We start from the raw sequence: 57,671 nt of genomic DNA, 5'->3' as shown, positions 1-57,671 counted from the left end.
GAATTCAGAAGACGATTGAGTGATTAAACTCACAGAAATTTGTGAACGGGCCATGGACGCAAAGACGCGACTGGCCATCCCCACCACACCTTTTAAGCCGGGTCCAGACACAGTAATTAATGCCAAATGCTCTAAACTTGAAATGCCTTTAACCAATGCCTCACCGTCTCCTTGTACATCAATACAGGTTCCTGGTGCGCTCGGGTTTAAGGTGTTTTTGATATAACAAGGGATCTGGACTCTGGCTAACGGGCCAATCGTTTTTGGGTGTAACACTTTTGCACCGAAATACGACAGTTCCATGGCCTCATCGTATGAAAGCCGATCAATTAAACGCGTTTGTTTAACCTGGCGCGGATCCGCACTGTACACACCATCCACATCTGTCCAAATTTCACAGGCGCTAGCCCGAATAGCGGCTGCAATGACTGCGGCAGAATAATCAGAGCCATTGCGTCCAAGCAGTGCGGTTTCACCTTGTGCGTTACTGGAAACAAAACCGGCTAACACATAGACAGCCGCATGGCGTTGAGCAATTGCCTGCGTTAAGGTTACCGACGTGGCAGAAACATCTGCTGTGGCATTCAGATAATCGCCCTGACTTTTTACTAATTGCACAGCATCTAGCGCAATTACATCTGCCCCCTGCGCCTGTAACAGGGCAGTCATTAAGGCGACACTAAATTGTTCACCTAACCCTAAAATTTGCGCCTTAATATGATCAGGACAAAAACGTAACAAACTCATGCCCTGTAATTGCCAGCTCAATTGTTGAATTTGCTGGCTAATTAGCTGCGAAACTCCGGCTTTTTGCTGTTCACTTAAGTATGCCACTGCATTTAATAACAACTGATAACGCTGTTCTAATTGGTTAAGTAATGCCTGAAAATCTGTGCCTAAGTAGGCCAAATCGGTTAGTTCTACTAGCGTATTGGTCACGCCTTGCGGCGCAGATAACACCAAACATACTTGCTCGGTAGCAGCCTGTTGCATCACAATCTCGGCCACTTCAGAAAATCGGCTTACTGACGCCAATGATGACCCGCCAAATTTTAGCACTCTCATATCTTTCTCCTCGCGCCTTCAAGTCTTTCCCATTGCACTTTGCGCATAACCCCTTTGGTTTGTGCTTTAAGCTTTTTGGGTATCCGTAGTTTTGTTATCGTAGACCAATAGCCTAGTAAAAAGGCTAAAAAAAAGGCCCGAACCTTTGAGGTCACGGGCCTTTTTACAGACAACACACCGCCGACCTCCTACCCCGCAGGGTTGGTGGTAATAATAATGGTGGTAAGTGCTGACATTTTTATTTTCATAGAGACACTATGCACAGACTTTTAGACGTCTGTCAAATTTTTTCTGTGGCTTGCTACATTACCGGTTTAAAACCGTTGCACGCCCAAACACCGCAAGCGAACCATTACCCTCTCAAGCGACTAGCCAGCTTTTGCGGCTAATGTATAAACACTGGTTTGATCGCGTCCAGCGCACTTGGCTTGATATAAAGCCTGCTCCGCTTGTTGAATTAACGCATCTGCTAGCGTAGCCGTTTCATACACACTAATCCCAATACTCATGGTAAGGTGCAGCTTCGGATGCTGAGCTAACAGCACCTGTTGAGCCAACTGCTTTTTCATACGATTAGCCACTTCAATAGCACCAACCAACGGGGTGTCAGGCAAAATCAGGGCAAACTCCGCCCCTGCAAACCGTGCGAATAAATCATTATCACGTAATAAGGCAGCAATCATTTTGGCGAAGGCCTGTAAAACCATATCGCCTTGCTGATGACTATATTGATCATTAAACGCTTTGAATCGATCAATATTAAACAATAACAACGCTAATGGTCGTTCATACCGTTCAGCCCGCGCAATTTCTAGCGTAAGTTGCTGCTGCCAAAACGTTCTATTCATTAACCCGGTTAAACTGTCTTGTCGTTCATGCAGTTTTAATTGTTGTTGCGTAAACAACAACTGAGCATGATAGCGTACTTGTTCTGATACATCTTGGATCCACAGGCAAAGATGCAACTCGCCGCTATTTGGATCCCGCAGTGGCATCAAAGTACAGTTTTGAGCCATATAGCGTTGCGCGTGTTCCTGTACTGTTTGCCGGGGAAATTTAAGGAGGTATAAACGTTGCTGCCAGCTGATTTGCTCTGGCGTTTGTTGCGTTAGCACCGCCTCAATTTTTCGATTAAACCATGCCTTTGGCACTTCTGGAAATGTGGAAAAAAACGACTTTCCAAGCAGTTCACGTTCAGGTAACTCACTATATCGACAAATAAACTTATTAACATAAACTATTTTACAGTGGGAGTTGAGAACAATCACGCCACCCGGTAACTGTTGCACCATGCTATTAATAATGGATGAAGACAAAAGTATATTCCTTAACACGCAAGCCGCTATTGCTCAATGTAACGCAAAATAGAACACGACTAAAACACATTTGGTATAAACATATCGCTATTTATACCACTAACGTAAAAAACCCCTAGCTAAATCCTGACTATTTTTACTAAGCTATTTTAAATAGCCATTATATTCGCTATGGTAACCACTGTTGATAGTGGATATCTTGCTCGCTAACCCAGGGTGATAACATGCAGCAACAAAGTCTGTCAAAAAAGCTGCTGACAAAAGTCTTATCGGTGTATTTTATTCTTACACTCGTTGTAACGGTCGGCCAAGTTTTTGCCGAATACTATAATGCTAAAAACTATATTAAAAACGAACTCAGTACGCTGCAACAAACCTTTGCAGGCAGCCTCACTCGGGCAATTTGGGAACTAAATACACCACAAACATTGAACATAGCCGATGGATTATTGGCAATCCCCAGTATCGAAGGCATTATTATTCGTGATGATAATGGCAGTATTATTACGCAGTCAGGGCGTTTTATTGATATTCAACAACGTTTCAGTAATCAATTAGTGCAGCAAGAGCTTAGCCTCAGCGAGCAACAATCTGGAATTTTTGGTTATTCATTTCCTTTAATTTTCGAATTCTCGGGGCGCACCAGCCAAGTAGGTGATGTCACGCTTTTTTCTAGTCGTAACATCGTAATTGAGCGCATTGAGGTAGGTTTATATTTTTTATTTTGTAATGCGGTATTAAAAACCACGTTTTTAATTATTCTCTTTCTTATTGCCTTTCGCCGCTATTTAACCGAACCCTTGGCCGATCTAAGCCGTCAAATAGAAGATTTAGAACTGGAGCAATTAGACGGTTCCAAAATACGTATCTCAGCCGATGAAGGCGCCGAACTGACCGCCATGGCAGGTGCTTACAATCGCCTAATTGCCCGCTTACAAGATTATCAAGCGCAATTAAAACAAACGCAGCAACAACTTCTGTCTTCGAATAACAAACTCGATCAACAAAACCTATTACTTGAGCAAGAAGTCGCGCGTAAAACCTCAGGGCTAAGTCAAGCCATGATGGATTTACAACAACAAAAACAAGAGTTATTGCAGAAAAAACAATCTTTGCGTGAAGAAATTGAGCAGCGCCGACAAACTGAACTTGATTTACGCCAAAAACAACGCGAGCTTGAAGAGACCATTGATAATTTAAACCAAGCCCAAGATCGCTTAGTTCAATCTGAAAAAATGGCTGCCCTTGGCGGTTTAGTCGCAGGCATCACCCACGAGGTCAACACACCAGTGGGTATTGGTGTGACTGCCACCAGCTTTTTAGCCGAGCGAATCCATCAGTTGGGTTTTGCGTATCGCGAAAAAACCCTCACCCCTAAAATGCTCGAAGATTTTTTATCCGAAGCGCAGCAAAGTACTGAATTACTGCAATCAAACCTAAGCCGTGCTTCCGAGCTTATTGCGAGTTTTAAACAAATAGCGGTAGATCAGGCTAGCGAAGCCACTCGAACCATCAATCTTTGTGAGTATTTGCACGAGATCACCCGTTCTTTACAACCGCATTTTAAAAAGACACGCCATCAAATCGAAATTAACTGTGCGGATAATATTATTTTTGATTGCCCCGCAGGCGCCATATCACAGATTTTTACGAATCTACTGATGAATTCCTTGATCCATGGTTTTGACAATATCTCACAAGGCTTGATCCGGATCACGGTAACCGATGACGCAGACAATATAGATATCCGTTACACCGATAATGGTAAAGGCTTACCCCCTGAGCAACTTAATCAACTGTTCCATCCCTTTTTTACCACTAAACGCGATCAAGGCGGCAGTGGGTTAGGCGCACATATTACTTACAATTTAGTGCGGCAAACCCTTGGGGGTAGCATTGAAGCAACGAGCCAAGTTGGTCAAGGTTTGCATTATCACATCTGGTTCCCAAAAAAAATAAAATAACGGTATACTGCGTTTTTTAAAAAATGGAAATAAACGCGTTATGTGGTTTAAAAATGCCCGTGTGTACAAATTAAGTGCCCCTCTTACAACCGATATTGTGGCGTTAGAAAGTGCCCTCGCAGAATATAAGTTTAGCCCTTGCACGGGTCAAGAAGCCGTAAGAACCGGTTTCAGCTTTCCACTGCATCCCAGCATTAAACAGTATTGCCATCAACAAGCACAGCGCTGGTTTTTTGCTGTTAAAAAGCAAGAAAAAGTTTTACCCGCAGCGGTAATTAACGAAGAGTTACAACCTAAAATTGAAGCCGCTGAACAAGAGCAAGGTCGTTCCTTAAGCCGCAAAGAAAAACAAGCGTTAAAAGATGATCTAATTCAAAGTTTGTTACCCAGAGCATTCAGCCGCTCGCAGCTAACACAAGGCTATTATGACGTAGAGCATCAATGGATCGTGATCAATACCAGTAGTGCCAGTAAAGCTGAAGATATGCTGGCTTTATTACGTAAGGCCTTGGGATCTTTACCTGCGTTGCCTTGGCTTGATAATCATAAATTAAATAGCCACTTACAAATGTGGTTAGCTGCTGAAGCGTTACCAGGAACCTTCCAACTGGGTGCCGACGTTGAACTTAAAGCTCCTGATGAAGAAGGCGCCAAAGTACGGTTTAGTAATCATCTGCTTAGCGCGGACGAGGTACAAACCCATTTGCAAGACAAACTGGTCACGCGTATTCGGCTAGAGCAGCCTGAAGGCATGGGACTGACAATGGCAGACGACGGTGGCGTTAAGCAGCTCAGCTATCCTGATAGCATTACAGAGCAAAATGATGAATTAGGTTGGGAAGACTTAGTAACGCGATTAGATGCAGACTTACTGCTAATGGCCGACAGTGTAAACCACGCTTTATTAGCCATTAGCAAACAGGTTAATGCGTTAAGCGATCAGGAAGTCCCTACAAGCTGAACTGCCCAGCTGGCTATGTCGGCTACACTTAACAAATCACCAAAGTAGAACCTCTGAAGCGTTACCCGTAATTGCGGGTAACGCGTTGACCGCCCAGTTGGTAATCACTTTTCACCACTAACGAAATACGCTGAGCTGGCTGCAGAGAGTCTTAATTTCTAATCCCTTGAATCTTGACGCTCTTCCGCTCGCGGTTTGCTCTTTCATCGCTATTGAAATAGTGCGTGAATATCTTGATATAAGCTGGCGATATTTGGCTGCTGCATAAACTCGGGTACGGTGACGACTTGCATCGCAATATATTGAGTTAAAAGCTGATGTTGCTCTTCAGCTGATTTATAGTACCCTCGCTCAATGGCGGCTAAGCGGATAAAGTCAGTATAATCCGGAACGGAATTGGCCCTACACACCCGCCAGCTTTTTGCGGCTAACTGAAACTCTTCAGCAAATCCCCAGGCTTTTAACACTTTTACGCTGATATAGGGCGCAGCTTTATCAATAACACTTTGCAAAAATAAGGGATGCCCAAACACGTCAGGATGACGCTCAGCTTCAGTAATCACCGCCAAGGCACCAATATTATGCACTAAGGCACACAGTGTCATGACATCGCTACTTAACACACAGGCTGGCTGCGTAGCTTGATACGATTTCAAACAGGCCACCGCGATTGCGGCCACATGAATATTTTCACGCCATAGTTTACCTAAATGCTGTTGTACTTGTTTGTATTCTGAAACAAATAATTGTTCTATCGCCAAAGCCGTCGCAACATTTTTAATTTGACTCAAACCAATGCGGGTAACTGCCTGATTTAAGGTATTGACCTTAATGGAACGGCCCATAAACGCACTGTTAGCAATTTTCATCATACGCGCGGACAAGGCAGGATCTTGCGCAATCACATCGGCCATTTGAGCCAAACTTACCTTAGGATCATCTGCCCGCTGCCGAACCCGTAAAGCAATTTCAGGTAAGGTGGGTAACACTAACCGATCGTGACGAATCTTATCGTCCAAAATAGTCAGTAACGCTTGTTGTGCACTCATGTCATCCTCGTTCTACTGATTTTTATGCTACACATGTCTCTGCTACAAGCCAAGTGATGGCAAGATGAGACCGTATTCTCTCTGACTAACCCTGAATACTTGCCTGCATTTTAGTTAATAACGCAGCCACATCATCTGCATTATGTTGTTTACTGGCTTGCTCTAACAGCCCAGCTAATAAGGTGACGTGTGGAAAGCCCATACTCCCTGCGCTACCTTTTAAACTATGCGCTGCAAAGGTCAGTGCGGCCCAATCATCGTTTGCGGCATATCGTTGCAGCATGCTCAATTGTTCTGGCAGTTGCGCTGTAAATTGGGCAATCAGTGCTTGCATGGCAGGATCCGCTGCGAGTTGTTGCTCCAACTGACTTAATGCAGGCATACTTGTTTTGGCAAAACGCGCCAAAATAGCTAAAAACTCTTTTTGTAACACAGGCTTGCCTAGCAAGGCTTGACAACCCGCTTGACGATAACGCTCCGCGTCTTCGGTCATGACATTAGCAGTAACCGCAACAATCGGAACTTTTACCCCCGCTAAGCGCAGTAATTTAGTCGCCTCTTCCCCACCCATAATCGGCATTTGCATATCCATAAAAATTAAATCAAACTTGCCAGTTAAGGCATGCTCAACCGCTTGATGGCCGTTAACCACCAGCTCGTAACTTACGCCAACCTGCTGCAACATTAAGCTTAATAATAATTGATTATCAGGGTTATCTTCCGCTACCAACACATGTAAGTTTAATTGTGCGTACGAAGGGGCGACTTCACGAATTAGAGTCTGAGGATGATAAGATTCGATTAGTGGCGTAGCAGCGGGTAGCTGGAAAAGCAGCTCAAAAGAACTACCAATACCTTTGACACTTTCGACCAGAATATCGCCATTCATCTGTTCCATTAATTTCTTAGAGATGCAAAGTCCCAACCCTGTTCCGCCGAAATCGCGCGTTACTGTGGCATCAGCTTGTACAAAAGGCTGAAACAACCTAGCAATTTCCGTACTGGTCATACCAATGCCGGTGTCTTTTACTTTAATCGACAACCGATGCAACGCTTCATCATAACTCACCTGCAGTATAACTTTGCCTTTGCGTGTAAATTTAACGGCATTACTGACCACATTAAGTAAAACTTGCCGCACGCGTAAACTGTCATTGTAAAGCAACTCTGGCAACGGAAATTGCAGTACTCGCTGACAAATCAGCCCTTTTGCCTCAGCTTGCTCCTGCGCTTGTTGAAAAACATCGTCTAGCATCGCTAAATAGCAAAAGTTTTCAGGTACTAATTCTAACTTATCTGCTTCAATTTTTGATAAGTCCAAAATATCATTAATTAAGCCAAGCAAATGTTCACTGCTGCGTAACACACGATTTAAATAATCAGCGCGTTTTTCTTGTTGTTGTTCTAAAAGCGCTTGTTCACTAAAGCCAATTATCGCAGTTAACGGTGTACGAATTTCATGGCTCATGTTCGCTAAAAATACGCTCTTTAATCGGTTAGCTTGCTCTGCAACTTCTCGCGCTAGGATAAGCGCTTGGTTGGCTGCAGCTAAATCGTCATTTGCTCTAGCAAGATCTTGGGTTCGACGTAGCACTTTGTCTTCTAATTGCTGCTTATAAGCTAACTCACGTTCGCGATAAACTCGTAATTGCCGCACCATAACATTAAAGGCAGCAAACATATCCCCTAGCTCATCTTGTTTATCTACCGTTAAGGTAATCGACAAGTCACCACGACCTACTGCTGTTTTTGCCGCAGTTAATTGTTTTACCGGTTCAAAAACATGCGTAATTAACAATTGATAAATAAACCATGGGACGAGCACACAACACACAAGGGTAAGCAAAAGACTTAGCTGTGGCCAAGGAGTAAATTTACGGTATATTTCCTGCTGATCTACACCATAAATTAATTGATATGCACCAATTAAGGTACGACCCACTAATAATTTTTGCTGACCAAGTAACATTCCCGTTTGCAGCGTCGGCTGATCAACACTTTGCTGAATAGTGCGATAGTGACTCGGTGTAAAAGCAGTACCAATTAGTGCTTGATTTGCAGCATAGGCAATAGTGGCTGAGCGGTTAACTAACAAGGTTATACTATTAGGTGTGATAGGATTAGCTGCAACACTCACAATCGGCTTAGGATCAACAACCAGCAATAAATATCCCCATACTTGACGATTGCTGGCCACACTAGGCGTATACAATTTTTGCACAAAAAATAATTGTAGCTGTCGCTCATCACCGTCAGGGGCTAAAAAGATACTTTGCTCTTCAATCATCGCTTGAACAGCTGAAAAATATTCGTTTCGAAAACGGTTTGGTATCGCAGAATCATTGGCGCTTATTGGAAAACTGGTCGCCTCTTCACCATTAATATCTAACAACTTAATGGAGAGTAACGCATCATCTTGTGCCGCAACATTGGCAAAAAGTTGATTTACTGCTTGTGTGGACGTCCCTGCTGGTGCACTCAAATATCGGGTAAGCTCCTTCGCCGTAGCCATAAAAGCGAGGCGTGTTTGCTGTACTCGTAAGTAATCATGCACATAGTGTTGCTGCTGATGAATACGCTCAGCCACGTATTGATACACTTGGAGATCGCGCGCCAAGCTACTATAGGAGTAAGCGAGGTAACCCAATAACGCCAAGGGTATTATCAATAACGGCAAAATATATACGAGCAGTGTTTCGCGAAGCCTCATCCTGGCGTTGGCCTGTTAAGTTTTTTTAGGAAAGAATTTACAGCATACTCAGCATTCACACGAGCGACAAGACTTTATATGGCAGCAAACACCGCTATATTCACGCAAAGATAAATTTTGCCAGAAAAATACTGGCTAACACCCAGACACTGATACTCGTCCGCTGGAGTTGCCCCGTTAGTAAACACAGCAAGGCATAACAAATAAATCCCATACCAATACCATCCGCTATAGAAAACGTTAATGGCATCATAATTAAAATCACTGCGACAGGTACCGCTTGCAGCACGTCGTCCCACTCCACATGCTGCAAACTGGTCAGCATTAAGGTTGCAACATACAATAAAGCGCCTGCAGTGGCATAGGTCGGTACCATGGCGGTTAGAGGGGAAAACCATAATGCCAATAAGAAACACCCGCCGGTGACCACGGCAGTCAGCCCCGTACGACCGCCTGCAGACACTCCACTGGTACTTTCTACATAGCTTGTTGTCGTAGACGTGCCCAACAAAGCGCCGACCATACTGGCACTGCTGTCGGCAATGAGAGCTTTGGGTAATTCAGGGACAGTACCATCGGCTTGCATCAGTCCGGCTTTTTGCGTAACGGCCACTAAGGTACCCGACGTATCAAAAAGATCTAAAAAAAGCAGCGTTAATACAACGGGAATAATGCTTAAGGTCAACGCCTCGTAAAAATTCAACTGTAAAAAGGTTGGCGCTAAAGATGGCGGCACGGCTAACACACCACTAAACTGGCTATCACCTAATAGCAGGCTAACTAAGCTAACCAGCATAATGCTAACCAATACCGCGCTATGCCAGCCTCGATGCGCCAGCGCAAAAATAATAAAAAAACCAAGGAGCACTAACAGGACCTGGGGACTGTGCAAGTCACCAAGAGTGACTAAGGTCGCAGGACTAGCAACAATAATATTCGCCGTCTTAAGAGCAATTAGCGCTAAAAACATGCCGATACCTGCCGCGATCCCCATTTTTAGCGGTAAAGGAATACTATTGATAATCCATTCCCGCACCCGGAAAAGACTTAACAGTAAAAATAATGCGCCCGAGAAAAACACCGCAGCCAAAGCCGTTTGCCAACTGTAGCCTTGTTCTATAACAATAACATAGGTAAAAAAAGCATTAAGTCCCATACCCGGCGCCAAAGCGATAGGCAAGTTAGCGAGTAGCCCCATCAACAAACAACCTAAGGCTGCGGCTAAGCAAGTAGCAACAAATACCGCCCCATGATCCATCCCGGCTTGCGCGAGTAGGCTTGGATTGACAAAGAGAACATAAGACATGGCCATAAAGGTGGTGAAACCTGCCAAAACCTCTCGTCGTAACGAACTTCCACGCGCAGACACTTTAAAAAACTGATCTAACATGCATCGTCTTCCGTGATAAGCAAATACCGGCTACCAATACCTCAATACTGCCCATCTATTAAACTGCCATAGGGATAAAAATGCGCTTATATTTGCGTATTAGATAATTTTATTATCTTGCCAAAATTTTTCTTTTTCCAAACGCTTTTGGCGTTTTTCACAGGGTTTATCGCAATCACAAGCCTTATCGATATTTAATTCACCCAAACCGCCACAGCTGCCCGCTAACGTTTTACGCTGCAATAAATATCCTGCGGCCATCGCCAGCACAACTAATAAAAACAAGCCAAAAGTGAGTAGAAAAATAGTCATAATAGTCCTCATTGCTCTAATAAATAGGGTCTAAACGCATCAGAGTATCGCTCTTCGAACCCCTGATCAGTTTTAACGATTAATAACACCGCAATCTGATGTGTATTCGCGAACGCAAGCGCTTCATCCACTGGCAACACATTTAACGTAGTAGCGTAAGCATCAGCAGTCATTGCGGCAGGATGCAATACCGTACTGGACACAGTTCGGTGTTGAATCGGCATACCTGTGCGCGGATCAATTAAATGGGAGTAACGTATGCCATTTTCTTCAAAATAATTTCGATAATCGCCTGAGGTAGCTAGCGACATATTTTCGACTGCGAGAATACGCTGTACTGCACGCGCCTGACTAACCGGTTTTTCTACCGCGATTTTCCAAGGCCCTGTCGGTTTTTCCCCACCTACACGCATATCGCCACCAATATCCACCATAAACTGCGTATAACCCTCTGCTAATAGGATCTCAGCCAATCGATCCACGCCATAGCCTTTGGCAATCGTTGATAAATCTACCGCGACACGGGGCTCATGTTTACGTAATACGTTTTCGTTTAAGGTTAATTTATCGATACCGACATAATCACGTATAGCCACTAACGCTGAAGATTCTGGAGCATGTGTAATACGCCCCTGCGCCCCAAACCCCCATAATTCAACTAATGGTCCTACCGTTACATCTAAAATGCCACCACTTTGCTCACCAATCCGCAGTGCTTCGGCAATAACACTGGCGGTCTGCGGCGATAACTGAAAAGACTCAGTAGTGAGTTGCCGGTTAAAGCGCATTAATTCTGATTCTGGCCGATAAGTGGACATCAAATCGTTTATCAATTCTAACTCTGTGTCCAATAAATGTTGTAAGGCCGTGAGTTCGGGTTGCTGCTCGGCATAAAATTTCACGATGTAATATGTGCCCATCGTTTTGCCTTCAATCTGGTATTCCTGCGCATGATGTGTTGGCTGGCATGCACTGAGTAACAAAACACCGACAACGAACAGACTACACCACATTGTATGTATCAATAATCTCATTAACCCTACTCCAACAAATAAAAAGGGGCGACATACGTCACCCCAGATATTTTACCGCTTTCGCTAAAGATTAACCACCGAAGTCATCTAACAGAATGTTATCGTCTTCTACGCCTAAATCTTTTAGCATGTTGATCACCGCTTTGTTCATCATTGGCGGTCCACACATATAGAACTCACAATCTTCTGGCGCTTTATGGTTTTTCAGGTAGTTTTCATAAATTACGTTATGAATAAAACCGGTATAACCTGTCCAGTTATCTTCTGGCTGTGGATCAGACAGTGCGGTGTGCCAAACGAAATTTTCGTTTTCAGCCGCTAGCATATCGAAGTCTTCTACATAGAACATTTCGCGCTTAGAACGGGCACCGTACCAGAAACTGATCTTACGTTTAGATTTCAGACGACGTAATTGATCGAAGATGTGCGAACGCATTGGCGCCATACCCGCACCACCACCGATAAAGACCATTTCTGCTTCGGTTTCTTTGGCAAAGAACTCACCAAAGGGACCAGAAATTGTCACTTTGTCGCCTTCTTTCAAAGACCAAATGAAAGACGACATTTTTCCACAAGGTAACGTTAAGTTGTTTGGCGGCGGTGTTGCAATCCGCACATTCAACATAATGATACCTTCTTCTTCAGGATAATTTGCCATTGAATAAGCACGGATCGTCGGCTCATCAACTTTAGACTCAAGTGTGAAGAATTTAAAACGTTCCCAATCACCACGATACTGCGCTGGAATATCAAAGTCTTTATATTTGATATGATGCGCAGGCGCTTCAATTTGAATATAACCGCCAGCACGGAATGGAACAGATTCACCATCCGGAATTTGCAGCTTCAATTCTTTAATAAAAGTGGCTTTGTTATCGTTCGATATAACAGAACAATCCCACTTTTTGATCCCAAAGATTTCTGGCTCAACTTCAATGTCCATATCCGTTTTAACGTTTACCTGACATGATAAACGACAACCTTCACGGGCTTCACCCTTGGTAATATGGCCTAATTCAGTTGGCAGAATTTCACCGCCACCTTCATGAACATGCACACGGCACTGCCCACAAGAACCACCACCACCACACGCTGATGATAAAAAGATCCCATTATCTGCTAAAACGCTTAACAGTTTACCGCCTGCTTTGGTTTTAATTGCTTTGCTTGGATCACCGTTAACACTGATGGTAATGTCACCGCTGGCGACCAATTTTGACTTGGCAGCCAAAATAATGACAACCAGCGCCAGTACCACGACAGTGAACATGCCAACGCCAAGATAAATCTCTTGCATGGTATTATTCCTCTACTGCTTAAAGTTGAACGCCAGAGAAAGACATAAAGCCTAATCCCATTAAACCGACTACCAAAAAGGTAGATCCCAAGCCACGTAAGCCACCAGGAATATCGGCGTACTTTAACTTCTCACGCACAGCCGCAAGAACTGTAATGGCTAAAGCCCAACCTACGCCACTGCCTAAACCAAACACCACGCTCTCACCAAAGGTATAGTCACGCTCAACCATAAAGGCTACTGCACCAAAGATCGCACAGTTAACGGTAATTAGTGGTAAGAAAATACCTAAGGCGTTGTACAACGCAGGGAAATACTTATCTAACAACATTTCCAATATTTGTACTAACGCGGCAATAACGCCAATGTAGGTCAAAAAGCCTAAAAAGCTTAAATCTGCATCGGGGAAGCCCGCCCATGCTAAGGCACCTGGTGCGAGTAAGTTCGCAAAAACCAGATTGTTAACAGGCACAGAAATACCCAATACTACGATAACTGCCACACCTAAACCGAAAGCCGTGGTAATTTTTTGTGAAACAGCGAGGAAAGTACACATTCCTAAGAAGAATGCTAACGCCAAGTTTTCAATAAAAACGGCACGAACGAATAAGCTAATATAGTGTTCCATTACTTGCTCCTTATGCCTTCTTCTCAACTTGCTCTGGGCGGTACGTACGCAATACCCAAATAAAGCCTGCAATAATAATAAAGGCACTTGGTGGCATTAATAAAATACCCATTGGCTGATACCAGCCGCCTTCGCTAATTAATGGCATAATTTGCACGCCAAACACTGATCCTGAACCGCCTAACTCACGAATAAAGGCAACAACCAGTAATACTACACTGTAACCTAGACCGTTACCGATACCGTCTAGAAAACTCATACCCGGTGTGCTTTTCATCGCATAGGCTTCAGCGCGACCCATTACGATACAGTTAGTGATAATCAAACCAACAAATACTGACAACTGCTTAGATAAATCATAAGCGTATGCCTTTAAAAATTGGTCTACCACGATGACTAAAGAAGCAATGATGGTCATTTGCACAATGATCCGTACACTTGATGGAATGTGATTACGGATTACTGAGATAAAAAAGTTAGAAAACGCAGTTACAAAAGTAAGCGCTAAACACATTACTAATGCCGTTGTCATTTGTGTCGTTACGGCTAATGCAGAACATATCCCTAATACTTGCAAAGCAATGGGGTTGTTTGCAAAAACCGGTCCAAATAAAACGGTTTTAATTTCTTTTGCATTAGCCATTGTTTAAGGCTCCTTCACGCACTTTAGCTAAGAATGGACCAAAACCACTGTCACCGATCCAGAATGTAAAGGTATTTTGAACACCATTAGCGGTAAGGGTTGCACCTGACAAACCATCAACTTGGTGTGCAGATTGCGGATCAGCATTACCTGGTTTTAAGATAGTCAGTGCTAATTCGCCAGCTTCGTTGGTTAATTGTTTGCCCACAAATTGCGCTTTCCAACGTGGATTTTCAATTTCGCCACCTAAGCCAGGGGTTTCACCCTGCTCATAATAGTTCATACCAATAATGGTATTACCATCCGTTTCTAAGGCTAAAAACGCATGCATTGTTGACCATAAACCGTAACCATGAACTGGCAGCACAATGGCTTTTAAATTACGGTTATCATCATAAGTTAGGTATACCGGCGCTAATTCTGAAATGCGGCGAATTGACGCAACATCATCAGCTTGTGCTAAGGCTTTACCTTCTTTTAACGATTTACGGTAATCAAAATTTTCCGCACACTGGACATCACAGCTCGCGTCAATCTCACCCGTTTGTAAATTTACTAAGCGAGTTTCAATATGTTTACCAAACAATTCTGCAATTTTAGTCGCGGGCGCACTGCCCTCAACTAAGCCAACGCTACGCAAAATGTTAACTTGCGAATCTAGCTTTTTGTTTGCTTGTTGAGTTGGCCGCAATTGTACGGCCGCAGTTGCCACCACAATGGCGCACACTAAACATAAAGAAATTACTACAATCAGTGTTTTGCTGATGCTGTCGTTATTACTAGACATTACGTACCAGCCTCCGCTTGATATTGGCTTGCGCGACGAAGAAATCAAATAATGGAGAGAACAAGTTAGCAAACAAAATCGCTAACATCATTCCTTCCGGATATGCTGGGTTGACGACACGAATCATCACCACCATAAAACCAATCAGAATACCGTATGCCCATTTACCTTGGTTGGTAAAAGCGGCTGACACAGGATCGGTTGCCATGAAGAACATACCAATAGCAAAACCACCCAGTACCAGATGCCAATGCCAAGGCATGGCAAATAATGGATTTGAGCTAGAACCTACAGCGTTGAACAGGTAGCTGGTTAAAATCATACCGACCATGACACCTAACACAATACGCCATGAAGCAATACGGAAGTAAATCAGCGCCAGCCCGCCGATTAACAGCGCCAATACTGAAGTTTCACCAACTGATCCCGGTATAAAGCCTAGGAATGCATTCCACCAAATGTCTGATTGAGAGAAAAATTGATTGGTTGCTTCAGCCATTGTTTGATCAGGTAAAGGCTGAATAGATGCAGCTTTACTTAACCAAGTAGCACCTGAATAACCATCTGCTGTACCTGGAAGCTTACCTGCCGCTGTCCAAACGGCATCACCCGAAATTTGTGCTGGGTAAGCAAAGAACAAGAATGCACGACCTGCTAAAGCTGGGTTGAGGAAGTTACGACCTGTGCCACCAAAAACTTCTTTGGCAACAACCACACCAAAGGTAATACCTAAGGCAACTTGCCACAATGGAATAGTTGCAGGGAGGATTAAGGCGAATAAGATTGAGCTTACAAAGAAACCTTCGTTTACTTCATGTTTACGAACAGAAGCAAATAATACTTCCCAGAAGCCACCTACCACAAAAGTTACAGCGTAGATGGGTAAAAACCACACCGCACCATAAAACATTTTGGCGCCCCAACCTGACCCAGCTGTCAACTCGCCACCAAAGGCCGAGTAGATAGCAACTTGCCAAGTATCAGGCGTAGCAAAACCTTGGGCCAAGGCTAATGAAGCTTGGTGACCAATGTTATACATGCCGAAGAAAAGTGCTGGAAATAATGCCAGCCACACGAAAATCATAATGCGCTTTAGGTCAATGCTATCGCGAATGTGTGTGCCATTCTTAGTTACATAACCTGGCGTATACAGAACGGTAGCAACCGCTTCGTATAATGCGTACCATTTTTCGTATTTACCGCCTTGTTCAAATTGCGGTTCAATGCGCTCTAAAAAATGCTTTAAGCTCATGATTAGCCTTCCTTCTGGATGGTATTCAAGCAATTGCGCAGAATTGTGCCGTAATCGTATTTACCCGGACATACATAAGTACATAAGGCTAAATCTTCTTCGTCCAGTTCTAAGCAACCTAAAGTTTGTGCCCCGTCAGTGTCACCAGAGATCATGTCGCGTAACAATAACGTCGGCAGAATATCTAATGGCATTACCCGCTCATAGTTACCAATTGGTACCATAGCCCGTGAAGAACCGTTAGTGGTTGTTGTGAGGTTAAACAACTTTTTCGGATTCAAATGGCCAAGGTAAGCGCGCGTTACAGAGTGCTTTTCAGCACCTGGTGCGATCCATCCTAAGAAATGTTTGTCGTAGCCTTCAGCTAATACTGATAATTGCGTATGGAAACGACCAACGTATCCATTTACACCTTTGGCTGTGGTACCCGCGAGAACCGAGCCTGATATAATACGGTTTTGACCTTCATTAAGTTCACCAGCAGTTAATTCTTCAACTGAGGCGCCTAACAAAGTTTTGATTAAACGTGGCGATTTCACTACAGGACCGGCCAAGGCGATTACGCGCTCGCTGTGCAGCTCGCCCGTGGCAAATAATTTGCCAACAGCGATAACGTCTTGATAGCCAATGTGCCATACCACTTTCTTAGTGCTTGCCGCGTCTAAGAAATGAATATGCGTACCAACGAGGCCTGCAGGATGAGGACCGTCAAACTCAGCAACCGTGACGTTTGATATGCTCGGTACATTAGCACCGGCTTTCTTCGTCAAGTACACTTTACCTTCTGTTAAACGCGAAATAACCGTTAACCCTTGTGTAAAGGCGTTGGCATCAGCTGCAATAACCACAGCAGGATCTGCCGCTAACGGGTTGGTATCCATCGCGTTAACAAAGATAGCTTTAGGTGTACTGTCGATTGCTGGTGATTGCGAGAACGGACGTGTTCTAAAAGCAACCCACAAACCTGAGTCAACCAAGTTTTGTTTAACTTGTTCGGCTGTTAAGGTCGAGAGTTGCTCAGCTGAGTACGCGGTAAAGCGTTCAGCAGCATCACCCGAAGCGGCAATTACCACAGATTGCAATACGCGTTTAGCACCACGATTGATCTCTTTTACCGTACCCGCGATAGGCGCCGTAAATTTAACACCAGGGTTTTTCTTATCTTCGAAAAGCACCTGACCTTTCTTTACGGTATCACCTACTTCGACCGCCATGGTCGGACGCATACCAACATACTCTTCACCTAAAACGGCGACAGTTGTGACGGTATTGCCCGTAGTGATCTCTTGTTTAGGACTGCCTGCAAGGGGAATGTCCAAGCCTTTTTTGAGTTTTATCATACGTACTTGCACTACTATTTTGGGAAGAAACAGGGCCTAGTTTTTCAGCTGCTTAGCCGCAGCACACCTGGTTTTACAATTGCGCTGCCTGCAACTGCACAAAAGATAACCAGATACACGTATTAAAGTCGCGAATTCTACCATTAAACCCTTAGTGTATCCATGGTATTGCCAAAAATTATCCATGCATTGCACAAGAATATTAATAGGCTAAATCAGCATAAAAGCCGCAAAGAAAAGGCTTTTATGCTGTCAATACGACTAATTTACCAAATTTTGTAATGGGCGTACTGGCGACACATCGGCAGTGTAATCGACATGCGCATAACCAAACCCGAACAATCTTAAAAATTCATTATGATAGCCCGCATAATCCGTTAAGGTATCAATGGTTTCAGTGCTGACTTGCGCCCATAATCCTTTTACAGTCTCTTGCACATGATCACTTAATTCTTTGCCGTCCATGCGTAAACGTCCGGCTTCATCCAATAGCGGATCTGCACTGTAAAGTCCCTGCCGGAATAAACCATTAATTTGTTCTATACACCCTTCGTGCGTGCCCTCGGCTTTCATTACGCGGTACAGCAATGAAATATAGAGGGGCATAATAGGTATAGCAGAGCTTGCCTGGGTTACCAGTGCTTTTAACGACGCAACGTAGGCTTTGCCATTTTTCGCTGTTAAACTCGCCGTGATGGCAGCCGCCGCCCGATCTAAATCTTCTTTCGCTTTGCCAATGGTCGCTTTGCCATAAATAGGCCATGTCAGCTCTTTACCAATATAGGTATAGGCTACTGTTTGACAGCCTTCAGCCAAAACACCTGCCGCCGCTAATTGGCTTAACCAACGCTCCCAGTCCTCTCCACCCATCACTTTTACGGTGTTATAAATTTCTTCTTCATTGGCAGGATCGACTGAAACTTCTTCAATTTCACGTTTAGAGGTGTTTAGATTTTTAGCTGTATAAGACTGGCCAATAGGTTTTAGCACGGAGCTAAACACTTCTCCTGTCACAGGATCTTTACGCCGTGGCGCAGCTAAACTGTAAACTACTAAATCAATTTTACCCATTTCGCTGCGAATAATATCAATTGCTTGCGCTTTTAATTCATCCGTAAAGGCATCACCGTTTAAATGTTTATTCCACAAACCCGCCTTTGCGGCGGCATCCTCAAAGGCGGCAGTGTTATACCAACCCGCTGAACCGGTTTTACTGTCTGTGGGTTCTTTTTCGAAAAACAAGCCAAGGGTATTAGCGCCCGAGCCAAAAGCAGCTGTGATCCGAGAGGCTAAACCGTACCCTGTCGAGGCACCAATCACCAATACGTTCTTTGGTCCATTTGCTACGGGACCTAATGCCTTAACATAGGCGATTTGTTCATTAACATGCTCTGCACAGCCCGTGGGATGCGCGTTAGTACAAATAAAACCACGAATTTTTGGTTGAATAACCATGAGGAAACCTGCTGTTGTCGTTATTAAAGTGCCGATAGTGTAAAACTTTAACGCAAAAAACAGGTCTGATCAGCAAAAAAACGCGCTATGCGTCTTTATCTATTTTGCTACCACCAAAACATTTAGGCGAGACCGGAGGTTTTTCGGCATAGTATTCATACCATTCGGAGGGGGTGTAGGTATGTAAGGCAAGTGCATGAATTTTTTCGGCTAACTCCTCAGCTACGATAGCATTTACGGCGCGATGACGTTGCAGTAAACGCATGCCATCAAAGGCTGGCGTAACAATCACCACTTTAAAATGGGATTCTGAGCCCGCGGGAACATTATGATTAGCACTTTCGTTAATCACGTCTAAAAAAACAGGTTTAAACGCGGCCAATAATTTTTGCTCAATAGAAGTGTGGATTAACATTGTTTAACCGCTCCTTTTGTTATCCGTTTGCTTATTCTAGCTAAGCCCTGACACTTTGTCCTGTAAAAATACCTCTAAGCAGCCTGTTACGCTATTTACCAGCGCGGTTTCCTTCAGCAGGGCGAAATAGCCCTGTATATATCATAGCAAGCCACCTTGCCCTGCTTGGCTTAACAGTTGTCGCACCGCTTGCACCATGTCAGAATAGCGTCTTGCCTTTGTTGATGACATGATTATGAATACGCTTTTTAGTTTAGGTGCCACCAAACTTCACTTGCAGCGCTGGCCGCTGAACCAACCTAATCAAAGTTTACAAGCTTGGGATGCCGCCGATGAGCTGATATTAGAGCAAGCCATAGCGTATTGCCGTGCTAGGCCAGCAAACGCATCGAATCCTTTGCAGGTACTTATTTTAAATGATGCTTTTGGCGCGCTATCCTGTGGCGTAAGTACCGTTTTACCGATTGAAAGTGCGCTGTTTGTGGTGCAAGACTCGGTATTATCACAACATGCTAGTCGCCATAACCGCACCCAAAATGCAATATCAAACCACGCGCTTTATGAACTCACCAGTTTAGATCCATTACCCACAGCGCCACACTTAGTACTGTATAAATTACCGTCGAATCATAGCTACCTTAAATACCAACTCGCGGCACTCAAACAGAGCATCACACCACACACTCGGCTAATAATTGCCGCCAAAGCTAAAGATATCACGCGGAATGTCCTGAGCTTATTTGAGCAATATATTGGGCCAACCCAAGCGTCCCTTACGATAAAAAAATGCCGGTATATTGAAACAGAATACGATACAACGCGGCAGCCGCCCGCCACAAATTTTCCGCTGCGCTGGAGATTAGACAATAGCAATATCATGTTGGTAAATCATGCTAATGTGTTTGCCCGTGAGCAATTAGATATCGGCGCACGGTTTTTTTTAGATCATTTGCCCACCGTGGCGACCAATAGTACTGTCATTGATTTAGGCTGTGGTAATGGTGTGCTCAGTTTACAGCTACTAACACAACAGCCGCAGTGCAACTTAATAGCCTGTGATGAGTCTTATATGGCTGTTGCGTCAGCCCAAGCGACCATCATGGAAAATTATCCGCACTTTCTTGCCCAGTGCCAATTTATTGCAGATGACTGTTTAACCCGCCAGGCGGATAACAGCGCTGATTGGGTTATCTGTAACCCGCCTTTTCATCAACAAAGCGCAGTAACTACCCATATTGCTTCGCAAATGTTTCGTGACGCAAAACGCGTACTTAAAACCGGTGGCCGCTTACGTATTGTGGCGAATCGTCACTTACCGTATCGGTTACAATTAGAAAAACTATTTGGCCATTGCCAACAATTGGCGGCTAATCCTAAGTTTGTTATTTTAGAATCCATCAAAAGGAGTTAATCATGCGTTATTTATGGCTAATACTGGTATTAGTGTTGGTAGGCTGCGCGACCAAAGTGCCCTCATTTATGGTTGTTCCGCAAATTTTTTGGCCGCAAAATGCGGAATTACAAGGTGCACAGTTCAGCTTCTCGGTGGTTGATATGCGCCCAAGACCACAAACGTTGACGATAAAACAAGGCAGCAATGAAAACCACTATCGTACTAGTAACGACGTACGCTTGCAGTTAGAAAACACCTTGACCAGCGCATTGAGAGAAAAAGGCGCCAATGTGGATAGTCAGCATAGTGTTCAATTTAAAATCCAAATTAATCAGTTACAGTCCAATGTTTTACAACGACCGATTGATCATCAAGTTGTGAATCAAGTGACCCTAACTGTATTTATTCAAAGTGATAATGGTACCTTTAGTAAATCTTATGCGGGCGATAGCAATTATACTGCGCCCTTCAAAGTGGATTTGGCTGCCGTTGAGCGTGAACTCCGTATTCTTACCGAGCAAGTATTAAATCAGTTATTGCAAGATCCTACTTGGAAAGACGCGCTGAACTAACGAGGGAACTATGAAGGTATTTTTAGTAAGTTTGCTGCTGTTTTGCAGCACGGCCTTACACGCGGGCCAATTTATGCAACCAGATAACTTATTCCCAAAGGTTAAATTTATAACCTCCGAAGGCGAAATCGTAGTGGAACTGGATCGCAGTCGAGCACCCATTACGGTTAATAATTTTCTTAGCTACGTAAAAAAAAATGCGTATAACAATACCGTTTTTCATCGGCTAATTCCTGAATTTGTGTTACAAGGCGGCGGTTACCTCCCCGATTACAAAGCCATTGAAACCTTGAAGCCCATTTTTAATGAATCAGGTAATGGGTTAAAAAATCAACTTGGCAGTATTGCCATGGCGAGACAAACGGATCCGCATAGTGCTGATAGCCAATTTTATTTTAACCTAAATGATAATACCAGTTTGGATCCCGGTAGCCGTTGGGGTTATGCCGTTTTTGGTCAAGTGGTTTCCGGTATGGAAGTACTTGATAAAATTCAACAACGCGAAACCGCGGTATCTGAACAACTGGGGTGGCCAGATGTACCAGTGGAGCAGGTTATATTAAAAATGGTCATTCTGTTACCCCAAGAATAACCCTCATTCTATTCCTTTGCCTTCCATCCTTACGATCTAACTAGATCAGCTTCGAAATTTGCCCTTGCGATTCGCAGGGGCGAATGTAAATAAAATTTGTTCGCAACAACTCACTTCTTCCTGACAACGACTATACTTTACGCAAATTGGGTAAGTTTCTATTGAGATAGATTCAAGCCGCTATCTCAGTAGATTCAAGGCGCCACCTTGTCTCACATTCCGTGGCGTGATGATTAAGAACAGGCAGCACGATAATCTTGGTAAAGGGTACTACATCGTTACCGTTATAACTGCCACGTATCTTTGCTTGGAGTAAAACATGATCACGACCTTTATTGACGACAAGTCACAGCAATTAGTGTTTTATGCCTCACGGTTTTTACGCGGGCAATTACCACATCGTGAATTGCATCTATTTATATGGGATACGTTGGAAGAATGGGCAGCCTTAAGCCATAAACCCGTAACGCCTCCTAGTTATTCTGAAAAAGTCTTCTGGCATCTGTTGCATCAATTGGAGTACTGGCCAGAACAGCAATTACGACAGAATAAAAAGCTCAAGCGTAACTTACAACATTGCTTAGGGTTTCTGGTGGGTAAAGGCCACTGTCCGCAAAACTGCGTGGGCCTGCGCCCTTAGCTCACGCAAGTAATAATGGTGCTTGTTTGCCACTTTATCTATTTTTAAGGCGTTTCACGTCGGCTGAGTTCATCGTTATCTAGCACGTTGTCAGATGGGATCATTTTACAATACCCAATTATGACAATCAGTATTAGCGCGGGTATGCCAGATAGCGCCGTTACCATGAAAAATTGGCTATACCCCATACTTTCAACCCATTCTCCTGAAAATCCACCAATAAATTTTGGTAGCAATAACATTAACGAGCTGAACACGGCATACTGCGTTGCAGTGTAAGCCAAATTGACCAACGACGATAAATAGGCAATAAACGCACTGGTAGCGATACCGGCACTAAGATTATCGGCGGAGATCACCACGGTTAGCCAAAATACATCATGACCAATAACACTCAGTAACGAGAACAATAAATTGGTTACCGCACTAAGCACTGCCCCTAAAAATAAAATTTTCAACGTGCCAAACCGATTCAATAACACACCACCTAGGGCCGCCCCAACGAGTGTCATAATAACGCCGAATACTTTGGAAATACTTGCCACTTCTTCTTTACTAAAACCCATATCTACATAAAACGCGTTAGCCATCACCCCCATAACCACATCACTCATGCGGTAACAGGCAATCAATGCCAGGATCACCAGGGCTTGCCAACGATACCGCTGAAAAAAATCTACAAACGGCGCCACAATAGCTAACTTTAACCAGCTGACAAATCGCTGCCAAGGTTTACCCGTTGAGGTGTTAGCGCTAAGCAGGGTATTGACGGGTTCTTGGCAAAGTAACGTGGTAATAATGCACGGCAACATACAAAGAGCCATCACACTGTATGCGTGTTGCCAACTGGCTAGCTGATAATCTGGGCTGGTAGCAAACAACGCCGCTAGCCACAGCGTACCTGCCGAGGCTAAAATCATCGCAAGCCGATAACCCAATAAATACGCAGCAGCTAGCGCAGCCTGCATCTGCTCAGGCGCACTTTCTATGCGAAAGGCATCTACGCTTATATCTTGCGTAGCCGATGCAAACGCGAGGATCACGGCAAACAACGCCATTAAAGCTAAATCTTGCTGCGGATCGGAATAAGAAATACCTAAGATGCCCAACATCACGGCAGCTTGCGATAATAACAACCAACTTCGTCTTCGACCAAGTAAACGATATAACCAAGGGATCTGTAAGCGATCGGCTAAGGGTGACCACATCCATTTCACACTGTAAGCTAATACAACCCAACTAAAGTAACCAATTTCAGCACGCGATACGCCGGCCTCACGCAGCCAAAACGACAAAGTTCCAAACACCAAAACCATGGGTAAACCACTTGAGAATCCCAACAAAAAAATGATCAATACGCGCCGTTGATAATAAATGCGTAAAGAGGTTATCCAGGTGTTTAGCAACGTCAATGAGGAACCTTACCATAAATAAATTTGGTCTAGCTTAACGGGCTGTCAACAGAGGTCAAGTAGTTACCTTAATGGTATAACGAAAAGATTAATAAAAAAGCCGCGTAAATGCGGCTTTGATGTCAAAACAGGTGATAACGAGAGAAATGTTACAGACTTAAAACTTGACGTAATCCTTCTGCTGGATCTACCTCTAAGGCTTGGCAATATCTGACAAACTCAACCACATCTAATCTGCGCTCTTGGTTTTCCACTTTACCGATAAACGAGTGAGGAGTACCCAAAAGCTCTGATAAACTGCGCATAGTGTGGCCTTTTTCTTGACGTTGGCGTTTTAACCAAACACACAACCGTTTATTTTCGTCTGAAACAACACTTTTTGTACCTTTCATATTTTTTCTTCTCCCAGCGTGTTACGCTTTTATTTTTTATGATTACACTGCTCCCTGCATTAATTGTCTGAGGTTATCCTGTTGAACATCAGTTTTTTGGTACTTAATTAATATCATAGGTTGCGATGAGCGTACAGCTAGACACGATAAAAAACGTAAAACCAGTGAGCTTAACGCTGCGCTATCACGTTAGCAGTTTTAATATATCTAGAGCGTGTAAATAACGTTACGCAAAAATGAGGAATACATGATTAGATTATTATTTTTATTGCCTGTATTAATGTGCCTAGGCTGGTTCTTATTTTTGCGTCATTATCAAATACCGTTAAAACAAGGCCGACGAGGCTTTATTTATATTGGGATCTTTAATGGTGTGTTAGCGTTGGTATTATGGGTATTGCTTTTGCTCACCAATATGTGATGTGCAAGCGCACAAACCGCGCGTCGCTATATATAATAGAGGTCGTGTAGTAAGTAGAGAGAGTAATGCTAACATTGTAAACAGCAATGTTAGCATTAGAACCAGCAAGCACGGTGTAATAGGTTAAGTGTTACACCGAAAAAGAAGAACCGCAGCCACAGGTAGTGGTTGCATTGGGATTTTGCACCGTAAAACGGCTGCCTTGAAGGCCCTCGGTGTAATCTACCACCCCACCCATCAAGTATTGTAAGCTCATGGGATCTACAACCATTGCAACCCCTTGCTTTTCAATTAAAAAATCACCTACGTTTACTTTTTCATCAAAGGTAAAGCCGTATTGAAAGCCTGAACAGCCACCCCCGGTAATATATACCCGTAATTTAAGTTCAGGGTTTTCTTCTTCACTTACTAAAGCAGCCACTTTACGTGCTGCGGCATCAGAAAACTCTAATGGGATCTGTACTTCAGACATGATAACTCCAACCAGCGTAAAAACGCTTTTGATTATCTAATACCTGACTAATTTATTCAAGTATTTCCCCGAATCAGCCATACTTGAAGCAACGACAATAGCGCTGCGCCACACTCATCACACACCAGAACTATACAATGTGACACACAGGTGAAGCAGCCTATGATAAACTAAGGTTATCTTCCTTGGCGCTAGGGATTTAGGGCTTTTATGCAACGTTGGCAGGCTTATTTACCGTCATTACAACGACGGTTAGCATTACCGCAAACCTCATTGCAGCTTTGTTTGCTGGGAATGCTAGGCGGCTTAATTGCAGCGCTGCTGATAATTCTTTTTCGGCTCGCCATTATAGGCTTACAAGGTTTTTTCTTAACTCACAGCGATGATTTTAGTAGCATTGATGCCGATATTCGCTGGTTATTGCCCTTAGGTGGCGCAGCCTGCATTGGTTTAATTGCTCTGATCACCGGCTATCGTCATTACCGCCTCGGCATTCCTTTTGTCATCCATCGGATTAAAACGGCATATGGCATCATGCCATTTCGAAACACCTTAAATCAGTTTTTTGGCGGCATTTTAGCATTATCTAGTGGTTTCTCTGTGGGTAGAGAAGGGCCATCAGTGCATTTAGGCGCTTATGGCGCGAGTAGCGTCGGTCGATACCTAAAATTGCCTTATAACAGTATCCGCATTTTAGCGGGTTGCGGCATTGCTGCAGGCATTTCTGCGTCCTTTAATACGCCTTTAGCTGCCATGATCTTTGTAATGGAGGTCGTGCTGCGTGAATACCGAATCCATGTCTTTATCCCCGTAATGTTAGCCTCTGTTGTCGGGGCATTAGCTACGCAGTGGGTCTTTGGTCATGATCGCGAACTGGCGGCGTTGGATATTATTAACTTAAGCGTTTGGCACTTTCCCTATCTTATTTTATGCGGCATCATTTTTGGTGCTGTTGCCTGGTTTTTTAACCGCAATATGATGCGCTTACTGCATATTTTTAAGAAATGGCCTCTACTATTACGCCTTGCCTTAGCCGGTGCAGTAACCGCTGCGGTGGGCTATTTTATTCCCCATGCGATGGGGGCGGAGACCGGTGCCATTCAATTTGCTATTAATAGCCCTACTGAAATCCATCTCTTGTTAGTTATTCTATTTGGCAAAATGGTTTTAACGTTATTTGCGATAGGATTAGGCGTACCCGGCGGGATCATTGGTCCTATTTTTGGTATTGGTGTGGTGCTTGGCACCATCTTGGCGATAGTGCCGGCCATTATCGTTGATAACAGCAGTAATGCGGGGACCTATGCGGTATTAGGTATGGCGGGCATGATGGCCGCCACCTTACATGCGCCCTTAGCCGCACTGGTTGCGGTACTGGAGTTAGCGGCTAATCAGCATATCATTTTACCTGCGATGTTAGTGATCGTTACGGCTTACGTTACAACTGTGCAGTTTTTTAATAATAAATCGATATTTTTAATGCAATTGGATTTTATGCAACTGCCGTATAAACTCTCACCGGCCGATGACGTGTTACAAAAAGTTGGGGTACTCGCGGTAGTAAGCCAAGATTATCACTTACTAGATAACCCTGATGAAGCGGTGGTACGCCAGCACCTTGCCACCTTACAACCACCCAGCCAATTATTGATTAAACGTACCTTGGATAATACATCGCACTATTATTTGGCGCAGTATGATATTAGCTTATCACTCAGTGGCGACAGTGCCATTCAATATCTTCCGGTAAAGGGGTTATCTCAGCAATGTACGATGGCCGAAGTACTTGGCGAACTGGAAGATAAACGTGAAGGGATTGTATATATTTATCAAGATGATCCTAATGTGCCTTTGGGCATTATACGTTGGGACCAATTACGCGCACTTTTAATCAAACAGAACAATTTAATATGACACTTATTTTAATTTACAAAGCATTACACGTGTTCTTTATGGTGGCTTGGTTTGCCGGTATTTTTTATTTACCGCGTCTGTTTGTATACCATGCAGAAACCCAAAGCCCTGATTGTGATAGCACGTTCAAAGTAATGGAACGTCGGCTGCTGTATTTTGTTACCCCCTTTGCTGTACTCACGTTAGTGTTTGGCGTACTGCTGATCATGAGCTATGGCCGGGTCTGGTTTGCTGCCAGTACCTGGCTGCATTACAAACTGATCTTAGTTCTGTTTCTTTATGCCTATCATGGGTATTGTTTTAAATTACTGGCAGATTTCAAACATAATCGAAATCAACATAGCCCACGGTTTTATCGTTTTTTTAATGAAGTTCCCGTGTTAGTGCTGTTAGTCATCATTTTGTTGGCCGTGTTAAAGCCGTTATAAATTGCGTATAATACAGTGCACAAGCCGCTAGGCTGCCCCATCCGCTATTCGATTAAGTGAGCCGTACTATGAGCTTTAAAGGTCAGCATATTCTCTCGGTAAAACAATTCAACCGTGACAGCATTCAGTATATTTTTGAAATCGCTAGAAAAATGAGCCCTTATGCTAGTCGTAAAAAGCGCACGAAAGTGCTCGACGGCGCCATTTTGGGCAATTTATTTTTTGAACCTAGTACCCGCACCCGCGTTAGCTTTGGCTGCGCATTTAATCTACTTGGGGGCGAAGTGCGCGAAACGACGGGCATGGAATCGTCTGCTTTATCGAAGGGCGAGTCCTTATATGATACAGCCAGGGTGATCAGCAGTTACAGTGATGTGATTGCCATGCGCCATCCTCAAGCGGGGTCGGTGGCAGAGTTTGCTGAAGGCAGTCGAGTACCCGTCCTTAATGGTGGCGACGGTGCGAATGAACATCCCACCCAAGCGCTGTTAGATCTCTTTACCATTGAACAAGAATTAATCGCCTCAGGACAAACTATCGATGGCATGCACATTGCCATGGTCGGTGATCTTAAATTTGGCCGTACCGTTCATTCGTTATCAAAGCTACTCAGCTTGTATAAAAACCTACAAATTACCTTAATTTCACCACAAGAATTGGCGATGCCCGACGAGATTATCGCCGCCTTGGATAACGCCGGTCATCGCCTGACCATTAGCGATAAGTTAGAAGGGAATCTTAACGCCGATATTGTCTATCAAACGCGTATTCAGGAAGAACGCTTCCCCTCCAAAGCCGAAGCTAATCTCTATCGCGGTAAATTTAGGTTAAATCAGGAAATTTACACGCGGCACTGTAAATCTAATACGGTGATCATGCATCCTTTGCCACGGGATTCACGGCAAGAAGCAAATGAATTAGACAATGATCTCAATTTAAATCCGAACCTTGCCATTTTCCGCCAAGCGGATAATGGTATTTTAGTGAGAATGGCATTGTTTGCGCTCACATTAGGGGTAGAGGATCTCGTACAGGATTACGAATGCGCCGTACCTTGGTACACCAATAAATAACTGACAGGATAAGTATAATGTCAATTTCTTCTGAATTATTCGCCCGTGCCCAGCACACTATCCCAGGTGGAGTAAACTCCCCCGTTCGTGCATTCAAAAGCGTAGGGGGCGAGCCTTTTTTTGTAGCAAAGGCCGAGGGTGCGTATTTATTCGATGTAGATGGTAAACGCTACATTGATTATATCGGCTCTTGGGGTCCAATGTTACTGGGGCATAACAACCCCGTTATTCGTGATGCTGTTATCGCGGCAGCCGCAAATGGGTTAAGTTTCGGTGCCCCCTGCCCAGCAGAAGTTACCATGGCTGAAAAGGTTGCCGAATTAGTGCCCAGCATGGAAATGCTTCGCATGGTAAGTTCAGGTACCGAAGCCACTATGAGCGCAATTCGCTTGGCGCGCGGGTATACCGGCCGTGATACTATTGTGAAGTTTGAAGGCTGTTATCATGGCCACGCAGATTCTTTGTTGGTAAAAGCGGGCTCGGGTGCGTTAACACTAGGGGTCCCTAATTCACCGGGTGTACCAGCCGATTTTGCTAAATACACCCTAACATGCGAATTCAATAATTTAGCCCAAATCCAACACCTTTTCGCCGAGCAAGGTGAGCAAATTGCCTGCATTATTGTAGAACCGGTTGCCGGTAATATGAACTGCATTCCACCTGAGCCAGGCTTTTTAGAAGGACTGCGCCAACTCTGCGATGAGTACGGTAGTGTACTTATTTTTGATGAAGTGATGACAGGTTTCCGGGTCGCGCTCGGTGGCGCACAAGCGTACTATGGCGTGACACCGGATTTAACCACGCTGGGTAAAATTATTGGTGGCGGCATGCCGGTAGGCGCTTTTGGCGGTAAAAAAGCCATCATGCAACATATCGCGCCATTAGGGCCGGTATATCAAGCAGGTACCTTGTCGGGCAACCCGATTGCCATGGCAGCTGGCTTAGCCGCAATGCAAGAAATCAGTAAACCAGGCGTGTATGAGGCGCTGACCGCTAAAACAGCGCAATTACTAAAAGGCTTGGCGCATGCAGCAGCAAAACATGGTATCCCAGTGAGTTTTAATCAGGTTGGCGGCATGTTTGGGATGTTCTTTACTACTGAAGGTCGAGTAAGTAACTTTCAACAAGCCACACGCTGTGATATCGAGGCGTTTAAACGCTTTTTCCACCTGATGCTAGCACAAGGTATTTATTTGGCGCCATCCGCGTATGAGGCAGGTTTTATTTCATTAGCCCATACAGATGAAGATATTGCTGAAACAATTGCCGCGGCTGATTACGCTTTTGCAGCATTAAAATAAGCGCACGTATTCCGAGCACTTAACCCCCCTGTTACACCTAACTGCATGTTTCGCGTATACCGTGTGAAAATGCAGTTAGGGTGCTTTGGCGATTACAGCCGTTTTACGAAAGCAGGCATTATGATGATCATTGACCATCCCAACCGCCTGCATATAGGCATACATAATTGTAGAGCCTACAAACGTAAAACCCCGTTTCTTTAAATCTTTACTCAACGCATCCGATTCCGGACTCGTTGCCCGATAATCTGCAACACTGTTAATGCTATTCACTTGCACAGAACCGTTCACAAAACGCCATAGATAAGCACTAAAACTGCCAAATTCAGCTTGGACTTCTAAAAAACGGGCGGCATTATTGATGGCCGCAGCTATTTTTAAGCGATGACGAATTATCCCCGGATTTTGACATAATTCAGCGACTTTTGTCGCATCAAAGCTTGCAACCTTTACCGGATCAAACCCCGCAAATGCGATACGATACTGCTCACGTTTTTTAAGCACCGTATACCAGCTTAATCCCGCTTGCGCGGCTTCAAGGGTTAAACACTCAAATAAACGCTGATCATCGTAAACCGGTACTCCCCACTCGGTATCATGGTATGCAACATAATCCGGTTTAGTCATGTCAAGCCAGCCACAACGGCACAGATCCGTCATCATGTCACCTTTTTATAAAAACCAACGCCTTAATCACACGCCGCCATACTTAAAATACTGTTTTTATGTGCTGGCAGCAGCCAACTATTAGGGCAGTATTCCGGTACCGGCAAACCACTATTGGTCGAAAAGCGCTGCCACTCAACATTGTCAGGCATGTAACGAATCAAATTATGCTTACCCTTTTGCCGAAAATAATCCGCAAAAACTCTTAAGGCCCCCGTACCCCCAGTCAGGCCGGTACTTTGGTTATCATCACGCCCCAACCATACTGTGACTAACGTATCCTGATCAAAGCCAGCAAACCAACTGTCCCGATAATCACTTGAGGTACCGGTTTTGCCCGCAAAGGTTGGCTGTGGCCAAGTGCGGGCGAGCGATTGTGCGGTACCCGTTAAAGTCGATTCAATCATGGCATAATGCAATAAATAAACATCCTCGGCGGCGTAGCGTACAGTTTTTGGACTATTACGTTGATACACCACAGCACCATATTGATCGGTGACCGCCTGCACGGTTGCTAATGATTGGTGTACGCCATTGTTAGCCAACGTTTGATACAGTTGTGTCAATTCATAAGGGGATAAATCTACTGCCCCTAATAACGCAGAGGGGTACAGTGTGACTCGACGTTCAAGTCCTAAACGCTGGAGCGCATCTTGTATTTTCGGCATGCCCAATTGTAAGCCTAACCGCACTGTCGGTACATTGAGAGAATCCGCTAGCACCCGCATTAACGACACTTGCCCGCGAAAACGTTTATCAAAATTTTGCGGCTGCCAGTCTTGATTATTATTACGAAGGCTTAATGGACTATCATCGAGTAAGGTCCCCAACGTAAAACGACCGCGCTGCGCTAAGGCCTCTAGAAATATGGCAGGCTTAATCAAGCTACCGATAGGTCTCTTGGCCTCTAAGGCCCGGTTGAACCCTGCATAGCCGGCGGTTTTCCCCCCCACTAACGCCTGAACGGCTGCTTCTTGGTAATCTACCACCAACATCGCGGCTTCTAAATCTTTATTCATCTCAGGCACGAGCTGCGATACGGTTCGTTCTGCTTGCGTTTGCGCCATAGGATCAAGATAAGTGAATACCTTAATGCCACTATGCGTTAAGCTGGGATCAAGTGCCAATTGGCGTAACTCGCGTTTTACGGCATCCATGTAAGCGGGAAAACTGGCATTAAGATACTGGCCACGTGCAACAAGTTTAATCGGTTTTGCGAGAGCTTGTTGATAAGCCGCGTCGTTTATCAGCTCTTGTTCAAACATCAACCGCAACACTAAATCGCGTCGCCGCTGTGCCCGCTCCGGAAAACGCCGCGGATCATAGTAACCCGGTCCCTTAACCACCCCTATTAATAACGCATATTGATCGGCAGATAATTCCGTCAGCGGTTTACCAAAGTAAAAACGGCTGGCTAAACCAAAGCCATGCACCGCTGTGGCATGATTTTGCCCCAAATAAATTTCATTTAAGTAGGCTTCTAAAATTTGATCTTTGCTAAAGCGATAATCTAATACTAAGGCAATAAACGCCTCATTGATTTTCCGCCATAGGGTACGATCATGGGTAAGGTACATGTTTTTTGCGAGTTGCTGCGTTAACGTTGATCCCCCCTGCACGGTGCGCCCAGCCGTTAAATTGACCCAAAACGCGCGTAATACCGATAAAGGAGAAACTCCACGATGCTGATAAAATTCCCGATCTTCAACCAATAATAACGTCTCTTTTAGCAAGGTAGGCACTAAATCTAACCTTACGAGCTCTCGATCTTCTTGATGCGGCGAGACTAAATGCTCAATTAACTGCGGTTCTAACTGTGCAAACGTTAGGCTCTGCCCTTGCTGCACAATGCGGCTAATCCCAGTACGATTAAACTCAACATTAAAACGCTCAGCGATTTGTTCGCCATTGACGTAAGTAAAACTACGACGAAAAATACTAACACTGCCGCCTTTAACGCTAAATTGACCCGGTCCAGTAACGTCTTGGCTGCGCCGATACTGAAGTTGCTCTAACTCTTGAATTAAGTGAGCTTGGGTTAAGTATTTACCCGGATACAGCGCTAAACTACGACCATAAATTTGTGCCGGAACCTGCCATTTCTGGCCAGAAAACGTACTGGTGATTTTACTGTCTAAGTAAATAAAATAGATGACTAATACCAGCAATATCACGAATGCCAATTTTAATCCTGTCACCCATACCTTGCGCCACCACCGACCTGGACGACTGGATTTTATCGATTTCTTTTTACTTCGGCTCATAACCCATCGCTTTTTTTGTTTTTGTTGTAGGGCGCGCTTGTGCCGGATCATCCGGCCAAAAGTGTTTAGGATAGCGCCCTTTCATTTCTTTTTTTACATCTTGCCAACTCTGTTGCCAAAAACTGGCTAAATCACGGGTAATCTGTAAAGGTTGGCGTCCGGGCGATAATAACGTCACGGTAAGAGGTAACTGGCCGTTCAATACACTTGGCGACGTCAGTTGACCATACATTTCCTGAACCCGCACTGAAAACCTAGGGCCGCCTGGTAAACTGTAATCAATCTGTACGTTGCTTCCCGTTGGCGCTTGCCATGTCTCAGGTAATAACTGCTTTACCTGCTGCTGCTGTTGAAAACTTAACTGCTGCCAGAGTAAATCATAAAGTGGTAATTGTGCTAATTGGCTGGCTTTGTGCACATCGGCCAGATAGGGACCTAACCAGTTTTCCAGATTTGCCAGTAAAGCGCTATCACTAAGATCAGGAAAATCCGTAAATTGGTTAGCATGCAACAACGCCACACGTTGTTGTAGTTGCCAACATGTGGCAGTGAAAGGCAACAGCGCTAGCCCATGTTTAGCAATATGGGCTAACCAAGCGTGTTGTTTTTGCTGCGCCGTTAACTGCAATGGCGCAGGGCGACGTTGCAACACTAACTGACCAAATTGGCGTTGTTGCTCGCTATAAAATCCAGCTAACTTATCATCCCAGCCGGTGCTTGTTTGCCAGGGTAACGCATGCCAGCTTGTCAAAATAGCGTCCAAGTCAATGGCGATGGCCAATTGGATACGATTTTGCTGTTGAACCTGTTGCAGCGTAACGGCAATGATATAGGGCTGTTGCTGTAAAGCATGATCGGCACCTAATTGTGCACCAGCGCCATTGGCTAATAAATACCCTTGCCCTCGACGTTGTGCCAATCGATCTGGATAAGCTCGCAATAACAACGCCGGAACCTGCTCTACTGGCAAGGTGGCACTTGGCTGACAGTTAAGCCGCTTCGCCAGTTGTAGCGCCTGCTGATACTGGCGACTATAACGCGGATGTCGGGCGTGCAATTGCTGTAATTGTCCGTAAAGATCGTCTGGCGAGATACGTCCCTCTTCTAACAAGGCTGCCAATAAACTCGCTAGCCAGCCAATACCCGCTTGCTGCTGTTGCAGCGTCTTGGCATGTTCTAGCATGCTGGCTAAGCGGATATCCGTGCCGTATGCGTAAAGCACGCGACCGTAGGCGGTTATTTGCCCTTGAAGATCTAATACCTGTAATTGCTGTAATAAGGCGGTAGCTGCGGCCAAGTTAGTGGATGAGGGTGTGGTTAGCCAGGCTAAATCTTCAGGTTGACAGCCCCATACGGCAATCTCCACTCTGAGTGCCGTAAGTTCCGCTAAGGTTATTTCTGCCGGCTCAAACGCTGGACGGCGTTGCCATTGCTCCGCGCTGTCTAAACGATAACAGTATCCTGCGGCCAGTCGCCCCGCTCGTCCTGCCCGTTGCGTTGCGGCAGCTTGGCTAATCGCAATGGTTTCTAAACGACTGATACCCGAACGGGCTTGATAACTGGCCCGACGCGCTTGCCCACTGTCGACAACAACATTAATCCCTTCAATGGTTAAACTGGTTTCAGCTAAATTGGTCGCTAGCACGATTTTATACGCACCTGGCGCAGGCGCAACAATTGCGGCTTGCTGCGCCGCAATACTCATACTACCCACTAACGCCAACACCTTTACGCTGGCAGGGAGGGCTTGCGATTGCAACCAGTCTGCAGCTTGTGAAATCTCGGCTTGCCCGGGCAAAAACACCAATACACTGCTTTGATGCTGTTCATATGCCAGCAACGCTTGTCTAGCGCATTGTATGGCTATCGGGTCTTTACTCAGCGGTTGGTACTTAATCGTTACGGGGTAACTACGGCCTTCACTGTGTAATACCGGTGCTTGTAAATATTGAGCAAGCGCACTGGTGTCTAGGGTAGCCGACATCACTAAAATTTTTAATCGTTCATTTAATTGCTGGACTTCTAAGGCAAGTGCTAAGCCTAAATCAGCATGCAAGGATCGTTCGTGAAATTCATCAAAAATAAGCAAATCGATAGAGGATAATTCAGGATCCTGCTGGATCTTACGCGTGAGAATACCCTCAGTAACAATTAATAAACGGGTGTTAGCGCTGTCTTGACGCTCCTGCCGAATTTGATACCCCACGGTTTGCCCAATTGTTTCGCCTAACTGCTCAGCCAAGTATGCTGCTATGGCTTTAGCAGCCAAGCGCCGAGGTTCTAGCATCACAATACGCTTACCCATAAAGCTGGGCTGTTGCAGTAGATAAAGCGGCAAATAGGTTGATTTACCTGCCCCAGGTGGAGCCGCTAACACCACGCGGGGCACCTGATGCAACATCTGACAAAGCCGGGGTAAAATTTCGATTATTGGTAACACTGCTTTTGTACTCAACGGCATCAGCGGCAAGAAACCGCTGATGAAATTCACTCAGACGTTAGGCGTTTACTTCATGTAATAATATACTGGCGATCGTTCTAATCCCTTGCCCAGTGGCGCCCGCTGCCCAATAGGCATTCGCCGTGCCGTTAAAGGCCGCGGCTAAATCAAAGTGTAACCATCCCTGCCCTTCGTTTGCCACAAAGCGACTTAAAAACCCTGCAGCATTACTGGCCCCCCCCGCACCGCCGCCTTTAACCGGCCGGCTATTGGCCGTATCGGCATAGGGCGAGGGACATTGCTGTTGGTGCCATTTTTCTAAAGGCAGTTGCCACGTTAATTCTTGTTGTTGTTCTGCGTAATCCAGCGCACGTTTAGCCAACGCCTTATCTAACGCAAACAGCGCATTATACTCCGCCCCAACGGCCGTTACGGCGGCGCCCGTGAGGGTTGCGGCATCAATAATTAACGCTGCGCCACTGTCGCAGGCCAGTTGCAAACCATCCGCCAAGACTAAACGCCCTTCTGCATCGGTATTCACAATCTCAACCGTTGTGCCATTTTTATAGGTAATAATATCGCCCAATTTATAGGCATGACCGCTAATTAAGTTTTCTGCGCAACATAAAATAAGTTTTACTCGCTGCGTTAACCCTTGCAGAATTGCCAAGGCTAATGCGGCCGTTACCGTCGCCGCGCCACCCATATCGCATTTCATGGTCAGCATCCCTTCGGTGGCCTTAATAGAGTAGCCACCACTGTCAAAAGTAATGCCTTTCCCCACCAACGCAGCCGCTACAGGCGCCTCAGGATTGCCCGTTGGGTTAAAGTCGAGTTCTAACATGGCTGGCGCTCTAACGCTACCGCGGCCAACCTGGTAAATACCCTGCCAACCTTCCGTAACCAGCTGTTCACCACTGATGATGCGATACGTTACCTGGTTTGCCCCCGCGGTTGCCGAAATAAATGCCGCAGCCTCTTCTGCTAATAATTGCGGTGATAATTGCTCGGGTGTTTTATTCACCAAGTGTTTGGCAAAACGATAACAGTGTTCACGTTGTGTTAGCCTTTGCACCGTTAACGCATCACCGCAAAAAAACACTCCTGTAAGGCGTTTAGCATTTACAAAACCTTGATAAAAAGCCCATTGCCACTCTTCTGGCCATTCACCCGCCAGTTGTACTTGTGATAAGCCCAAATTATCGAGCAGCCGTGCCGCTTTTTGCACCATTCTTACTTCATTGCCTGCTTTAATATGTATTTGATACCCTGCGCTGTGTGGTGAAACCAGTGCACCGGTACCAAATTGTTCAGGAGCGGGTTGCGGCTGTATAAAAATCTGTATTACGGCAGGGATCGAATTCATTACAAGCTCCAATAGTAAACGTTAACTAAGCCATCTTAAGGCTTTTCCGACAGTGTAGCATAAGGCAGCCGTCCACTTGGCGCGACAAAACCAAAGATTTGTGACGGTTAGCGTAAAATAATCGACCTTCAGACCAAAAGTCAGCAAGATTCAGCCGAAATTAAGTGACGGCAGGATTGCCAGCCGCTATACTTCCGCGGTTTTTTATTAGTGATTGCGGTAGCGGTGATATTCTGCTATCTATAGCCGCCATCTTTTTGCTTGGTGGGATTGTACAGGAGAGAATCATGCCAGAAGGCAATAACAATAAATCCTTAGGGTTGCTCGCGCTGGCTGGCGTAGTACCTTATCAGGCAGCTGTCGGGGAAGAGTATATGAACCCGAAGCAGTTGGAGCATTTCAGAAAAATTCTCGACGCCTGGCGCCAACAGTTACGGGAAGAAGTTGACCGTACCAAAACTCACATGGCCGATGAAGCGGCAAACTTCCCCGATCCGGTAGATAGAGCGGCTCAGGAAGAAGAGTTCAGCTTAGAGTTACGTGCGCGCGATCGCGAACGTAAATTGCTGAAAAAAATTGAAAAAACGTTACAAAAAATCGAAAACGAAGATTTCGGTTACTGTGATACCTGCGGTATTGAAATCGGTATCAAACGTTTAGAAGCGCGCCCAACAGCCGATCAGTGTATTGATTGTAAAACACTGGCCGAAATTAAAGAAAAACAACTGGGCGGTTAATCCGAACGGTTCGCGTGGTGCTGAACACGCCGCAAACGCAGACGGCCAAGTATATTGGCCGTTTCGCCCCCTCCCCCTCAGGTCCCCTTCATTTCGGTTCGCTCATTGCAGCGGTTGGTAGCTATTTACAAGCTAAAAGCCAACAGGGGCAATGGTTGCTGCGTATCGAGGATATTGACACACCAAGGGTACAAATAGGGGCCGACACAGCCATTATGCATACCTTAGCCGCATTTGGGCTGCACTGGGATGGCCCTGTTATCTATCAAAGCCAACGTATTGCGCGCTATCAAGAGGTTCTGATAGAACTACAACAACGCGAGTTACTGTACGGTTGCCAATGCAGTCGACGCGAAATTAGTTTGACTGGCGGTGTGTATGCGGGCACATGTGCGTCACTATCACTTAACACGCCCCCGCTTGCATGGCGAATAAAAGCCCAAGAGGTAAAAACCGTATTTGATGATCGCGTTTTTGGTCGCCAATCTATATCGGCAGCCTTGGCGGGCGAAGATTATATTTTGAAACGACGCGATGGTTTATTTAGCTATCAGCTAGCGGTGGTAGTAGATGATCTCGATCAACAGATTACTGAAGTGATCCGTGGAGCAGACTTATTAAATATGACACCCAGGCAACAACATTTATGTCACTTACTTGGTAAGCGCGCACCACACTATGGTCATTTGCCTTTAGCCGTGACCGCTCCCGGTCAAAAACTCAGTAAACAAAACCATGCTACCGCGTTAGCAAACTGGCCGCTCAACACCAGCTTAAGTGCAGTACTAGCATTATTAGGCCATCCCGTCCCTGCCGCCTTAGTTGGCGCAAATGTGGCCGATATTTTAGCTTGGGCGCTATCGGTATGGGATTTGGCTCGGGTTCCAGTCACCCCAGAAATACCGTGTCCAGATTTTGCCTAAAAGCGCCACAGAGTATAATCAGCGAAAACCCGCCATTTCGTTCTCATTTCTTGCAAAGTCAGGTATGATACGCCGGTTTTTTCGGCGCTAAGCCGCTTGTTCAATGCCATCGAGGAGAGACATCATAATTTCGCGCGTGATTGATTTTTGCCGCCGCACCTTAGGCGGAAAGAATGCCATACCGGCCACCCCAACTCGCCCAGTAGAGCCAACGAGCCCGGCTGCCCCTTCGGTATTGCCACCGATGCAGATTATTGGCAGAGATCAGCATTCTATTTCACGAAAAGATATTAGCCCCAATGCATTAAAAGTATTGTATCGCTTAAAAGACGCAGGGTTTGAAGCGTATTTAGTGGGGGGATGTATCCGCGATTTATTATTAGGCTTGAAGCCAAAAGATTTTGACGTGGTAACCAACGCTCGACCAGATGAAGTAAAACAGGTATTTCGTAATTGTCGGCTCATTGGCCGTCGCTTTCGGCTGGCTCATGTGGTGTTTGGCCGAGAAGTGATTGAAGTGGCGACCTTTCGTGGTCATCACAGCGGTGCAGAGGAAGACGAAAACGCCAGTAAAATTGCTAGCTTAAGCGATCATGGTCAAATTCTGCGCGATAATGTTTACGGCACCATTGAAGAAGACGCTGAGCGGCGCGATTTTACCGTTAATGCGCTGTATTACTCCATTAAAGACTTTGCGATCTACGATTTTGCTCAAGGTGTTCAAAGCATTGCGGATCGTCGGATCGCATTGATTGGCGATCCGGAAACCCGCTATCGGGAAGATCCGGTACGGATGCTCCGAGCCATCCGTTTTGCCACTAAGCTTAATATGCAAATTGCGCCTGAGAGCGCAGCGGATATCCCGCAGTTAGCCGTCTTGTTAAAAAATATTCCGGCACCCCGCTTGTTTGACGAACTGGTAAAGATGTGGCTGTCGGGCAAGGGTTTTGATAATTTTATGCTCATGCGCGAGCTGAATGTTTTAAAACAGCTTGTGCCTCAATTAGAGAAACTGTTAAAGCAAGAGCCTGAAGGTAAAGCCTTTCAACTGATTACCCGCGCTCTGCAAGATACGGATCAACGGGTGGCGACAGATAAACCTGTTACCCCCGCGTTTATTTTTGCCGCTATGCTCTGGTATCCCGTCGAAGTTCGGGCGCAAACGCTCTTAATCGAAAGCGGCTTAAATGAAAACGACGCCTTTGGTATTGCCATGACGGAAGTCTTGGATGATATTCAGCGTACCATTGCGATCCCCAAACGTTTTAGTTTAGCCATGCGCGATATTTGGTTTTTACAAAATCGCCTATCGAAACGTGCAGGCCGCCGCGCGTTCAAATTAATGGAACAAAGTAAGTTTCGCGGTGCTTATGACTTTTTGGTATTGCGTGCCGCAGCTGAAGGTGGTGAATTACTTGAGCTAGCGCGTTGGTGGGAGCAATTCCAATACAGTGATGAAAGCGATCGACTGGCACTGATTCAGCAACTTGGTAAAGCGGGAGTCGAAAGCCCGAAACGTCGTCGCACCTATAAGCGCAAACGTAACACCAATAGTAACAGTGAACATCATGGCTGAGCGAAGTTATATTGGCCTCGGTGCTAACCTAATCGATCCTGTGGCACAACTGAAACAGGCAGTAGCCGCCTTAGCGTTATTGCCAGCGACACAGTTACGTCAGGTTTCACAATTTTATAGCTCGAAGCCGATGGGGCCACAGGATCAACCTGATTATGTGAATGCTGTTGCGGCGCTTGATACCGAACTCAGCGCGCAGCAATTATTAGCGGCATTGCAGCAAATCGAGCTACAACAAGGCCGTGAACGTAAAGCCGAGCGTTGGGGGCCGCGTACCTTAGATTTAGATATTTTACTGTACGGCCAACTGCAACTGACAACAGCCCAGTTAACCATTCCACATTATGGTATGCGCCAGCGCGAGTTTGTAATTTACCCACTGTTTGAACTGGCACCCGAGTTAACCCTGCCAGATGGCACCCCATTAACAATGCTGATAAAGCAGGTGCCATTAAATGGCCTGCAGCCGCTGCCGCTGGCAGCTCATCCTGCTTTGTGCGATCTTGCGCAAGCCGAAAGCTAGTTGGAATTTTATTATGGCGAAAATCACCACCGCAGTATTACAAAAAATGAAACAGCAGGGCGAGAAAATCAGCATGTTGACCGCCTATGATGCGAGCTTTGCCAAGCTTTTTGCGGAGCAAGGCGTAGAGATCCTGCTCATTGGCGATTCGCTGGGCATGGTTTTGCAAGGTCATAGTGATACCTTACCGGTTACCATTGCCGATATTGCTTACCATACTCGCGCCGTGCGTGCTGGTGCTAGCGATGCCTTTATTATTGCCGATATGCCCTTTATGAGTTATGGCACCTTAGAGCAAACACTACAAAGCGTGGTGCCGTTGATGCAAGCTGGTGCCAATATGGTGAAGTTAGAAGGCGGTGACTTTTTACTGCCCACTATTCAAGCCTTAACCGAGCGCGGTGTGCCCGTCTGTGGTCATTTAGGCTTAACCCCGCAATCAGTGCATGTGTTTGGTGGCTATAAAGTTCAAGGCAAAACCGCAGAGAAAGCTGATGCCATGGTACGACAAGCACTGGCCTTGCAAGAGGCTGGCGCACAACTGCTGGTTTTAGAATGTATCCCTACTGCCTTAGCAGAACGCATTACCCAAGCCTTAGCTATTCCCGTGATCGGCATAGGTGCCGGTAATGTCACTGATGGTCAAGTGTTGGTAATGCACGATTTACTGGGCATTAGCAGTGGTTATATCCCGAAGTTTTCCAAAAATTATCTGGCACAAACCGGCGAAATTCGTAGCGCCATTGCCAGCTATGTCAGTGAAGTGAAGGCCGGTACTTTCCCAGGCCAGGAGCATAGTTTTAATTAAATGAATATTTTGGATTCTGTTGCTGCGCTGCGCGCACAAATTACCACTTGGCGTCAGGCAGGCGAGCGCATTGCCTTTGTACCTACCATGGGTAACCTGCATAACGGTCATTTTAAACTGGTCGATATTGCCCGCCACCATGCTGATCGGGTGATTTGCAGTATCTTTGTTAACCCAATGCAATTTGGCAAAAATGAAGATTTAGATAAATACCCACGTACCCTAAACGCCGATATTGCCGGCTTAACCGCTCATCAGGCCGATGCCCTTTTTATCCCAACACCCGAGATTATGTATCCACGTGGTCTTGACGTACAAAGCTATGTCGAAGTGCCGCTGTTAGGGGATCTGCACTGTGGTGCCAGCCGTGCTGGGCATTTCCGTGGGGTCAGTACTGTGGTCAGCAAACTGTTTAATCTGGTACAGCCTGATGTGGCCTGCTTTGGCCAGAAAGACTATCAGCAGTTAGCCATTATTCGACAAATGGTTACCGATTTATCTTTTCCGATTGAGATTATTGGCGTACCGACCGAACGTGCCGCTGATGGCTTAGCCTTAAGCTCCCGTAATGGCTACTTAACTGCCGAACAGCGGCAGCAAGCGCCTACACTCTATCAAATACTGCTTAAAACCAAAGCCGCCATCGCTGCGGGTCAGCATGATTATCGAGCCTTAGAGCGTCAAGCTAAAGCCGATCTTAGCGCAGCGGGCTTTCAACCAGATTACTTTAATATTAGCCATCAACAAACCTTAACGCTGGCAAAAACTGCGAACGAGCCTAAGGTGATTTTAGCGGCGGCGGCGCTTGGTAATACCCGGCTGATTGATAATCTGGAAGTGTAAAACGGGTGTCAACGCCTTTGCTGTATTTAGGCTGCCCCATGTGGGCCAATCCGGCTTGGAAAGGCAGCCTCTATAGTGCAGATACGCCGCAAGCGGAATTTTTAAAGCACTACGCCAAGGTGTTTAATAGTGTAGAGGGCAATACTAGCTTTTATGCCGACCCCGATGCGGCCACTATCGCGCGTTGGGCCAGCTTACTGCCTGCTGATTTTCGGCTGCAGCTTAAAGTTCCTTCCCGCTTATCACATGCGCAAACAAACACGCCTATGCCCGACACGGCCCAAGCGCTCACTGCGTGGTGGCAATGCTTAACGCCCCTGCATCCCTATATCGGCTTGGTACATTTGCAATTACCGAAAACCACCGGCCCTGCTCAGCTAAATTGGCTGACCCAACACCTCGAGGTGCTCTGTCCGCTCACCAAGGTGTGTGTGGAGGTGCGCCATCCACAGTTTTTTGATAAAGCCGAGCACGAAATTACCCTAAACCGCTTATTGCGTGAGTATCAATGCGAGCGTGTGGTACTGGATAGTCGGCCGTTATTTTCGGTTGCCGCCACCACGCCAGCCTTGCTCGATGCCCAGCAAAAAAAACCGCGCTTACCCGTGCATGCTATTTGCTTAAGCGATACCCCAGTGGTGCGTTTTATCGGTTGTGATGATCTCAGTACCAATCAACACTATTATCAGCCTTGGCTTAACAAAATCGCGGCTTGGCTAAATGCAGGCAAAACGCCTTATCTGTATTTGCATACGCCAGATAATCGGCTGGCCCCGCACTTAGCCAGACAATTTGCCCGCGATTTACAACCATTAGTGCCCCATTTCCAGCATCCCGTACTCCTACCGTGGGCGGGTGAGCAGCAAAGTCAATTGGCGCTTTGGTAAACCTCGCCACGCTAAGCAGGTGCTTGCTAGCATTTGCTATTAATACCGAACCCGCCTAACCTGTAATCACTAAATAACTAAAATAGGATTCAGATCAAACTCCCATAACAGGAAATGGAGTACCATAATTTTTTATCATCTCCGGTTGCCGCTGCTAGCAACGCCAAGAGGTGGTAAGTTAACTATCATCGAAAGAAGGAGCGCTAAGTGATAGCCGTGTTACTGGGTGTTGGCCGAGCCAATTTTTTAACGTTAACGCTAGTCTGTATCGCTTTGGCCGCAACCGCCAGTTGGCAAGCAGGCGCCGCCCCAGTTTGGTCACAATATATGTTGGTCACGCTGGTCGCGCTTTGTGCCCATATTAGTGTCAATGCCTTTAACGAGTACTTCGATTTTAAATCCGGGCTAGATTTTTTAACCATGCGCACCCCCTTTAGTGGTGGTAGCGGCACACTGGTTGCCAACCCCCACGCGAGTAATATCGCCCTGACGCTCGCGGTAAGCACTTTGTTAGTGGTCATTATGGGTGGCTTATATCTCACCCTGCAACATGGCTGGCAATTGCTGCTGATTGGTATCCCCGGGGTGATGATTATCTATGCCTATACCCAGTACATTAATAAAGCGCCCATCCTCTGTTTGCTGGCACCGGGCGTGGGGTTTGGCTTATTGATGACGCTTGGCGCCTTTTGGGTGTTTGCCGATAAACTGACTGGCGGTGCTTGGCTGCTGGCCTTAATTGTCAGCTTACTCGTCAGCAATTTACTGTTACTAAACCAATTTCCCGATGTCGAAGCGGATCGGCAGGTTGGGCGGCGTCATCTCCCTATCGTGATTGGCCGCCGGCACAGTGCCAGTGTGTTTAGCCTGTTAGCAGCGTTAAGCTATATTTTGCTGCTATTAGGGGTGATAGCCCAACAATTACCTTGGCAAAGTTTGCTGGGTTTACTCAGCTTACCTGTACTCTTTACATTACTACCCGGCATTTTTAAATATGCTGAGCAGCCCGCTAAGCTGAGCCGCTATTTAGGCTTAAATGTGCTGCTCTGTCATCTGTATCCATTATTAATTTGCGCCGGTTTGTACTGGGCAGCTTACTAAGTACTATCAGCCAGCTTGTACCGGCTAAAACATAAGGCAGCGCAGCCCGCTAACGCAGCAGCGCTAGCCCAAGGAATTAAACACTATAAGGAAGCATCATGCAAATACTGCACACTGATATTGCCATTATTGGCGGTGGTGGTGCCGGCTTACGTGCCGCCATTGCGGCAGCCCAAACCGATCCTAACTGCAAGATTAGCTTGCTCTCCAAAGTGTATCCCATGCGCTCCCATACCGTAGCCGCAGAAGGTGGCGCTGCAGCCGTGACGCTGCAACAAGATAGCCTACAAGCTCACTTTGACGATACCGTCGCCGGCAGTGATTGGTTAGCCGATCAAGATGTTGTCGATTACTTTGTCAGCCATGCTTATGAAGAGTTGGTGCAGTTAGAGCACTGGGGCTGCCCTTGGAGCCGCCGTGATGATGGCAGTGTGCAGGTCCGTCGCTTTGGTGGCATGAAAACTGAACGTACTTGGTTTGCTGCCGATAAAACCGGCTTTCATATTCTGCATACCTTGTTTCAGACCTCATTGCAGTTTGCCAATATAAACAGGCTGGACGAGTTCTTTGTATTAGATTTACTGGTGGTAGATCAGCAAATTGCTGGGGTGCTGGCCATGCAGCTGAGCACCGGTGAGCTTTACCAAATTCAGGCCAAAAGCGTGATCTTAGCTACCGGCGGTGCCGGCCGCGTGTTCCACTACAACACCAACGGCGGCATTGTCACCGGCGATGGTATGGCGCTGGCGTACCGGCACGGCGTGGCCTTACGCGATATGGAGTTTGTGCAATATCACCCTACTGGCTTACCCGGCTCAGGCATTCTGATCACCGAGGCCAGCCGCGGCGAAGGCGGTATTCTACTGAATAAAGACGGCTATCGTTATTTACAGAATTATGGCTTAGGGCCAGAAACGCCACTGGGTAAACCCGAAAATAAATATATGGAGCTGGGGCCACGCGATAAGCTGTCGCAAGCCTTCTGGCATGAGCAGCAAAAAGGTCGCACCGGTAACTATGGTGAGCATGCAGTAGTCTATTTAGATCTACGGCATCTGGGTAGTAGTTATCTGAATGAACGTCTGCCCTTTATCTGTGAGCTGGCCAAATCCTATGTCAATGTTGATCCGGCCAAAGCGCCCATCCCCATCCGCCCTGCGGTGCATTACACCATGGGCGGGATTTTAACGGATGGTCAGTGCCAAACCAGTATCGGGGGCTTGTACGCCATTGGTGAATGCGCTTCCGTTGGCCTGCATGGTGCCAACCGTCTTGGCTCTAACTCATTAACGGAACTATTAGTCTTTGGCAAAGTTGCAGGTGTTGCTGCCGTGGCCCATGCCAAACAACGCCAAGCGCTGCCAAGCAGCGCGCTGAACGCACAATGCCAACAGCATCACCAACAGCTACAAGCACGTTTTGGAGCAAAACAAGCTGATAGAGTAGCCAGCTTACGCAAAGCCATGACGCTCGCGATGGAGCAAGGCTGTGGTATCTATCGCACCACGGAGGGCATGCAGCAGTGTCTTAACACCTTGCAGCAACTAAAACAGCGCTATCAGCAATTAGCCGTCAGTGATAACAGTAAAATCTTTAATTACGAGCTGTTGCAACATTACGAGCTGGGTTTTGGGCTGGATGTGGCAGAAGCCATGTGTGCCAGCGCCTTGGCACGACAAGAGTCCCGTGGTGCGCACCAGCGCTTAGATCAAGGGATGCAAAGCCGCAATGATACTGATTATCTGCAGCATTCCATCGCGCAGTTAATGCCCGAAACAGCTGGCGCAGCAGGCGGTAGCGCCAAGATTAGCTATCAGCCGGTGCGGATCACTAAATCGACACCCGCTGCCCGCCTTTATGGCGGCGCCGCAACAAAGCAGGAGCCGGTATAATGGAAAAAACAGTGGAAAAAACACTGGTTATTCAGCGTTATAACCCAGAGCAGGATCAAAGGCCCAGCCAGCAACGCTATCAAGTGCCCTTTGATAACAGCACCTCGGTGCTGGACGCCTTGCTGTATATTCAACAAAGCTTAGATCCCAGCTTAGCGTTTCGCTGGTCTTGTCGGATGGCCATTTGCGGCTCGTGCAGTGTGATGGTCAACGGCATCCCTAAACTAGGCTGTAAAACCTTTTTACGTGAGTATAGCGGCGATCTACTGTTAGAGCCGTTAGCCCACTTTGCGACAGAGAAAGATTTGGTATCGGATATGACGCTGTTTTTGCAACATTTACAAGCAGTGAAGCCTTACCTGATCCGCCAGGAGCAAAGCGCGGCAACAACGCCAGCCACTAAACCACAACCCCATAAGCAAACACCAAAACAGTTGGCAAAATATCGTAAATTCTCCAGCTGTATTAACTGCGGCCTGTGCTATGCCGCCTGCCCACAGTTTGGCTTAAACCCTGAGTTTTTGGGGCCAGCCGCGCTAACGCTGGCGCAGCGCTACAACTTGGACAATCGCGATCAGGGTAAGGCTGAGCGCATGCCGCAGCTTAATGGCAAAAATGGCGTTTGGGGCTGTACCTTTGTCGGTTTTTGCTCTGATGTTTGTCCCAAGCATTTAGATCCGGCCGCCGCCGTCAATCAGGGAAAAGTTGCCTCGGCGACTGACTTTGTCATTGGCCTGTTTAAGCCTTAGGAGCACCTTATGTCTGAACAACACAGCCCTCGCCGCCCTTATCTGGCGCCGCTTACTGCGAGCTGGTGGTTAAAGCATCGCTATTACCGTTTCTATATGTTGCGGGAAGCCACCGTTTTACCCTTATTATTTTTTTGTGGCTGTTTAATCGCCGGTTTTTATAGCTTACAGCAAGGTGAACAAAGCTGGCTAAATTGGCTCAGCTTTATGGCGCAGCCTTGGGTGATGGCTCTGAATGCCCTGACCTTTGCGGCCAGTTTGTTTCATGCTAAAACCTTTTTTGAGCTCTTTCCCAGAGTGATGCCACTCTTGCCGGCCCCCCTGATGATTGCCGGACAATGGTTAGGCACTATTGCCGTAGCAGCCTTGTTATTACTGTTGCTAGGAGGTGTGCTATGAATCAGCCAAAACGCTCAGACGAACCTATTTGGTGGGCCCTGTTTAGTGCCGGTGGTGTCTGCTTTGCCGTAGTAATACCGGGTTTACTGTTGACGATAGCGTTGCTCTATCCGCTGGGTGTGTTACCAGAAAATGCGCTTAATTATCAGCAGGTACAACAGTGGCTATTGCAGGATTGGTGGGGACTGGCAGGGTTAGCACTGGCCGGTGCGGCTATTTGCTTACCATTGTTTCATGCCATGCATCGCATTCATCATGGCTTACATGATCTGAAACTCAGTAGCGGTTTATTGGGCAAGATCCTTTGTTATAGTAGCGCCAGCCTGTTCAGTGCACTGGCGCTATATTTTTGGTGGCAGGGCTTAGGCTAACCGAGGTTAGCCGCTGCAATACCTCACACTTAGGCGAGAATATCGGCCGCTAACTGGCGTAACTTTGGATAAAACTCTTTGTCGAGTTGCGCCAGTTGATCTTGCTCCACCAACACATCATGCAAAATTTGCTCAGTCGTCAAGGGATTCGCCAACACCACTCGAAACACAATCGTTTCTTGTCTATCGTAACGCACCGGCGTTAACCGGGTACGGGACACAAAAGATTTCCCCTCCTCCCGTTGCCGTTTTTGAATAAACTTGGTTAAACCATTTAATAGCTCATTAAAACGCTGCCGCTGCTCACTGTTGGCATGAGCCATCGCCTTTTGCACCTGCGCTGGCACATAACGATAGGTTAAAATGCACAGCTCAGGCTCGGTAATGAGTTCAAAATCAATATTATGGCTAATTAGCGTGGCAAAATATTTGGCTTTTTCGATACTGCGATCAATCAGGATCTGATAGCCTTTTAAACCAATCACTTGCAAGCAGGCATGCACCAGCATCGCCATACCCGGACGCGAACCTTCTAGCGTTTGGCTGCCTAAATCTTTCGAGCCTTTGCGTAAAATATACTCTGCATGATGCTCAATGGCATTGGCGGCAGAGGGGTGCTTAAACACCACCATACCGGCGCCCATCGGCACATACATTTGTTTATGGGCATCGATAGTCACGGAATCAGCCCGCTCAATCCCCGCGAGGACATGGCGGTATTTCTCGGACAATAACGTCGCACCGCCCCAGGCAGCATCCACATGAAAATGACATTGATAGGCTTCGGCTAAATCCGCCAAATCATTAAGCGGATCCACATTACCGGTTTCGGTGGCACCCGCCACCCCGACTATCGATAATACTTTAATATTCCGTGCTTGCAGATCGGCCAGCACATTACGCATCTCGGCAATATCCACTTTGTTATTGGCATCGGTTTTTACCGACACCACCGACTCACGGCCAATGCCCAGCACATCCGCCGCCTTACCAAGCGAATAATGACCGCGCTCAGACACCACAATCGCCAAGCCTTGATAGCCAAAATGCTGCATTGAGCGGTACAAACCCTCTTTGGCAATACCTTTAAAATCGCCCTCGGCTTTAAATAACTTGTTACGGGCAATCCACAAGGCAGTAATATTGGCGACAGTCCCGCCAGAGCAAAAAGCCCCTAAGGAATGATTAGCACTGTGCATCCATTTTTTATAAAAGCCATCACGTTCGCCATACACTAGATGATGCATCATCCCCAGTACTTGACGCTCTAGCGGGGTAAAGGCTTTAGAGGTTTCAATTTTGACCAGATTTTGGTTTAGCCCCACCATCATCTTGGAGAGCGGCAACACAAAATAGGGCAAGGCCGAGGTCATATGGCCAATAAAACTGGGTGCCGCGGTATGAACCGAGTGCGCCACCAGTTTTTGCATAATGCTCTCGGTATAATCGGAAACAAAGGTTGGCTGCTCCGGGATCTGATGCGCTTGAAAATCGCGTTCAATTTGCCAGAGCGGTTTTTCTACCGCGACTATACTTTCATTCAGAAAACCGGCCAGATTCTGCGACAGATTCTGTTCGATAATGCTTAATGTCGAATCCGGTGCTTCCGGAATCGTAAAAATCCGCCACAACGCTTCTTCCGAAGCGGTAGCCTGACGCCTGGTTGTGTCATTCATGCCTGTCAGTACCTGAGCGCGACTATCCTGAGCCTATCGTGTTACCTTGTACACGCTAGACTGATAGTCACCGCGATTAAATGTCTGCGAATTATCCCTGTAGCCGGGATTTTGTAAACTAAGCCGCTGCTTAGCTACGTAAGCCTATACCCTTGTTGATCAGATACATGGCATAACTAAATAATACCACGATAAAACTCACGACCACGGCCAGCGCTAACCAGAGGCTAACATCGGTATAGCCGAGAAAACCATAACGAAATGCATTTACCATATACACTATTGGATTTAAGGCTGCAACCTGCTGCCAAAAACCGGGTAATAACGTTAGTGAATAAAACACGCCGCCTAAGTAGGTCAGCGGCGTTAACACAAAGGTAGGGATAATACTGATATCATCAAAAGTTTTCGCATAAACGGCGTTTATTAAGCCACCCAACGAAAATAGCATCGAGGTGAGCACCACCGTTAACACGATAATAGCAAGATTGTGGATTTGAATGGTCACAAAAAATAACGATAGTAGCGTTACAATCAAACCGACCAGCATACCACGCGCCATACCACCACCAACATAACCTAATACAATCAGGTAATTAGGCACTGGGGCAACCAGCAGCTCCTCAACATTACGCTGAAATTTCGCGCTAAAGAATGAAGAGGCAACATTGGCATAGGAGTTGGTAATCACCGACATCATAATTAACCCCGGGACAATAAACTCCATATAGCTAAAACCATTCATATCACCAATGCGTGAGCCAATCAGGCTGCCAAAAATCACAAAATACAGGCTCATGGTTATCGCTGGCGGCACTAAGGTTTGCACCCAGATCCGCATAAAGCGGGTGATCTCTTTATCCAAGATACTTTTAAAAGCAACCAAGTAACGGCGATTCATGCTGACGCTCCTCGGCCATGTTCAACTAAGTTGACAAACAGCTCTTCTAATCGGTTGGCTTTATTGCGCATAGACAGGACTTTGATCTGCTGCGCCGTTAACTGACTAAAAATAGGATTGAGTCCTTGAGCTTTCTCAACATCCACTTCGATACTTTGTCCTTCCAAGGCTCGCCATTGAAACCCCTCTAATTGCAATGCGCTTGGCAAGACATCGAGATCGAGAATAAAGGTTTCTTTCCCCAGTTTCGCCAACAAGGCTTTCATACTGGTATTCTCGATGATCAGGCCTTTATCAATAATGGCAATATTGCGGCAGAGCATCTCAGCTTCTTCCAGGTAATGGGTGGTGAGAATAATGGTCACACCCTGCTGATTAATCGTGCGTAAAAACTCCCACATCGAGCGACGTAGTTCAATATCGACCCCTGCGGTGGGTTCGTCTAAAATCAGTAATCTCGGCTCATGCATTAAAGCGCGGGCAATCATTAAACGGCGTTTCATACCACCAGATAGCTCGCGCGCTCTGGCGTTACGCTTTTCCCATAAACCCAATTGGCTTAGGTACTTTTCAGCACGCTGCAGGGCTATCGTTTTGGGGATACCGTAATAGCCCGCCTGATTCACCACGATTTGTAGTAAGGTTTCAAACTGATTAAAGTTAAATTCTTGCGGCACCAGCCCCAGCTGACTTTTTGCTGCTTCAAGATCGGTGTCGATGTCGTGACCAAATACCTGCACCTTACCCTGCGTCTTGTTTACCAACGAGCTGATCACACCAATGGTGGTACTTTTACCCGCACCATTGGGGCCAAGCAAAGCAAAAAAATCGCCCTGCTTTACTTGTAAATCAATACCTGCCAGGGCGACAGTGCCGCTGCGATATACTTTATGCAGTCCGGCAATATCCAGTGCAATACTCAAATCAAAACTCCTGCTAAAAGGCTTATTGGCCGCCGTAACCCCAGCGAGCAACTAATTGTTGTGATAAACCAAGCTGGTCTAGGATCCGCGCTACCATAAAATCGACGAGATCACTAAGTTGGGTTGGCTGATGATAAAAACCAGGGGCAGCTGGCATGATACAGACGCCTAAGCGAGATAATTTCAGCATATTTTCTAAGTGAATCGCGCTGAGCGGGCTTTCGCGTACCACTAAGATCAGTTTGCCACCTTCTTTTAATACCACATCGGCGGCCCGTTCAATCAGATTATCGCTAGCGCCTTGGGCAATTGCCGACAAGGTCCCGGTAGAACAGGGGCAAACCACCATTTTTTTCGGTGCAGCAGAGCCCGAAGCCACCGGCGAAAACCAATCATCTTTGCCGTATACACTGATTAATTCTGGAGCACAGTGGAAATGCGCGACTAATTGCTCGGTGCATTTATCCGGCGCACCAGCAAGTTTAATATCATGTTCGGTAGCAAACACCACACGCGCGGCACTGGAAATCAACAAATGCACTTTTATATGTTGGGCAAGCAATAACTCTAATAAGCGCCAGCCGTAAGGTGCACCAGAAGCACCAGTAAAAGCTAACGTGATTTCAGCACGCGGTTCAGAAGAATGTTCGGTCATTATGAATTCCACTTGTCAGTTAATGCAGACAATAACTTCTGATGAATACCACCAAAAGCGCCATTACTCATAATAACAATGCTATCGCCAGGTTGCGCTGTGTCTCGAAGTCGTTGCACCAGCTCATCAATGTCATAACTGACACTACCGACTTGGCTGAGCTTTGCCACCAGATCGGACATAGACCAACCGGCATGCCGTGGCTCAAACAAAAACACTTCATCGGCATTATGCAACGCTTGCGGCAAAGCAGCCTGATGTACACCAAGGCGCATAGTATTAGAGCGTGGTTCCAGTACGGCCAAAATACGCCCGTGGCCCACTTTTGCCCTTAACCCCTGTAAGGTGGTAGCGATGGCGGTCGGGTGATGAGCAAAATCATCGTATATCGCAATATTGCCAGGCGTACCTTTTAATTCCATGCGCCGCTTCGGTGCCACAAAGGCCGCCAACGCTTCGATACTTACCGACACAGGCACGCCAGCATGGCGCGCCGCAGCAATCGCCATCATGGCATTATCCACATTATGTTGCCCCGTTAACTGCCAATGCACTTCACCCAGCACCTGTTGTTGCCAACAGACTTGAAACTTGCTGCCATCTTGTTGCAGTAACTGCGCTTGCCAATCCGTGCCATAGGCTTGTCGCTCGCTCCAGCAACCTTGAGCCAGTGTTTGCGCCACTGCGGGAGTGCTTTCTGGCGAGAGCACTAAACCGCTAGCGGGAACCATACGCAATAAATGGTGAAATTGTCGCTGAATAGCCGCTAAATCAGGGAAAATATCGGCATGATCATATTCCAGATTATTAATCACTAAGGTGCGCGGCCGGTAATGTACAAACTTGGAGCGTTTATCAAAAAAGGCCGTATCGTATTCATCGGCTTCAATTACAAAAAACGGCGAATCACCCAAACGCGCCGAGCAATCGAAGTTTTGTGGTACGCCACCGATTAAAAACCCAGGATTTAACCCCGCATAATCTAGGATCCAAGCCAACATACTGGCCGTGGTGGTTTTACCATGGGTACCAGACACCGCTAAAACCCAACGCTGCTGTAATAATTGCTCAGATAACCATTGTGGACCAGAGGTATACGGCAAGTTTCGATCCAAAACATACTCTACGGCCGGATTACCGCGCGATAGGGCATTACCGATAATCACTAAGTCAGGTGCAGGGTCGAGTTGCACAGGATCATAGCCTTGGGTCAAACCAATCCCTAAATCAGCCAACTGAGTGCTCATTGGCGGGTAAACGTTTTGATCGGCCCCCGTTACACGGTGTCCAAGCGCTTTTGCTATAGCAGCAATACCGCCCATAAAAGTGCCGCAAATACCCAAAATATGAATATGCATAAATACTGCCTCGCTCTGCGGGTGCTGACGTTTATCCCGAAAATGATTCATTGTTGGCTGCATTACTCAGCGGCAACCCCAAAATTTGCTGAGTATTGTAACAAATGCAGATAAAGCTGCGATGAAAACTGCAATTTAGACAGAAATTCTTTAAAATAGCTAAGGCTGCCTACACAGCTATACTGTAATGCGCTAACTGCTGCGGGATTTGTCTTCGCATTTAGACGCTGCAACAGTGCTTATTCTTACCTAATATTTGTACAAAAAAAGAAAAAGGACCTTACATCATGCGTCGCATCTCCCCTGTACTGCAACAAGATGGCGTCGATCCTGACTTGATCTCGCTTTTAAAAACCATATTGGCAGCCTGCCGAGAAATTGCTTTCAGGGTCAGCCAAGGCGAATTAGCCGGTGTGTTAGGCTCAACCTTAGCAGAAAATGTGCAAGGCGAAACGCAAAAGAAACTCGATGTTATTGCCAACGAACTCCTTAAAGAAGTGATTTTAGAAACGGGCGTGGTTAAAGCCATTAGCTCAGAAGAAGAAGATACGATTGTACCGGGTAACCCCCGTGGTCGCTTTTTAGTGACCTTTGATCCGCTGGATGGATCGTCAAATACCGATATCAATAGTCTGATAGGAACCATTTTCTCAATATTGCCGGCCGATGCTAACAAAGAAGCGGATGACGCCAGCCAGTTTCTTCAAGCTGGCACAGCACAATTAGCCGCAGGCTATGTACTGTATGGCCCATCAACTATGTTAGCGTTAACGACGGGCAAAGGGACTCGCTTATACACCTTAGATAAAACCTACGGTGGCTTCTTGCTGACCGAAGAGCACGCCACTATCCCGAAATATACCGCAGAATTTGCGATTAATATGTCTAATCAGCGCTATTGGCAGCCGGCAATGCAGCGTTATATTGCTGACTTGCTACAAGGTAAAGAAGGGCCACGTGGCAAAAACTACAATATGCGTTGGATAGCCGCTATGGTCGGTGATGTGCACCGAGTACTATGCCGTGGCGGTATCTTTGCCTACCCGCGTGATATGAAAGATCCGACTAAGCCCGATAAACTGCGTTTGATGTATGAAGCAAACCCGATGAGTTTTTTGGTTGAGCAAGCCGGTGGCGCCAGTTCAACCGGGTACGAACGTATTATGGACATCGTACCGACCGATATTCACCAACGGGTAGCGGTGATTTTAGGATCGAAACATGAAGTGGAAACCTGCGTCGGTTACCATAAAACAAACTGATTATTCGACTAATAACTTATAGCCAATTGTATTGCCGCCCTTATAATAGCGGCATTTAATTAACCTGAGGAACAAGCGATGAGCTTAAGCGATGTAGCTGCCGGCAAGAATCTGCCAGATGAAATTAACGTTATTATTGAAATTCCGGCCAATGCCGATCCTATTAAGTATGAAGTCGATAAAGATACTGGCACAGTATGGGTTGACCGCTTCATGGCTACGCCAATGTTCTATCCGTGTAACTACGGTTTTGTAAACCATACATTGTCGTTAGATGGTGATCCAGTTGACGTGCTAGTGCCAACGCCTTACCCATTAATTCCAGGTGCGGTGATTAAGTGCCGACCTGTTGGCGTACTAAACATGGAAGACGAGTCTGGCGAAGATGCCAAAGTGATCGCGGTGCCCGTCAGCAAGCTGACTAAGCTGTATGATCATATTCAGGACATTAACGATGTGCCAGAATTGCTGAGAAAACAAATCCAGCATTTCTTCGAACGTTATAAAGAATTAGAACCAGGTAAATGGGTTAAAATCACCGGCTGGGGCGATGCAGCTGCGGCAAAAGCTGAGATTATGACCTCATTTGAGCGTGCTAAAAAGTAATTTTGAGATAACACGCGCTGAACGATCATGTTCTAGCGCGGTTCAAGCTTTATTATTACACATTCAGACTATACCCAGCATAATGTACCCAGTAAAGATACTTCTGGCTGGGTACATAGCCGCTAGCAAGCTAACAAGATCCCTGATGCTTCAGCAAAAACTGCATTAACTCTGCTGCGGGCATGGGTTTGGCAAAAAGAAAGCCTTGCACTTCATCACACCCCATATTTTTTATCACAGCCAATTGCTCGGCAGTTTCAACCCCCTCAGCAATTGTGGATAAACCAATACGCTTACCTAAGCTAACAATGGTTTCAGCAATTAAATTGCCTCCAGGCTGCGTGACGGTGCTGACAAAAGCACGATCGACTTTAATACGATCAAGCGGTAATTGCTGTAAATAATTTAACGAAGAGAAACCAATACCAAAATCATCAATAGCGACCTTTATGCCAAAATTCTTTAACTTTTGCAGCGCATCGATTACGATTTTAGGCTCATCCATTACCACCGATTCCGTGATCTCTAATTCCAATAAATAGGGTTTCACTTGATAACGACTAACCATATCAATCACGGATTTTACAAAGTGCGGCGAGCGAAATTGCGGCATAGACACATTAACTGCAATACGTAACTCACTACAGCCTTGCTGCGACAATTGTTGCAGCTGTCGACACGCTTGTTCTAATACCCATAACCCAATATCAACAATCAGCCCTGAGTACTCCGCTAGCGGGATAAAAACGGCAGGCGAAATAAAATGTCCAGGTTGATGCGGCCAGCGCAACAATGCTTCCATACCCATAACGGTATTCGATTTTAGACATAACTGCGGCTGATACCAAAGTTGCAGTTTGTCTAGAGCAAAATCAGCACGAAGTTTACGCAATAAACTTAAGCGTTCTGTCACTTCTTCTGCCATTTCAGGCTGGTAATACTGATGATGCACACCCAAGGTTTTTTTCGCTTTGTTCAGGGCGATGTAAACATGTTTCATAATCACCACGCCCTGATCAGCAGAATCACGCAGACGACAAATACCAAAGGTCGCATTCACTTGTAAACTATGCTCAAACGCTTGAAAAGGTTCAATAAACAACGCATGTAATCGCTCTGGCGTCAAATCATCCTCGGGCCCAACAAGCGCAAATACATCAGCACCGATGCGACCTAATTGTGAGCTGATACCAAAATGTTCAATTAAACGTAAGGTAATGGCAATTAACAACTCATTGCCAACCTCTTGGCCCAGACCATCATTGATATCAGAAAAGTGATCAACATCTACCAACACTGCAACCATATTGTCAGGTTCAAACCGGCGTGTATCTTGCAAAATCTGAATAAATTCGTTGCGATTAGGTGTTTTGGTCAACGGATCGATATAAGCGGCGTGTCGTAATTGTTGAAAGAGCGCGACATTCTCATAACCAATGGAGATATTACTTAAAAACACCTCTATAAGTTGTTTATCAGCGTCTTCAATTGGCCGGTTCGTTTCAATATATACTGCCGCATTATGCTTGTCGTTACCCAAAAAAAGTATGGTATCAAGATGGGTAAAAATGTGCTGTCGTGTCGCTAAACACTGATTTATTTGCGTCACAATGCGCTTATTATCTAAACGCTCTAATTGGCACTTGATAAAAGGCGCATAATGCCCTGCGGCCCCCAACACATATATTTTATCGCTAGCAGAACCATCATCTTCAATTTGCGCGCACAACACCCCTTCTGCATGCAGGCCAATTAAAGACGAAATTTGTGTTACAACGCCTTCAGAGAACTCATGCAACGAGTGTTGCTCAAGTAAATTAGCGCCGGCTTTAATAATTTTTTGTAAACCACGACGATTTTGATTAATTGTTTTTATTTGTTGATATGAGCGTAGCGACGAGATGATGGTGGTAACCAGTTTACTGCGTGTTAGTTCAGTCTTGGTTTTATAATCATTAATATCATATTCTTTAATCACGCTTTCTTCAGGCGCATAACCCGGCTGGCCCGTACGCAATACAATGCGCAACTCGTCCATCCTTAACTCATCCCGAATTTTACGCACAACTTGCAAACCGGCATCGTCAGTTTCCATCACCACATCTAACAGCACTAAAGCGGTATCGGGCTGTTCACGTAAAAACGCAATAGCCTCCTTGCCAGAGTAAGCATGGTGAAACAGCAAAGGCTTACCAAGCACAATTAAATCGCTAAGTGCCAACTTGGTAACGGTATGGATCTCTTGATCGTCATCGACGATTAGCAAATTCCAAACACCTGCAGAGGTATCTGGAGGAATGGGAGTACTCTCATCATCTGCTAAAAACAGAAATCCTTCATCTGTTTCTCTTTGTGCCATTAGCTAACCTTATCCTTATACACACTGACAAATATACCCTCTTCTGGGTGAAAAAAGGAAGGTTATTTCGTATTAAATTCGTACAGCCTATAGGTTTAATATAGCTGGTAGCGCGCTAATAGTGTTTCAAATTTGCTCGGGTCCAGCGGCTTCAATAC

General features: G+C 45.9%; 54 protein-coding genes (2 of these 54 running past the window's edge). 25 read left to right on the top strand and 29 right to left on the bottom strand.

The features are described from left to right. Both thrA and IE070_RS10855 read right to left on the bottom strand, forming a co-directional pair. Positions 1-1,065, bottom strand: the start of a protein-coding gene (gene thrA / locus IE070_RS10860; RefSeq protein WP_189483209.1) for a bifunctional aspartate kinase/homoserine dehydrogenase I. The gene continues 1,392 nt to the left of window position 1, outside the view; the window shows 1,065 of its 2,457 coding nt (coding positions 1-1,065); the start codon lies at positions 1,063-1,065; the stop codon falls past the left edge of the window. 368 nt (positions 1,066-1,433) lie between these two features. Then, entirely contained in the window at positions 1,434-2,381 is a 948-nt protein-coding gene (locus IE070_RS10855; protein WP_229797036.1) for a sensor domain-containing diguanylate cyclase, read from the bottom strand. A 224-nt stretch (positions 2,382-2,605) separates the two neighbouring features. On the opposite strand from IE070_RS10855, the gene IE070_RS10850 reads away from it, so the two are divergent. Further along, on the top strand, positions 2,606-4,345 hold the full coding sequence (locus tag IE070_RS10850; protein ID WP_189483208.1) for a sensor histidine kinase: 1,740 nt from the start codon (positions 2,606-2,608) through the stop codon (positions 4,343-4,345). 40 nt (positions 4,346-4,385) lie between these two features. Continuing rightward, positions 4,386-5,306 carry a recombination-associated protein RdgC gene (locus IE070_RS10845; RefSeq protein ID WP_189483207.1) on the top strand — a complete coding sequence of 307 codons (921 nt, stop codon included), beginning with the start codon at positions 4,386-4,388 and terminating at the stop codon, positions 5,304-5,306. A gap of 209 nt (positions 5,307-5,515) precedes the next feature. Here the strand turns inward: IE070_RS10845 and IE070_RS10840 are convergent, their stop codons facing one another. The 13 genes from IE070_RS10840 to IE070_RS10780 form a co-directional block, all read right to left on the bottom strand. Next, positions 5,516-6,355 (bottom strand): HDOD domain-containing protein, encoded by an 840-nt coding sequence (locus IE070_RS10840; RefSeq protein WP_189483206.1) that lies wholly within the window; start codon positions 6,353-6,355, stop codon positions 5,516-5,518. A gap of 85 nt (positions 6,356-6,440) precedes the next feature. Beyond that, positions 6,441-9,065 carry an ATP-binding protein gene (locus tag IE070_RS10835; RefSeq protein ID WP_189483205.1) on the bottom strand — a complete coding sequence of 875 codons (2,625 nt, stop codon included), beginning with the start codon at positions 9,063-9,065 and terminating at the stop codon, positions 6,441-6,443. Positions 9,066-9,165: 100 nt separating this feature from the next. Further along, a complete protein-coding gene (locus IE070_RS10830; protein ID WP_189483204.1) occupies positions 9,166-10,455 on the bottom strand; it encodes an NCS2 family permease in 1,290 nt (429 codons plus the stop codon). 99 nt (positions 10,456-10,554) lie between these two features. Next, entirely contained in the window at positions 10,555-10,767 is a 213-nt protein-coding gene (gene nqrM, locus IE070_RS10825; RefSeq protein ID WP_189483203.1) for a (Na+)-NQR maturation NqrM, read from the bottom strand. Between the two features lie 8 nt (positions 10,768-10,775). Next, positions 10,776-11,801 carry an FAD:protein FMN transferase gene (locus IE070_RS10820; RefSeq protein WP_229797035.1) on the bottom strand — a complete coding sequence of 342 codons (1,026 nt, stop codon included), beginning with the start codon at positions 11,799-11,801 and terminating at the stop codon, positions 10,776-10,778. Positions 11,802-11,871: 70 nt separating this feature from the next. Further along, positions 11,872-13,098, bottom strand: a complete 1,227-nt coding sequence (nqrF, locus tag IE070_RS10815; protein WP_189483202.1) for an NADH:ubiquinone reductase (Na(+)-transporting) subunit F — start codon at positions 13,096-13,098, stop codon at positions 11,872-11,874. 19 nt (positions 13,099-13,117) lie between these two features. Next, on the bottom strand, positions 13,118-13,726 hold the full coding sequence (gene nqrE, locus IE070_RS10810; protein ID WP_189483201.1) for an NADH:ubiquinone reductase (Na(+)-transporting) subunit E: 609 nt from the start codon (positions 13,724-13,726) through the stop codon (positions 13,118-13,120). A gap of 10 nt (positions 13,727-13,736) precedes the next feature. Further along, complete coding sequence (locus tag IE070_RS10805; RefSeq protein WP_189483200.1) at positions 13,737-14,369, bottom strand: NADH:ubiquinone reductase (Na(+)-transporting) subunit D; 633 nt, start codon at positions 14,367-14,369, stop codon at positions 13,737-13,739. Then, on the bottom strand, positions 14,362-15,156 hold the full coding sequence (locus IE070_RS10800) for a Na(+)-translocating NADH-quinone reductase subunit C (RefSeq protein ID WP_189483199.1): 795 nt from the start codon (positions 15,154-15,156) through the stop codon (positions 14,362-14,364). Before IE070_RS10800 ends, IE070_RS10805 begins: the two co-directional genes overlap by 8 nt. Continuing rightward, positions 15,149-16,408 (bottom strand): NADH:ubiquinone reductase (Na(+)-transporting) subunit B, encoded by a 1,260-nt coding sequence (locus tag IE070_RS10795; protein ID WP_189483198.1) that lies wholly within the window; start codon positions 16,406-16,408, stop codon positions 15,149-15,151. Before IE070_RS10795 ends, IE070_RS10800 begins: the two co-directional genes overlap by 8 nt. Before the next feature lie 2 nt (positions 16,409-16,410). Further along, positions 16,411-17,748, bottom strand: a complete 1,338-nt coding sequence (locus IE070_RS10790; protein ID WP_189483197.1) for a Na(+)-translocating NADH-quinone reductase subunit A — start codon at positions 17,746-17,748, stop codon at positions 16,411-16,413. Between the two features lie 261 nt (positions 17,749-18,009). After that, a complete protein-coding gene (fabV, locus tag IE070_RS10785; RefSeq protein WP_189483196.1) occupies positions 18,010-19,203 on the bottom strand; it encodes an enoyl-ACP reductase FabV in 1,194 nt (397 codons plus the stop codon). A gap of 85 nt (positions 19,204-19,288) precedes the next feature. Further along, complete coding sequence (locus IE070_RS10780; protein WP_189483195.1) at positions 19,289-19,618, bottom strand: BolA family protein; 330 nt, start codon at positions 19,616-19,618, stop codon at positions 19,289-19,291. Positions 19,619-19,853: 235 nt separating this feature from the next. Between IE070_RS10780 and IE070_RS10775 the strand changes: the two genes are divergently transcribed. From IE070_RS10775 to IE070_RS10760, 4 genes are all read left to right on the top strand, one after another. Beyond that, a complete protein-coding gene (locus tag IE070_RS10775) occupies positions 19,854-21,029 on the top strand; it encodes a methyltransferase (RefSeq protein WP_189483194.1) in 1,176 nt (391 codons plus the stop codon). A 2-nt stretch (positions 21,030-21,031) separates the two neighbouring features. Next, the gene (locus IE070_RS10770) at positions 21,032-21,583 is read left to right on the top strand and encodes a YajG family lipoprotein (protein WP_189483193.1); all 552 of its coding nucleotides are present in this window, start codon (positions 21,032-21,034) and stop codon (positions 21,581-21,583) included. Positions 21,584-21,593: 10 nt separating this feature from the next. Next, positions 21,594-22,175, top strand: a complete 582-nt coding sequence (locus IE070_RS10765; protein WP_189483192.1) for a peptidylprolyl isomerase — start codon at positions 21,594-21,596, stop codon at positions 22,173-22,175. Between the two features lie 319 nt (positions 22,176-22,494). Continuing rightward, positions 22,495-22,815: a hypothetical protein gene (locus IE070_RS10760; RefSeq protein ID WP_189483191.1), complete on the top strand. Its 321-nt coding sequence runs from the start codon at positions 22,495-22,497 to the stop codon at positions 22,813-22,815. A gap of 44 nt (positions 22,816-22,859) precedes the next feature. Here the strand turns inward: IE070_RS10760 and IE070_RS10755 are convergent, their stop codons facing one another. Continuing rightward, complete coding sequence (locus tag IE070_RS10755; protein WP_229797034.1) at positions 22,860-24,170, bottom strand: AmpG family muropeptide MFS transporter; 1,311 nt, start codon at positions 24,168-24,170, stop codon at positions 22,860-22,862. A 206-nt stretch (positions 24,171-24,376) separates the two neighbouring features. Then, the gene (locus tag IE070_RS10750; protein ID WP_189483189.1) at positions 24,377-24,619 is read right to left on the bottom strand and encodes a helix-turn-helix domain-containing protein; all 243 of its coding nucleotides are present in this window, start codon (positions 24,617-24,619) and stop codon (positions 24,377-24,379) included. A 247-nt stretch (positions 24,620-24,866) separates the two neighbouring features. On the opposite strand from IE070_RS10750, the gene IE070_RS10745 reads away from it, so the two are divergent. Then, complete coding sequence (locus tag IE070_RS10745) at positions 24,867-25,040, top strand: hypothetical protein (RefSeq protein ID WP_189483188.1); 174 nt, start codon at positions 24,867-24,869, stop codon at positions 25,038-25,040. A 130-nt stretch (positions 25,041-25,170) separates the two neighbouring features. Here IE070_RS10745 and erpA read toward each other — a convergent pair whose 3' ends face one another. After that, complete coding sequence (gene erpA / locus IE070_RS10740; protein WP_189483187.1) at positions 25,171-25,512, bottom strand: iron-sulfur cluster insertion protein ErpA; 342 nt, start codon at positions 25,510-25,512, stop codon at positions 25,171-25,173. A gap of 210 nt (positions 25,513-25,722) precedes the next feature. Between erpA and IE070_RS10735 the strand changes: the two genes are divergently transcribed. The 4 genes from IE070_RS10735 to hemL all read left to right on the top strand — a co-directional run bounded on the left by IE070_RS10735 (position 25,723) and on the right by hemL (position 30,228). Beyond that, a complete protein-coding gene (locus tag IE070_RS10735; protein ID WP_189483186.1) occupies positions 25,723-27,426 on the top strand; it encodes a chloride channel protein in 1,704 nt (567 codons plus the stop codon). Then, positions 27,423-27,854, top strand: coding sequence for a protoporphyrinogen oxidase HemJ (gene hemJ, locus IE070_RS10730; RefSeq protein WP_189483185.1), 432 nt, complete (start codon positions 27,423-27,425; stop codon positions 27,852-27,854). Before IE070_RS10735 ends, hemJ begins: the two co-directional genes overlap by 4 nt. Before the next feature lie 68 nt (positions 27,855-27,922). Then, on the top strand, positions 27,923-28,927 hold the full coding sequence (locus tag IE070_RS10725; RefSeq protein WP_189483184.1) for an aspartate carbamoyltransferase: 1,005 nt from the start codon (positions 27,923-27,925) through the stop codon (positions 28,925-28,927). A 17-nt stretch (positions 28,928-28,944) separates the two neighbouring features. After that, on the top strand, positions 28,945-30,228 hold the full coding sequence (hemL, locus tag IE070_RS10720; RefSeq protein WP_189483183.1) for a glutamate-1-semialdehyde 2,1-aminomutase: 1,284 nt from the start codon (positions 28,945-28,947) through the stop codon (positions 30,226-30,228). A 75-nt stretch (positions 30,229-30,303) separates the two neighbouring features. Here the strand turns inward: hemL and IE070_RS10715 are convergent, their stop codons facing one another. The 4 genes from IE070_RS10715 to pepB form a co-directional block, all read right to left on the bottom strand. After that, on the bottom strand, positions 30,304-30,855 hold the full coding sequence (locus IE070_RS10715; protein WP_373296967.1) for a DNA-3-methyladenine glycosylase I: 552 nt from the start codon (positions 30,853-30,855) through the stop codon (positions 30,304-30,306). A gap of 62 nt (positions 30,856-30,917) precedes the next feature. After that, positions 30,918-33,158 (bottom strand): penicillin-binding protein 1B, encoded by a 2,241-nt coding sequence (mrcB, locus tag IE070_RS10710; RefSeq protein WP_189483181.1) that lies wholly within the window; start codon positions 33,156-33,158, stop codon positions 30,918-30,920. Further along, positions 33,145-35,619, bottom strand: coding sequence for an ATP-dependent helicase HrpB (hrpB, locus tag IE070_RS10705; RefSeq protein WP_268247352.1), 2,475 nt, complete (start codon positions 35,617-35,619; stop codon positions 33,145-33,147). Before hrpB ends, mrcB begins: the two co-directional genes overlap by 14 nt. Before the next feature lie 37 nt (positions 35,620-35,656). Next, on the bottom strand, positions 35,657-36,964 hold the full coding sequence (gene pepB, locus IE070_RS10700; protein ID WP_189483180.1) for an aminopeptidase PepB: 1,308 nt from the start codon (positions 36,962-36,964) through the stop codon (positions 35,657-35,659). 287 nt (positions 36,965-37,251) lie between these two features. Here pepB and dksA point away from each other — a divergent pair, with 287 nt between their 5' ends. The 12 genes from dksA to frdD all read left to right on the top strand — a co-directional run bounded on the left by dksA (position 37,252) and on the right by frdD (position 47,773). After that, positions 37,252-37,701 carry an RNA polymerase-binding protein DksA gene (gene dksA / locus IE070_RS10695; RefSeq protein ID WP_189483179.1) on the top strand — a complete coding sequence of 150 codons (450 nt, stop codon included), beginning with the start codon at positions 37,252-37,254 and terminating at the stop codon, positions 37,699-37,701. A gap of 17 nt (positions 37,702-37,718) precedes the next feature. Then, positions 37,719-38,624, top strand: coding sequence for a tRNA glutamyl-Q(34) synthetase GluQRS (gluQRS, locus tag IE070_RS10690; protein WP_189483178.1), 906 nt, complete (start codon positions 37,719-37,721; stop codon positions 38,622-38,624). Between the two features lie 136 nt (positions 38,625-38,760). Continuing rightward, positions 38,761-40,200: a polynucleotide adenylyltransferase PcnB gene (pcnB, locus tag IE070_RS10685; protein ID WP_229797032.1), complete on the top strand. Its 1,440-nt coding sequence runs from the start codon at positions 38,761-38,763 to the stop codon at positions 40,198-40,200. Then, a complete protein-coding gene (folK, locus tag IE070_RS10680) occupies positions 40,193-40,723 on the top strand; it encodes a 2-amino-4-hydroxy-6-hydroxymethyldihydropteridine diphosphokinase (RefSeq protein ID WP_189483176.1) in 531 nt (176 codons plus the stop codon). Before pcnB ends, folK begins: the two co-directional genes overlap by 8 nt. 13 nt (positions 40,724-40,736) lie before the next feature. Continuing rightward, entirely contained in the window at positions 40,737-41,531 is a 795-nt protein-coding gene (gene panB / locus IE070_RS10675; protein WP_189483175.1) for a 3-methyl-2-oxobutanoate hydroxymethyltransferase, read from the top strand. Then, positions 41,532-42,374 carry a pantoate--beta-alanine ligase gene (gene panC, locus IE070_RS10670; RefSeq protein ID WP_189483174.1) on the top strand — a complete coding sequence of 281 codons (843 nt, stop codon included), beginning with the start codon at positions 41,532-41,534 and terminating at the stop codon, positions 42,372-42,374. Between the two features lie 5 nt (positions 42,375-42,379). Continuing rightward, positions 42,380-43,261 carry a DUF72 domain-containing protein gene (locus IE070_RS10665; protein WP_229797031.1) on the top strand — a complete coding sequence of 294 codons (882 nt, stop codon included), beginning with the start codon at positions 42,380-42,382 and terminating at the stop codon, positions 43,259-43,261. A gap of 207 nt (positions 43,262-43,468) precedes the next feature. Then, the gene (locus tag IE070_RS10660) at positions 43,469-44,362 is read left to right on the top strand and encodes a prenyltransferase (RefSeq protein ID WP_189483173.1); all 894 of its coding nucleotides are present in this window, start codon (positions 43,469-43,471) and stop codon (positions 44,360-44,362) included. Positions 44,363-44,460: 98 nt separating this feature from the next. Next, a complete protein-coding gene (gene frdA, locus IE070_RS10655; RefSeq protein ID WP_189483172.1) occupies positions 44,461-46,254 on the top strand; it encodes a fumarate reductase (quinol) flavoprotein subunit in 1,794 nt (597 codons plus the stop codon). Further along, entirely contained in the window at positions 46,254-47,003 is a 750-nt protein-coding gene (locus IE070_RS10650) for a succinate dehydrogenase/fumarate reductase iron-sulfur subunit (protein WP_189483171.1), read from the top strand. The genes frdA and IE070_RS10650 overlap by 1 nt, the downstream gene beginning before the upstream one ends. 9 nt (positions 47,004-47,012) lie before the next feature. Continuing rightward, the gene (locus IE070_RS10645) at positions 47,013-47,402 is read left to right on the top strand and encodes a succinate dehydrogenase/fumarate reductase transmembrane subunit (protein WP_189483170.1); all 390 of its coding nucleotides are present in this window, start codon (positions 47,013-47,015) and stop codon (positions 47,400-47,402) included. Beyond that, positions 47,399-47,773, top strand: a complete 375-nt coding sequence (gene frdD, locus IE070_RS10640; RefSeq protein ID WP_189483169.1) for a fumarate reductase subunit FrdD — start codon at positions 47,399-47,401, stop codon at positions 47,771-47,773. Before IE070_RS10645 ends, frdD begins: the two co-directional genes overlap by 4 nt. A gap of 29 nt (positions 47,774-47,802) precedes the next feature. On the opposite strand, the gene panP is transcribed toward frdD, so the two are convergent. From panP to mpl, 5 genes are all read right to left on the bottom strand, one after another. Continuing rightward, on the bottom strand, positions 47,803-49,449 hold the full coding sequence (gene panP, locus IE070_RS10635) for a pyridoxal-dependent aspartate 1-decarboxylase PanP (RefSeq protein ID WP_189483168.1): 1,647 nt from the start codon (positions 49,447-49,449) through the stop codon (positions 47,803-47,805). A 130-nt stretch (positions 49,450-49,579) separates the two neighbouring features. Beyond that, on the bottom strand, positions 49,580-50,350 hold the full coding sequence (locus tag IE070_RS10630) for an ABC transporter permease (protein WP_189483167.1): 771 nt from the start codon (positions 50,348-50,350) through the stop codon (positions 49,580-49,582). Beyond that, positions 50,347-51,273 carry an ABC transporter ATP-binding protein gene (locus IE070_RS10625; protein WP_189483166.1) on the bottom strand — a complete coding sequence of 309 codons (927 nt, stop codon included), beginning with the start codon at positions 51,271-51,273 and terminating at the stop codon, positions 50,347-50,349. The genes IE070_RS10630 and IE070_RS10625 overlap by 4 nt, the downstream gene beginning before the upstream one ends. Positions 51,274-51,295: 22 nt before the next feature. Then, positions 51,296-51,928, bottom strand: a complete 633-nt coding sequence (locus IE070_RS10620) for a flavin prenyltransferase UbiX (RefSeq protein WP_189483165.1) — start codon at positions 51,926-51,928, stop codon at positions 51,296-51,298. Further along, a complete protein-coding gene (gene mpl, locus IE070_RS10615) occupies positions 51,928-53,286 on the bottom strand; it encodes a UDP-N-acetylmuramate:L-alanyl-gamma-D-glutamyl-meso-diaminopimelate ligase (protein WP_189483269.1) in 1,359 nt (452 codons plus the stop codon). Before mpl ends, IE070_RS10620 begins: the two co-directional genes overlap by 1 nt. Positions 53,287-53,573: 287 nt before the next feature. Here mpl and IE070_RS10610 point away from each other — a divergent pair, with 287 nt between their 5' ends. Next, positions 53,574-54,548 (top strand): class 1 fructose-bisphosphatase, encoded by a 975-nt coding sequence (locus tag IE070_RS10610; RefSeq protein WP_189483164.1) that lies wholly within the window; start codon positions 53,574-53,576, stop codon positions 54,546-54,548. A gap of 78 nt (positions 54,549-54,626) precedes the next feature. After that, positions 54,627-55,154 (top strand): inorganic diphosphatase, encoded by a 528-nt coding sequence (gene ppa / locus IE070_RS10605; RefSeq protein ID WP_189483163.1) that lies wholly within the window; start codon positions 54,627-54,629, stop codon positions 55,152-55,154. A gap of 130 nt (positions 55,155-55,284) precedes the next feature. Here ppa and IE070_RS10600 read toward each other — a convergent pair whose 3' ends face one another. Continuing rightward, positions 55,285-57,513: a two-component system response regulator gene (locus tag IE070_RS10600; protein WP_189483162.1), complete on the bottom strand. Its 2,229-nt coding sequence runs from the start codon at positions 57,511-57,513 to the stop codon at positions 55,285-55,287. 95 nt (positions 57,514-57,608) lie between these two features. Continuing rightward, positions 57,609-57,671: the final stretch of a response regulator gene (locus IE070_RS10595; RefSeq protein WP_189483161.1), read on the bottom strand. It continues 2,076 nt past the right edge of the window; only the last 63 of its 2,139 coding nucleotides appear in the window; the start codon falls outside the window, past its right edge; its stop codon occupies positions 57,609-57,611.

It is taken from the genome of Alishewanella tabrizica (assembly GCF_014652375.1).
Taxonomy (GTDB): Bacteria; Pseudomonadota; Gammaproteobacteria; order Enterobacterales; family Alteromonadaceae; genus Alishewanella; species Alishewanella tabrizica.
This window is presented reverse-complemented; position numbering and strand designations above follow the sequence as displayed.

Coding starts and splice junctions, on each gene's coding strand:
- IE070_RS10850 (WP_189483208.1), top strand. CDS start 2,606: ATGCAGCAACAAAGTCTGTCAAAAAAGCTGCTGACAAAAGTCTTATCG.
- IE070_RS10845 (WP_189483207.1), top strand. CDS start 4,386: ATGTGGTTTAAAAATGCCCGTGTGTACAAATTAAGTGCCCCTCTTACA.
- IE070_RS10840 (WP_189483206.1), bottom strand. CDS start 6,355: ATGAGTGCACAACAAGCGTTACTGACTATTTTGGACGATAAGATTCGT.
- IE070_RS10835 (WP_189483205.1), bottom strand. CDS start 9,065: ATGAGGCTTCGCGAAACACTGCTCGTATATATTTTGCCGTTATTGATA.
- IE070_RS10830 (WP_189483204.1), bottom strand. CDS start 10,455: ATGTTAGATCAGTTTTTTAAAGTGTCTGCGCGTGGAAGTTCGTTACGA.
- nqrM (WP_189483203.1), bottom strand. CDS start 10,767: ATGACTATTTTTCTACTCACTTTTGGCTTGTTTTTATTAGTTGTGCTG.
- IE070_RS10820 (WP_229797035.1), bottom strand. CDS start 11,801: ATGAGATTATTGATACATACAATGTGGTGTAGTCTGTTCGTTGTCGGT.
- nqrF (WP_189483202.1), bottom strand. CDS start 13,098: ATGCAAGAGATTTATCTTGGCGTTGGCATGTTCACTGTCGTGGTACTG.
- nqrE (WP_189483201.1), bottom strand. CDS start 13,726: ATGGAACACTATATTAGCTTATTCGTTCGTGCCGTTTTTATTGAAAAC.
- IE070_RS10805 (WP_189483200.1), bottom strand. CDS start 14,369: ATGGCTAATGCAAAAGAAATTAAAACCGTTTTATTTGGACCGGTTTTT.
- IE070_RS10800 (WP_189483199.1), bottom strand. CDS start 15,156: ATGTCTAGTAATAACGACAGCATCAGCAAAACACTGATTGTAGTAATT.
- IE070_RS10795 (WP_189483198.1), bottom strand. CDS start 16,408: ATGAGCTTAAAGCATTTTTTAGAGCGCATTGAACCGCAATTTGAACAA.
- IE070_RS10790 (WP_189483197.1), bottom strand. CDS start 17,748: ATGATAAAACTCAAAAAAGGCTTGGACATTCCCCTTGCAGGCAGTCCT.
- fabV (WP_189483196.1), bottom strand. CDS start 19,203: ATGGTTATTCAACCAAAAATTCGTGGTTTTATTTGTACTAACGCGCAT.
- IE070_RS10780 (WP_189483195.1), bottom strand. CDS start 19,618: ATGTTAATCCACACTTCTATTGAGCAAAAATTATTGGCCGCGTTTAAA.
- IE070_RS10775 (WP_189483194.1), top strand. CDS start 19,854: ATGAATACGCTTTTTAGTTTAGGTGCCACCAAACTTCACTTGCAGCGC.
- IE070_RS10770 (WP_189483193.1), top strand. CDS start 21,032: ATGCGTTATTTATGGCTAATACTGGTATTAGTGTTGGTAGGCTGCGCG.
- IE070_RS10765 (WP_189483192.1), top strand. CDS start 21,594: ATGAAGGTATTTTTAGTAAGTTTGCTGCTGTTTTGCAGCACGGCCTTA.
- IE070_RS10760 (WP_189483191.1), top strand. CDS start 22,495: ATGATCACGACCTTTATTGACGACAAGTCACAGCAATTAGTGTTTTAT.
- IE070_RS10750 (WP_189483189.1), bottom strand. CDS start 24,619: ATGAAAGGTACAAAAAGTGTTGTTTCAGACGAAAATAAACGGTTGTGT.
- IE070_RS10745 (WP_189483188.1), top strand. CDS start 24,867: ATGATTAGATTATTATTTTTATTGCCTGTATTAATGTGCCTAGGCTGG.
- erpA (WP_189483187.1), bottom strand. CDS start 25,512: ATGTCTGAAGTACAGATCCCATTAGAGTTTTCTGATGCCGCAGCACGT.
- IE070_RS10735 (WP_189483186.1), top strand. CDS start 25,723: ATGCAACGTTGGCAGGCTTATTTACCGTCATTACAACGACGGTTAGCA.
- hemJ (WP_189483185.1), top strand. CDS start 27,423: ATGACACTTATTTTAATTTACAAAGCATTACACGTGTTCTTTATGGTG.
- IE070_RS10725 (WP_189483184.1), top strand. CDS start 27,923: ATGAGCTTTAAAGGTCAGCATATTCTCTCGGTAAAACAATTCAACCGT.
- hemL (WP_189483183.1), top strand. CDS start 28,945: ATGTCAATTTCTTCTGAATTATTCGCCCGTGCCCAGCACACTATCCCA.
- IE070_RS10715 (WP_373296967.1), bottom strand. CDS start 30,855: ATGACTAAACCGGATTATGTTGCATACCATGATACCGAGTGGGGAGTA.
- mrcB (WP_189483181.1), bottom strand. CDS start 33,158: ATGAGCCGAAGTAAAAAGAAATCGATAAAATCCAGTCGTCCAGGTCGG.
- hrpB (WP_268247352.1), bottom strand. CDS start 35,619: ATGCCGTTGAGTACAAAAGCAGTGTTACCAATAATCGAAATTTTACCC.
- pepB (WP_189483180.1), bottom strand. CDS start 36,964: ATGAATTCGATCCCTGCCGTAATACAGATTTTTATACAGCCGCAACCC.
- dksA (WP_189483179.1), top strand. CDS start 37,252: ATGCCAGAAGGCAATAACAATAAATCCTTAGGGTTGCTCGCGCTGGCT.
- folK (WP_189483176.1), top strand. CDS start 40,193: ATGGCTGAGCGAAGTTATATTGGCCTCGGTGCTAACCTAATCGATCCT.
- panB (WP_189483175.1), top strand. CDS start 40,737: ATGGCGAAAATCACCACCGCAGTATTACAAAAAATGAAACAGCAGGGC.
- panC (WP_189483174.1), top strand. CDS start 41,532: ATGAATATTTTGGATTCTGTTGCTGCGCTGCGCGCACAAATTACCACT.
- frdA (WP_189483172.1), top strand. CDS start 44,461: ATGCAAATACTGCACACTGATATTGCCATTATTGGCGGTGGTGGTGCC.
- IE070_RS10650 (WP_189483171.1), top strand. CDS start 46,254: ATGGAAAAAACAGTGGAAAAAACACTGGTTATTCAGCGTTATAACCCA.
- IE070_RS10645 (WP_189483170.1), top strand. CDS start 47,013: ATGTCTGAACAACACAGCCCTCGCCGCCCTTATCTGGCGCCGCTTACT.
- frdD (WP_189483169.1), top strand. CDS start 47,399: ATGAATCAGCCAAAACGCTCAGACGAACCTATTTGGTGGGCCCTGTTT.
- panP (WP_189483168.1), bottom strand. CDS start 49,449: ATGAATGACACAACCAGGCGTCAGGCTACCGCTTCGGAAGAAGCGTTG.
- IE070_RS10630 (WP_189483167.1), bottom strand. CDS start 50,350: ATGAATCGCCGTTACTTGGTTGCTTTTAAAAGTATCTTGGATAAAGAG.
- IE070_RS10620 (WP_189483165.1), bottom strand. CDS start 51,928: ATGACCGAACATTCTTCTGAACCGCGTGCTGAAATCACGTTAGCTTTT.
- mpl (WP_189483269.1), bottom strand. CDS start 53,286: ATGCATATTCATATTTTGGGTATTTGCGGCACTTTTATGGGCGGTATT.
- IE070_RS10610 (WP_189483164.1), top strand. CDS start 53,574: ATGCGTCGCATCTCCCCTGTACTGCAACAAGATGGCGTCGATCCTGAC.
- ppa (WP_189483163.1), top strand. CDS start 54,627: ATGAGCTTAAGCGATGTAGCTGCCGGCAAGAATCTGCCAGATGAAATT.
- IE070_RS10600 (WP_189483162.1), bottom strand. CDS start 57,513: ATGGCACAAAGAGAAACAGATGAAGGATTTCTGTTTTTAGCAGATGAT.